The sequence below is a fragment of the Acetobacter sp. genome (assembly GCF_047723915.1).
Classification (GTDB): Bacteria; Pseudomonadota; Alphaproteobacteria; order Acetobacterales; family Acetobacteraceae; genus Acetobacter.
The window spans coordinates 1-57671 of the sequence record NZ_JBDOBQ010000009.1; the positions used below are offsets into that span (position 1 = coordinate 1).

Sequence of the window (57671 nt, forward strand, 5' to 3'; positions counted from 1 at the left end):
GCATCGCCTTCACACGGCGGGGGTCACAGGTTCAATCCCTGTCGCACCCACCACGATAAAGCGCAGATTTATGCGGTTTTTACGTGGTTTCCGGTCTGATACAAAAATCTATTATAATTTAAATCGGTGCATGTTGGATTGCGGCAATCTTCAGGACCGCGTGCTAAATCCGGGCCTATCCTCTAGAGGCCTCCCCCTGCCCGCTCCCCCAAACTGCACTCCTGTGATGCCGCAAAGGCGCTGGTGGATTGTAAGATTTTACACAACACCTTAGAGGTTGGACATCCCCAGCGTCTCATAAGCCGATACCAAAGACCGACGCGCAGAACACAGCCCCAGCTCCTTTAGCAGCGGGCCAAGAATTGGCTGGTGTCCGCAACCTCGCTTAGCCGCTTTTAGCCATAGCTTTTTTCTGTGCCGGGCGCGTCCGCAAGACCAGAGCCAGACCAAACAGAACCACGCAGCACCCGGTAATTTCCTGGCCCGACATTTTCTCTCCCAGCGCCAGCCAGGCCATAATTCCGGCAAGGATTGGGGTCGCCATACCGACAGCCTGATGAACGAACGGACTGACTTTGAGCGAGGCCTTCGTATTCAGGCTTGTCGGAAGATAGGTCGAGACAAATGCCAGCAGAACTGCGGCAGTCATATTCTGATATGTGAGCATTGAGGCATGATATGCGACGACCATATGGGGCGTGGTCAGAATAAGCCCGTAAACAAATGTTCCAGTGTTTATGAGCGATCCCTCTATGGCGTGACCCTTCGCCCCTTTTTCCCATATCAGAATGGAAAAAACACCGCGAATACAGGCCGAGGAGAGCGCAAGGATCAACCCGATCAGAAAGTGAGTGCCCACACCTCCGCTGTGCCCGTTGCCGCTCCAGAGAAAGAGGGTAATACCGCCACCGATCAGGCCAAAGCTGACAATTTCATGGATGCGGACGGTTCTATATCTGCAAATATTGAAAACAATGGGCACCGCAGGCGAAAGGGAAACCAGCAATGTCGCAATGGCTATGGGAATATACATGAAAGATAATGTCGCGCAGATATAGTAGCCTGACATTAAAAGAGACGGAAAAATAATGATTTCCCGGCTGACGGCTGCAATAAATTTTTTAAGATAAAAAACCGAGAACAGCGAGCAGAAGAAAAACCGTAGCCAGACAATATCGATACCGGCAATGCCGTGAATACCCCGGATAAAAATCCCGGTCGTTGCCCAGAACAATGCGCATCCAAAACTCATGACAACATAGCGCATTGATTTCATCGGGCACTCTTTTGGCAATACAATCGTTGCGTATCTGTATCAAAAGAGTGGGTCACACGCCAGCCTGCGGTTTACAGCCTGCACGGCATTTCCTGTCATCCTAAAAGGGTGAGCGGTATTTTATCCACAGAATCTGCGGATGGCTTGGGGGATAACGCTGTGGATGGAAATTTCAAACCGGGAACAGGGCAGCTCCGGCGGGAGGACGTGTAACTTCCTGCCCGGCAGACTGCCCTGCAATACCGTTTTCAGGCCAGAGCGGTTGGCTCCGGGTTAAGACGATAACCGCCCCCTTCTGTCACCAGCAGCGACGCATGTGCGGGGTCGGGCTCGATCTTCTGGCGCAGTCGGTAGATATGCGTCTCGAGCGTGTGGGTGGTGACGGCAGCGTTATAGCCCCAGACTTCGTTCAGCAGCACCTGACGCGGCACGGGGCGGGTGCCCGCACGGTACAGGAACTTCAGAATGGCGGTTTCCTTCTCCGTCAGCCTGATACGCCTGTTCCTGGCGGGTTCCTGCAAAAGCTTTGCCGACGGGCGGAATGTATATGGCCCGATGGAGAATACCGCATCCTCGCTGTTTTCAAACAGACGAAGCTGGGCGCGCAGGCGGGCCAGCAGTTCGGCGATCCGGAACGGTTTGGCGACGTAATCGTTCGCCCCGGCATCCAGCCCCCGGACAATATCCGCCTCATCGTCCGAACCGGTCAGCATGATAACCGGCATGCGCAGGCCAGCCTTGCGCAGTTCGGCGCAAAAATCCCGACCGTCACCGTCAGGCAATGTCACGTCCAGAAGAATGGCGTCACACCGCGTATCGGGGCTTTTCATTTTTTCCCGGGCTTCTGCCAGGGTTGCGGCTTCCATCACCTGAAATTCACTTTCAAGCTGAAGCTGCTCCGCCAATGTCTTGCGGATTACCTGATCATCATCAACAACCAAAATAGGGCGCGCACCCGTCATGGGGTCCATCTCCTTGTGTCAGCCATAATAAGCGGCCGCCTGACCTGTTAGGCTTACCATGCCACGAATCGCCTCGGCTCCAATAGGGCCGCATGATACGTCATCAACACGAGAAAGCCATAAACAGGGGCAAGATTAATGATGATGATACATGTCTGCTGCTCCGCCAACAGTGATAGCGACGCACAACTGCATTGCGGACACAAAATCATGAGGGCGGTAATCGGCCGCAACGGCGTCAGCGCGGCCAAGCGGGAGGGTGATCTGTGCACGCCGCTCGGCACTTTTCCGCTGAAATGCGTGTATTACCGGGCAGACCGCGTGGCAAGGCCGCGCACGACACTGCCAGTTATTCCCCTCTCGCCGCAGGATGGATGGTGCGACGACCCCGCGAGCACCGACTATAACCGCCACGTGACCTTGCCACATCCCGCACGCCATGAGCAGTTGTGGCGGGATGACCATGTTTATGACCTTGTCGTGATCGTGGGTTACAACGACGCACCGGCGCGGCCGGGTGCCGGTTCGGCCATTTTCATGCATCTGCAACGGCCGGACGGTTCACCGACCGAGGGCTGTGTGGCCCTGACCGAACAGGATCTCAGGTCGGTGCTGGCCGAGGGTGCTACCACAATGGCCATCCACCCGCCCGGTGTATCACCCTAAGCCGGACCGCAGACCTGTTCCGGGGCTGGAGCCCTTCTCATGCCTTGCTGCTGCTTTGTCTTACAACGCGCCGTGTAACGCTCAGACAGGCGCCGCAGGCGGCAAAAGCCACCCCCAGTTCAAGACAGGCCGTCGCTCCATGACTGCCCCCCATGAGACCGAATATCAAAGCCACAAGGGCAGACCCGAGCGACCACCCCGTGGTGCGCGCCACGGCCAGCATGCCCGATGCGGCGCCACTGCGCGTGGATGGCCCGGATGTCATGACAGTCAGGTTATTGGGGGTCTGGTAAAATCCAAAACCAATACCGCATATGGCCATACGCCAGATAACATCGGGTATCGTGGGATTGACGGGCATGATGCTGAGCAGCAGCAGCCCGAAGGCCAGAGTCGCAAGTCCCAGACTGCTGAGCAGTGCCGCAGGATAACGCGCGGCCAGTCTGCCCGCCAGCGGCGCAGCAAACGCCACAAAGACCGGCCAGGGCGTAACCAGCAGACCGGTCATGACCGTTGATTGGTGCATGACCGTCTGAAACAGGAACGGCAACGCCACATAGGCCAGAATCTGGGCGGTGTAAGCACAGATCGAGGTCAGGATGGAAAGCGAAAACAGCGGAATGGCAAGCAGGTCGAGGGGCAGCATGGGCGTCTTGCGTCGCCGCTGCTGCCGGTAGAACGCAACCGAACTTGCGCCGCCCACACCCAGTTCGACAAGGCCCAAAGCCGTGTTGCCCTGCCCCAAAGCCCCCACGCCCAGCACCCCGGCCCCGAACACTCCGGCATTCAGCAATGTGCCCCGCCAGTCAAACAGGCCTCCGTCCTGTGGGGCCGAACTGGCGTCGAAAGCAGCGCCATGCGGTGCCACACGCAAAAAAAGCGGCACGGCAATCAGTCCGATTGGGACATTGATCAGAAACAGCCACGGCCATGGTGCCACCGCCAGCACCAATGCCGCCAGCGTCGGCCCGACAGCCGCCGAAATGGCGACCGCCAACGCAATAATGGCGTAAGAACTGTGCAGCATGGAGCGCGGATAGATCGCCCGCACCAGAGCCCCGCTCAAAGCAGCCATACAGGCCCCACCCAGGCCCTGCACCACACGCCCCACGATAAGCCAGCCAATGGAGCCGGACAGCGCGCAGGCCAGTGACGCCACGGTAAAAAGAGCCAGACCAAAGGCGTAAACCCGGCGGAGCCCCAACATTTCGCTGAACGCTGCGGCGGGCAGCAGACTGACGGCCACCGCCACCTGGTAGCCGTTCACGATCCAGACCGTCAGCATGTCGCTGCACTGCATGGCGTGGGCAATTGTGGGAAGCGCTATATTGGCAATGGCCCCGTCCAAGCCCGCCAGGACTATGCCCAGCACGGCACATAGCATGACCAGGCGCCGCCGTACGAGGGAGAGAGGTTGCGCGTCTAGCGGGTCCATACATATTCCGTAAACTTGGGTTCGGGCATGCCTGTTATCTGCCTTACAGAACCTGCCCGCATTGCCTGCGTCACAACTCCGCGACTTTTACGGGAGCCGTGCGGCACCCTTCAGGCTTCTGGTACGATCCGCTCCATGACGGCTGCAAAAAATCCATCCGTGCCATGGCGGGCCGGTGTCAGGCTGATCATACTTTCCTGCCGCAGGGCAGCGGGCATTGCATCGGATTCCGAGGCTACAAGCCTGAAATCCGGATGTTCCGCCAGAAACCGGCTGACCTGATCGGCATTTTCGGCTTTCAGCAGGGAGCAGGTTGCATAAATCAAGCGCCCGCCCGGGCGCACCAGCGCCGCTGCCGTTGCCAGAATGACCGCCTGTTTTACAAGCAGCTCTTCCAGATCGATCTGGGTGGTGCGAACGCGCGCATCGGGGTTGCGGCGCCATGTACCCGTACCGCTGCACGGTGCATCGACCAGAACGCGGTCGAACGAACCCGCGCGGCGCTTTGCCCATTTGTCGCCGGTGCTCAGCAGGTGTCGTTCCACATTATGGACACCGGCCCGCCGCAGGCGCTTGACCGCCCCTTCAAGCCGGGGTTCCGACACATCGCAGGCCACGACATGGCCGCGATTTTCCATCATCATGGCCATGGCCAGGGTTTTTCCGCCTGCCCCGGCGCAGTAATCCAGCACCCGCATGTTGGGCCCTGCCCCGGTCATGGCCGCCACCAGCTGACTGCCTTCGTCCTGGATTTCCACCCGACCGTCCTTGAAAGGCACGGTGCCCATGATCGGCAGGCGCTCTTCCAGCCGCAGCCCCCACGGAGACAGGGACATATTTTCGGCATGAAAACCCTCGCGCGCCAGGGCGGATTGAACCTCCGGTCTGGTGGCACGCAGGATATTCACCCGCAAATCCAGCGGCGCAGGAGTGGACATGGCCTGTAGCTCCTCCTCCAGACTGTCACCGAATGTTTCCTCAAGACGGGGCAGCAGCCAGTCGGGCACTTCCAGCCTTACGGCCCTGGGCATGGCCGGATCGTCCAGGGTCTTGCCCACCATTGCACTCAACGCCGCGTGTTCGCGCCCGATCAGCGCACCGGCGGCAAAACGCCCTTCCGCGTACATGGCGGCCAGGTTGGTGATGGGGGTTCCATCAAACACAAGGCGGGCACCGGCCAGCATACGGGGGGTAGCTTTAAGGCCCTGCTGTTCGATCCACCATGTCAGGCGCCGCCAGCCGCGCATGACATCCCACACCAGGCTGGAAATGGCACGCCTGTCACCACCCCCGACATAGCGCCTTTCGCGGAAAAAATTATTGGCGATGGCATCTGCCGGTTTGCGCGGCGCGGCTTTCATGGCTGCCAGAAGGTCGATCCCGGCGGCAAGCCTGGCGGTAGGGGTCATAGGTTCGTATCAGTCCTGGCGGTAATTGGGGGCTTCACGCGTGATGGACACGTCATGCACGTGGCTTTCGCGCAGACCGGCCCCCGTAATACGGCGGAAACGCGCACGGGTCTGCAGATCTTCGATTTCGCGCGACCCGGTGTAGCCCATGCCAGCCTTCAGCCCACCCACGAGCTGATGGATAACGGCTGCCATGCTGCCCTTGTAGGGCACGCGACCTTCGATGCCTTCGGGCACCAGCTTGAGCGTGTCCTTGACCTCCTGCTGGAAATAGCGGTCGGCCGACCCGCGCGCCATGGCGCCAAGGCTGCCCATGCCACGGTAGGATTTATAGGACCGCCCCTGGTACAGGAACACTTCGCCCGGCGCTTCTTCCGTTCCGGCAAGCAGGGAACCGATCATGACGACATCCGCCCCTGCGCCAATCGCCTTGACGATATCGCCCGATGTACGGATGCCGCCATCAGCCACGCAGGGAATGCCAAGATCGCGGCAGGCCTGCGCGGTTTCCAGCACGGCGGAGAACTGCGGCACGCCAACACCCGCGACAATCCGCGTCGTGCAGATGGAACCCGGCCCGATGCCGATTTTGACGCAATCCGCGCCAGCCTGGGCAAGGGCCTGCGCCGCCTCGGGGGTCGCAACATTGCCCGCCACGATCTGGATGGCCGGGTCGAACGCCTTCAGGCGTTGCACTGCGGCCAGAACCCCGGCGGAATGGCCATGCGCGGTGTCGACCACCAGCACATCCACCCCGGCTTCGATCAGCAGTTTGGCACGGCTGAACCCGTCCTCACCCACGCCGGTGGCGGCGGCGCAGCGCAGGCGGCCCATGGCGTCCTTGATGGCCAGCGGGTGTGCGACAGCCTTGTCCATATCCTTGACGGTAATAATGCCGACGCAACGGCCTTCATCATCCACCACAAGCAGTTTTTCGATCCGGTGCTTGTGCAGAAGCTGGCGGGCGGTATCGGCATCGACCCCGTTCGTGACCGTTACCAGCCGGTCACGCGTCATCAGTTCGGACACGCGCTGGTTGTTGTCCACGGCAAAACGCACATCGCGGTTGGTGAGAATACCCACCAGTTTCTGCGTGCCCGGTTCCACCACCGGCAGGCCGCTTATACCGTGGCGGTTCATGATATGGCGGACCTCAGCCAGGGTCTGGTCCGGCCCCACGGTCACGGGGTTGACCACCATGCCCGATTCAAAGCGCTTGACGCGGCGGACGTGTTCGGCCTGCTCCTCGGGGGAGAGATTTTTGTGGATGACCCCAAGCCCGCCCTGCTGGGCCATGGCAATGGCCATCTGCTCTTCCGTCACGGTATCCATGGCGGCGGATACAAGCGGAATGTTCAGTTCGATGGAGCGGGTCAGGCGTGTGCGCACTGTCGTCTGGCTTGGCACGACATCGGACGCGGCCGGCACGACCAGAACATCGTCGAACGCCAGAGCTTCTGTAACACGGCTGTACGGAGAGGAAGTCATGCAGCGGGCACCCTTGATGAGAGACAACAAGGCGGGTCTACCCGGTAGCAAGAACACTGCCGCAGGTCACCCGACCATTGGCGCTTCCTCATATGAGGTTGCAGCCCCGAACGCAAGTGCTGCTTCGGGTTTTTATCGTTTTCTCCGCCCCCGGGCCTCGAACCAGGGGATCATCCGCGCCAGTGCGTCGACAATCCGGTCCGTGGATGCGGCAAAGCTGAAACGGATGAAATGCCCACCCTCCACGGGGTCGAAATCAAGGCCCGGTGCCGTCGCCACCCCGGTATCGAGCAGGAGGTCCCGGCAGAACCCGAGACTGTCATCGGTCAGGTGCCCGATATCGGCATAGATGTAGAACGCGCCATCGGGAGGTGCGATATGGCTCAGTCCAAGCTTTGGAAGCGCCTGAAGGAAGATGTCGCGATTCCGGGCATAAGTGGCCAGATGCGCCTGTAATTCGTCCTGGCAGTCGAACGCCGCCAACGCCGCGTGCTGGCTCAGTGCCGACGGCGGCAGGAACATATTGCCCATGCGTGCCCGTGCCGCCTCAACCCGTCGCTGCGGAACCACCAGCCACCCCAGACGCCAGGGAGCCATCGAATAATATTTGGAAAAACTGTTGATGACGATTGCATCCGGATCATATTCCAAAATGCAATGAGCGGGCTCGCCATATGTCAGGCCATGATAGATCTCGTCCGAGAGCAGCGTTACGCCCCGTTCACGGCAGACCCGGGCGATATCCTGCAGATCCTGCCCCGACAGGACCGTACCCGTCGGGTTGGCAGGACTTGCCACCAGCACTCCCGCTGGCGCGGGGTCGAGGGCCTTTATGCGCGCGGCCGAAAGCTGGAACCGCTCCGCAGCGCCGCAGGCCAGTTCAATCGGTTCGATATGCAGGGCACGCAATGTGTTGCGGTAGGCAACATAGCCCGGTCGGGCAAGAGCCACGCGGGCACCTGGTCCAAAGCAGCTTGAAAACGCAAGAACCAGAGCCGCCGACGCACCGCAGGTGAGCACGATACGCCCGGGCGAGACACGGACCCCGTACGTGGCCGCATAATGCGCGGCAATCCGCTCTTTCAGGGGCTCGCTTTCCCAGTAGCCCATGGGATCGGTGTCCAGCACATGGTGGGCGCGGGCAATGGCCCCTTTTGGAGCCGGGGTCGAAGGCTGGCCGAATTCCAGATGAATGACAGCGTGCCCCTCCTGCTCAAGACGGTGAGCAAGAGCGCCAATGGACAGGGCATGGAACGAGTCGATAGCAGGAACGGTCATGGAGGAACCACATCGTGAAAAACGTGCTTCCTTCTACAGCCCGCACCGTATGCAAACCAGACGCCCGGACCGGTTTTTTGCCCGGCCCGTGCGCAGCAGCAATGCTCAGAGCGTGTTTGCAGAGTCGGGGAATACGGGCGCCGCACGCCGGGCAACGTCACGCGCCAGCGGCTTCCTGCGGCTCGCAAGCAGTTTGGCCGGGTGTTCGCCCGACTGGTCGAGCACCTGCAACAACGTCGCGCGCCACCGCTCCCTGACGGCGTCGCGCCAGTTCGGCAGCGCGGTGGGGAGTGAAAAGGCCTGCGGCTGACGGCTCTCGGGCTGGACGCTCATGTCCGTTACCTCTCCTTGTTGTAGGCAGGCGCACTCTAGCGAAAAAATCCGCAGCCCGGCGTTATGGTTTTATGAAAGCACGCCCGAACCTGATCCAGGTCGGGGCAAGGCAGCGTTTTTCGTGTTTGAGTGCGACGAAAATGCGCGGCATAAGCACTTATATGACCCGCATACGCCCCCTGGTTTTTCTACAGCCCCGGTTTCTGGCCCCCCTGTTTCTCGCAGCTCTGTTTCTTGCCACCGCTCAGGCAGACGGGTCGGCCCGCGCGCAGGCAGCACCGGGCCCGGCCACGACGCAGGACGCCAGACATATGGGTGGCACATTACGTGTTCTTGCGGGCTCCGCCACCGGCACGCTGGACCCCCAGGTGGCGTATCTGGCTTTGACCAAATCGCTGGAAACCCCGGTTTACGACACGCTGCTGACATACCCGAAATTTTCCGGCCCAAACGCACAGCCCGTGATCGCCAACCTGGCCGAGGCCGTGCCAACGCCCGAGGACGGGGGCCTGACATACCGCCTGACGTTGCGCGCGGGGCTGCATTTTTCCGACGGGCGCCCGGTGGGGGTCGAAGACGTTGCGGCGTCCTTCCGGCGCATGTTCAAGGTCGGCAGCCCGACAGCGGGACCTTATTACAGCAGGATTATCGGTGCCGATCTCTGCCTGAAAAAACCCGAAACCTGCACGCTGCAAGGCGGCGTTGTAACCGACCCTGCCACACGCGGCATTACGTTCCACCTGCGCCGCCCCGACCCGGAGTTTCTGGATCATCTGGCATGGATCCATAGCGTTATCCTGCCAGCCGACAGCCCCACCCACGATACCGGAGACACACCGCCACCCGGCACGGGTCCCTACCGTATCACGCATTTCGACGCGACGACCGGCATGCTGCTTGAACGCAATGCCTATTTTCAGGAATGGTCGCGCGACGCACAGCCCGCAGGCTACGCGGACCGGATCGAAATCACGTTCGGGCTTGATTCGGAATCCGAGGTGTCTGCCGTCGAAAGCGGCCAGGCAGACTGGATGTATGACAATGTACCGCTCGATCGCCTGGGCGAGGTTGGCAGCCGCTATACGGGACAGGTGCATATCTACCGGCTGCTGCTGTATTATTTTGCCATGCTGAATGTGAACGAGCCGCCATTTACGTCGCTTAAGGTGCGCCAGGCCCTGAACTACGCGGTCAACCGGCATGCAATGGCCATATATGGCGGCGGTCCCGCCATATCAGCCCCGCTCTGCCAGCTTCTGCCCGAGGGCACGCCGGGGTATGAGCAGTTCTGTTTTTACACCAGAGGCGCGTCCCCCCAGCACCCGGCTGTAGCATGGGAAAAGCCCGACATGGAGCGGGCCCGCCAACTGGTGCGCGAAAGTGGCACTGCTGGCGCCAAGGTGGTTCTTGTCGTGCCTTCCGACAGGCGATCGGGCACGGTGGCGGAAGAACTGCGTGGAACGCTTGAAGCCCTGGGTTACAGGGCGTCGGTACATTTTATCAGTTCCGCCATCCATTTCACGTTCGTGCAGAACACCAACAACCATGTGCAGATCTCGCTCGGTGGCTGGAACGCCGATTATCCGTCGGCCTCCAGCTTCCTCAGCACGCTTTTTTCCTGCGACAGCTTTCATCCCGGCTCCGATAATTCCCCCAACATGGCCGGGTTCTGCAACCGTGATATCGAGGAGCTGATGAACCGCGCCTCCGACCTGTCCCTTACCGATCGTGCAGCGGGCGAGCATGCCTGGGCACAGGTCGATCGCGCCTTGATGGAACAGGCGCCTGCCGTTCCCCTGGTTCAGACGCGGCGGGTGGTGCTGTTGTCAAAACGCGTGCGCAACGTCATCGTAACGCTGAACGACGAAATCCTGCTCTCACAGCTTCAGGTCCAATGAACGTATCCTCCGCGCAATCGGGCATGCATGCCTCACCCGGTCCCTGGCGGGCTGCCCTGCGCAGCCTGGGCCGGAACCCCTCGGCCATGACGGCCCTGGCAGCGCTGGTGCTCATAACCCTGGCCTGCCTGCTGGCCCCGTTTTACGCGCATACCGTCGCACGCACCGACCCGTTCGTGTCCAACGTGGCAGGCACTGTGGTACTGGGTGGGCAGGACGTCGATATCATGCAGCCCAACGACAACCCGCTGCATCTGGGGCTGAGCCCCATCGGGCCGACATGGCAGCGCACCTACCTTCTGGGCGCGGACAGCCAGGGACGCGATATTGCGGCACGTCTGCTCTATGGGGGGCGCAATTCGCTGCTTATCTCGTCATGTGCCACGGTGCTGTGCCTGATCGTTGCCGCCATGGTCGGGATTATCGCCGGGTTCATGGGCGGGCTGGTCGATACCGTCCTTTCGCGCATGATGGACATCATGTGGGCAGTACCTGTCTATCTGTTCGCGATCTCGCTCTCGATCATGACCGTCAATTCCGGGCTGCGGATCGGCCCGTTCATGATCGAGGCCAATAACCTGCTCATTCCCATTACCATTATCGCGCTGGTTTACGTGCCTTACGCCGCACGGCCCATACGCGGGCGTGTCATTACCCTGCGGCAGGCTGAGTTTGTCACCGCGGCACGCGGCCTTGGCGTGCCGCGGTGGCGCATTATCGTGTTCGACATCCTGCCCAACATCACCACCACGCTGGTAGTACTGGGCCCGCTTATCATGGCCATGGCCCTGCTGGCAGAAAGCGCGCTGTCGTTCCTGTCCATAGGGGTGCAGGCCCCCGCCGCGTCGTGGGGCACCATCATCCAGGACGGTGAAGGGCTGATCTATACCCGCCCCATGGCCTCCATAGCGCCCGGCCTTGCCATAGTGGCCGTCGTGCTTGCGCTGAACATTCTGGGGGACGGCCTCCGCGACGCGCTGGATGTGCGCGAGACCAGCCGCCGTGACGCAGGATAGAACCCGGCCATGCTGACATCGCTCCTGCAACGACTGGGCCAGACGCTGTTCGTGCTTTTTGGCATTTCGGTGCTGGTTTTCGCCGTTTTCTTCGCAACCCCGGGGGCCGACCCCACAGCACGGATCGCCGGGCGTAACGCAGCCCCGCAGACGATTGAAAAAGTACGCCGGGAATACGGGTTCGACCGCCCCATAACCGTGCAATACGCGATCATGATGAAAAAGCTCTTCATCACCCGCGACCTCGCGTCCTACGCCAACCGGGGCGAACTGGTGGTGCCCGAGATCATCAAGGCTGCTCCCGTTACGGCCTCGCTCGTCTGTGGGGCCGCCATGATCTGGGTTGTGGCGTCTATCGGCATGGGTGTGCTGGCCGCCGCCATGAAGGATAGCTGGGTCGACCGCTCGGTGATGATGCTGGGACTTGTGGGCATTTCGATCCCCGTTTTCTGGCTGGGGCAGGTCGCGAACATGATCACCCAGAACCGCTACCACGACACCTGGCTTTTTTCCTGGGTGCCGGGCCTTGGCTATATTCCCTTTACGGAAAGCCCGTTCGGCTGGTTCAAGGCGCTGGTTATTCCGTGGTTTGCGCTGGCGGTCATGTTTGTGGGCATTTACAGCCGTGTCCTGCGCGCCGACCTTGTCGCCCTGAGCGAGGAAGACTTCATGCGCACGGCCCGCGCCAAGGGGCTTTCTCCTACCCGTATTCTCCTGCGCCATGGGCTGCGAACCGCCATGATCACGTTCGTATCCCTGTTCGGCATGGATTTCGCGCAGCTTGTCGGGGGTGGGGCGTTACTGAGCGAGGTCGTGTTCGGCCTGCCCGGTGTAGGCCGCCTGACCTATCAGGCGCTCAACAACATGGACCTGCCCCTTATCATGGCGACAGTCATGTATTCCGCGGTCTTTGTCGTGATCGCCAACGCACTGGTGGACATACTCTATATCGTGCTCGACCCCCGAACACGCGACACGCGCTGAGTGTTCTGGCCGGTCCATACCACGCAGTGCGGGGTCAGTACCCTTTTTTCTGCGCGTCCCTTATGACGTCATGGATAAAGGCAAGCTTGGCCCGCACGCCCACGGTCAGTACAAACGGATAGAAATCCGACAGGCCCATGGACCGGTTCAGGCCGTTGACCACATAGGTCAACGGCACCCATGCGTTGATGATATCGTCGAACGACATCTGGGTGCAGGGATCGCCATGCTGTGCCGCCAGGGCCTCACCGTGCAGGGCGGGGCCAACACTCAGATCATATGCGAGCGCCGTCTCCAGCGTCGAGACGATATGAAAATAATGGGCCCAGGTTTCGGCAAAGTCTTCCCATGGGTGGGACGTCGCATACAGGCTGACAAAACCGTCACGCCAGTTCTCTGACGACGCGCGGCCGTAATGGCTTGTCAGCGCGGACTGATAATCCTGCCTTTCATCCCCGAAAACCGCCCGGCATGCCTCCAGCCTGCCGCCGTCGCGGATAAGCACGTTCCAGTAGTAATGACCTATTTCGTGCCGGAAATGCCCCAGCAGGGTGCGATAATATTCGCCAAGCTCCACCCGCATGCTTTCGCGGTAGGCATCGTCCGCCTCACGCGTGGCGATGGTGATGATCCCTTCGCTATGACCGGTCATGACAGGGGGGGAACCATCCGCCGGATCGTCCAGGAAATCGAACGCCAGACCATGCAGGGGGTCTTCACGCCGGGTGCGCACAGGCAGATTCAGGCGCAGGATGGTGTAGCAGAGCCGGTGTTTGGCGACCTCAAGCTTGCGCCACCGCTCCAGGTTGCCCGGTATGTCGAGATTGGGGATCACCCGGTTGAACTGGCAGGCAAAGCAGAAGCCACCGGCCGGTGAATGATCGGGAATCAGCCAGTTGCAGACATCGTAGGCGTTATTGGCGCAAAAACGGCGCGGACGGTCCTGGGCAAGTGGGGCCAGTGGCCGCCATGATCCATCGCCTATGGCGACAAGGGCCGACATGTCGACACATTCGGGCAGAAAACCCAGAATGGAGCCGCATTGCTCACACACCGTATTTTCAAACGATAGCAGTTGACCGCAGGACTGGCAGCTGAATCGCCTCATGATGTCATGCTTTCTCCGCGCACCCAGCCATACTCATACGGGTTTCCCGGTCCGTGCGCCACTCAGGCGTACAGACGCTGCACCTGCATGGAGACATTGAACCGTGACTCGCACCGGTCCAGCAGGCCTGAAACGGGTGCCGCGTCCTCGGGTATGGCTGCGGCGGCAAGCGGGATATGCCCCTCCCCCGCCAGCATGCCCGAAGTCGTGTCGAAGCCGACCCAGCCCTTGCCCGGCAGGCATACCTGCGCCCACGCATGCAGATCCCCGGTCAGGACTTCCTCCTCCCCCACTGTGCGGGCACTCTGGATCAGGTAGCCGGACACGAAACGGGCGCGGTAGCCCATATGCCGTGCCAAGGCGACCATAAACCACGCGCTGTCACGGCACGATCCGCAACCATGATGCAGGATTTCCTGCGCGGACAGCACGCCCGGCTCCATGCGCCGTTCGTAACGCACACGCGCCGTAATGGCCTTGTTGAGAGAGATGAGACGAGGCACCGGGTCCGTGGGCCGGTCGGCCTGCCAGCCGTCGAGGAAAGCCAGCGCCTCCGGGCCGAGGGAAAGCTGCCGGGCATACCCTGTATCGTGCGCCGCATCCGCCGGGTAATCCGCCGCATCCGTCAGGTTCGCCAGCGGGTCGTAGGGGGTGATATCCGCCACAAGCCTGACCTCGATATCGAACTGTGTCACCTGTTCGCCAAAACGGACACAGGCCGTTTCGTTCCCGTGCCGGTCCTGCTGCCAGCCGAAATTGCAGCCGGGCGGTTCGATCTTGAGCGCGTAGGACAGGACAGGGGTTCTGCTGTCAGGCATGGGCCGAAGACGGATGATCTGCGGGCCCATCGAAACAGGCCGATCGTATTCGTAGCAGGTGCGGTGGACCAGAGTAATGTGCGAACTCATCAAAAAACGGCCCTGCCCTTTCGCCTTTTATGCCGAGCCGATCACACCCCGACCGGATAGCCTGCCTGTCTGGCACAGTTCTGACGAAAAAACATATCAGCATCAACCCAGCATGCAAGCATCCGCGTGTCACAGAACTGCAAAAAAGTCTTTGATTTTTTTCCTCTTGGCAAAGAGCCGAATTCCTGCTCCCGTTAATACACCAACGCAACAATCTGGCAGGCGCGGCACCCCGCGTCTTATTCAGCCGGACTGCTCAGACGGGAGGCCCAATATGAGTGATGCCACGCTGCATGCTCCCTCTTCGACACAGTTTTCCGGCCTGCTGGACAACTACCAGATCCCAGATTTTTTCTGTGAACTGATGAACCGCGAAGGGCCCCTGCCCCCTGCGGTGCAGTGTGTGCGCAACCGGCTGGCATCCCTCGACCTTGAGGAACTGCGCCGCCGTACCACCGCCGCCGAAGCCCAGCTTTACCGCATGGGCATTACCTTCACGGTCTATTCCAACCGCGAAGCCATTGACCGTATTCTGCCTTTCGACGCCATTCCCCGCGTCATCACCGCGCGTGAGTGGGATCATATCGAACGCGGCGTGCAGCAGCGGATCCAGGCGCTGAACCTTTTCCTGCACGATATCTACCACGACCGGCATGTCCTGCGCGACGGGATCATTCCTGCCGAACTGGTGCTGAACAACCCCAATTACTGCGCAGCCATGATCGGGCTGAAAGTACCCGGCGGCGTTTACGTGCATGTCAGCGGCACCGACCTGATCCGCGACCGCGACGGCCGTTTTCTTATTCTGGAAGACAATGCACGCACGCCCTCCGGCGTGTCCTACGTCATTGAAAACCGACACATGACGCTGCGGCTCATGCCCGATCTTGCATCTGGCATGCCCATACGCTCCGTCGAGGAATATGGCCCCCGCCTTCACCAGACCCTGTGCGAAGTCGCCCCCGAAGGCGTGGTGGACCCCCAGGTGGTCCTGCTCTCGCCCGGCATTTATAACTCCGCCTATTTCGAGCATGTTTTTCTCTCCCGCGAGATGGGCGTGCCCCTGGTCGAGGGCAAAGACCTGTTTGTGGACAACCACCGGGTTTTCATGCGCACGGTCACAGGGCCTACGCCCGTTCACGCCATCTACCGTCGCCTGAACGATGAATTCCTGGACCCGCTGGCCTTCAATCCTGACAGTCTTCTGGGCGTGCCGGGCCTGATCGAGGCCTATCGCCGGGGGAATGTGACACTGGCCAACGCACTGGGCACAGGGGTTGCGGACGACAAGGCGGTGTATGCCTACATGCCGCGCATTATCCGCTACTACCTTGGCGAAGACCCAATTCTGGACAGTGTCGACACCCATATCTGCGCCGAACCCGATGGCCTTGCCTATACGCTGGCCAACCTGGACAAGCTGGTTGTCAAACCTGTGGGAGAGTCCGGTGGCTACGGGCTGATCATCGGGCCGCACGCCACTGCGGCTGAGCTTGATGAATTCCGGCAAAAACTGCTCGAAAACCCTGCGAACTATATCAGCCAGCCGGTTATCGGTCTGTCCGTAACCCCTACCCTGTGCCCCGACGGGGTCGAAGCCCGCCACGTGGACCTGCGCCCCTTCGCCCTGACCGGCCGCGCGGTCTGGGTTCTGCCGGGGGGCCTGTCGCGGGTGGCGTTGCGCAAGGGGTCCCTTGTTGTCAATTCCTCACAGGGCGGCGGCTCCAAAGACACATGGGTCATGGCATCATGACGGATTTCACGTTCAATTCCCTGCTTTCCCGTTACGCCGAATGCATGATGTGGCTTGCACGCTACATGGAGCGGATGGAAAATCTTGCCCGCCTGCTGGAAGTGACGGAAACATTCGTGCGCGATGGAGAAGGCCAGACCGCGTGGGAGTCCATTGTCAGCATCAATTCCGATGAAGGTCTCTTCAACCGCCTGCACCCGGACAACAACCCGGCCGATATCGTTGCGTTCTACATGACCGAGCAGGACAACCCCGGCTCCATCGTGTCCATGGCGGCAGCCATACGCGACAACGCGCGCGCCGTCCGCCCGCTTGTGTCCATTGAAATGTGGACCCACCTGAACGTCTTTACCCGCAGGCTGCTCGACCTGGATACGGACCGTGCCAGGCTGAACAATCTTTCGACCCTGTGTACGCATATCCGTCAGGAATGCCAGACCCATTACGGCATTGCCGAAGGCACGCTCTACCACGATCAGGCGTGGCTCTTTTACCGGCTGGGCAAACACCTCGAACGGTGCGACCAGATCACCCGCCTGGTCGATATCCGCTACCATATGCTGCTCCCGCGTGAAGAACGCCCCGGTTCGGAAATTGACATTACGCAATGGACCTCCGTACTGCGATCCGCCGCCGCCTACCACGCGTTCAGACGCCTGCGGCCGGTTGCCGTAACGCCATCGAACATCGTTGGGTTTCTTCTCAAAAACGAGAGTTTTCCGCGCTCGCTTGCGGCGAATATACGCCTGGTCGACGAAACGCTGACATTCTTGGCAAACCATGCGGGCCTGCGCGATCTGTGTGCCCCCCTGCAGGAATGCCTGGACGAATTACGCGCCACACTGAGCGATCAGACCGCGGAAGACATCATCAGCCGTGGTCTGCACGACTACATGAACTGGATACAGTCAAAACTGACGAAAATTCAGGCCGCCATCGCCACAACATTCTGGCCCCAACCCCCTACACGCACCTATGCGGTGCAACTTCAGCGGCAGGAATAACGCCCAGCCGGCCCTGTTCAGCCTAAAATGGCCCAGTACGCAGCACCGGTGTAATCGACAGTTCTGCCGTCAGACCCTCGGCCATACGCACAAGAGAACGGGGCACTCCGTGCTCTGGCGGCGAACATACCGCCAGAGCATGGGGTCCAGCCCCTGTTTCGGGTATGCTGCTCCGCTACCCGCAGCGCAGCCCGACCTGCATTCAAACGCTTGCCTGCGTCCATAAGGCAGGGAACATTGCACTGGTCTGCGCAATAAGAATTTTTAATGACATGATGCCGGTCGCCATAGCTTTTGCGGCCCCATATCTGTCAGCTACACATTCCGGACAGTAACGCGCGCCCGCCACCTGCCGCCCTTGTGATGCTGGCATGCATGAGGCGGGAAAAATTAATAGCGACCAATATTCCCGTATATCCGACAGGGATCTCATAACGCCCCATTGCCACACCACCCCCTCGACCTTTAAAATTACGCCGGACATGACGTACACCGGACATGTCCGACGACCCAAGATTTCAGGCGGAAACACTCTTTGCCTTTTCTGAACCCTGGCTGGCCATATTCCCCTGCACCCTGCGGGCTGGCCAAAAGCCGGATCGGCCCCGCCCGATGACCGCCCCCTTACCCGCCGCCGAGAAGCATGCAGTGACATCCCGCCCGATCAGAATTCTCTTTATCAACGACACCGCCCGCAACGGCGGGCCGGGCCACACACTTGTCTGCCTGCTGAAATTTCTCGACCCGACCAGAATTCATCGCACGGTTCTGCTCCCGCGCGAGGATGTCGTCAGCCAGGAAGTGCGCAGGCATAATGCTGCCGAACGACTGATCATCGAACCGGCCCTGATCGAAAATCTCTTCCAGCCATGGTCCAGAAGCATGGTCCGGCGCGATTTCGCAGCCCCTGCCCCGCTTCGGCTTTTACGGGCCGCCGCCAATATCGCGCGCGCGGCAAGCGGGCTGGCAAGACTGACCCGCCGGGTCCGCCTGGAACGCTACGATCTGATTTTCTGCAATGGCACCGCCGCAACCCTTGTCGGGGGTGTACTGGCTGCCGTCACGCGCATACCAACGGTATGGCATGTCTTTTATCCGAGCGTGCCGCCGGTCATTCGCCCGCTGCACCGGCGTCTGGCTGCGGGCTCGTTCGTGCGGAGTATTCTGTGCGTTTCCCGTGCGGTTTCCGGGCAGTTTACCTCCTGCCCACAGAAAGTGCAGATCTGCCACGATGCACTTGATCTGCAGGCCTTCGACGCCACTGCCCGCACGCCGTGCCTGCGACGGGAACTCGGTCTTGCGGACAATAGCGTCATTTTCGGTGCCCATGGCCGGATCGTGCGCCGCAAGGGTTTTATCGAACTGATCCGTGCCGCACGCCTGGTTCTTGACAGGCTGGACACAGAACAGCGCGGACGCTGCCATTTTGTCGTGCTGGGCGACACGCCCGAGGACATGCCCGAAGACCATCTGGTCCAATGCCGGACATTGGCCCGCGAACTTGGCGTGGAAGACGCCGTTCACTTTCTCGGGTTCCGGGCGGATGTCGTCCCTTATGTCGCGGAGTTCGATGTCGCAATCGTTCCCAGCGTATACCCCGACCCGCTGCCACGCGCCGTCATGGAAGCCATGGCATTGAGCAAGCCTGTCATAGCCTTTGACGTCGGCGGCATTGGTGAAATGGTGAATAACCATGAAGAAGGCCGACTGCTGTCCGGCAGTCCGCCGGATATCAGCGGCATGGCCGAAGCGTGCCTGGACTATTTTCACGCTCCTGAATTACGGCTACGACACGGCCACGCGGCACGGAGCCGTGTCACGCGGGATTTCGAGGCCCGCAGTCACGCAAGGCTGCTTCAGGCGCAGCTATTGGATCTGGCGCAGACACGACACCCATGAACAGCATGCCCCGTACTTGTTCCCCCATACCGTCAGGCCATGTGGCGCAGCACCGTCCACCCAACGTCGTGCATGTGGTGGTTGCGGGCGATATCGGCGGAGCCGAACGCCTGTTGCTGGATATTACAACCCGACCGACAGCAAGCGGCGCACGGCACAGTATCGCGCTCATGACCCCCAACCCCAGGTTGCGGGCACTTGTGGTCGCGGCAGGAGTGCGCGTTGTGGATCGCGGGCCTGTTCATCTGCACCCCCCAGCCTATCTGTGGCGCGCATTTGGCCCGCAGGATGTCCGCTGGCTTGAAAACGTCCTGCGCGCCGAGCAGGCCGATCTTGTCCATGTGCATACCTATGCCACCCATATTCTGGGTGTGCGGGCGGCACGTCGGCTTTCCCTGCCGGTGCTGCGGACGGAGCACGGCGTGCACCATTATACGGACCCAAGCTGCGCATTGTTCCGGCGCTGGGCGTTACGCCGGACCGACAGCGTAGTCTGTGTCAGCGATTACGTGCGCCGCTTTGTTGAAGGCCGCGCACCCGCCATGGCCACACGACTTGGGGTCATTCGCAATGGGGTGGATGAAAGCCGTTTCAGCCCGCAGCCTTTTCCGCCCAACGCGCCCTTTACGTTCAGTCTTGTCTGCCGGCTTGAACCGTGGAAACAGCCCGATCTTGTCGTTCGTGCCCTGGCCCAGCTTCCAGACTGTCGCCTGATTATTGCGGGCGACGGCAGCATGCGCAAGAAACTCGAAACCATGGCTGTACAGCTTGGTGTTTCACATCGCATTCGTTTTACGGGTTATACCCCCAACCCGGCTGATGCCTATGCCGCCAGCCATGTCAGCCTCAACACCTCGCGCGATGAACCTCTTGGCCTGTCCGTTCTGGAAGCCATGGCCACAGCCCGGCCCGTGATTGCGTTTTCCGGCGGGGGTATTCCTGAAATCGTGCATGACGGCCAAACCGGCTGGCTGGTGCCAGAGCAGCGGCTGGACCTGCTGGTCGCCACCATGCGCCACGCCACCACCGCGGATGTCAGAACCCTTGGACTGAAGGCCCGTGCGTTTGTCGAACAGGATTGCAGTATAGACACGATGTGTCGCGCCTATGCCACGGCTTATGCAGACCTGCTCGATACCCGGGCGGCCGGACGAGGCTGAACTGCGATGCTCGTTGCCCGCAATCTGGTCAAATCCTTCGACGGTATGCGGATTGTCGAAAATATAAGCCTGAATGTGAAACATGGGGAAGTCGTGGGTCTGCTGGGGCCCAATGGCGCAGGAAAATCCACGACGTTCAAGATGCTGACCGGCATTATTCCCCCGGATTCAGGGCAGATCCTTATTAACGGGATCGACGCTACATCCATGCCGTTTGACCAGCGGGCGCGTCTGGGCCTTGCTTACCTGCCACAGGCATCCTTTCTTCCGCGCTCGCTCAGCGTCTGGCAGGCCCTGGACCTGGTTCTGGAAACACGTATTGCCGACAAGCACGACCGGAAACACCAGATTGGAACCCTGCTGGCCGATTTCCAGCTAACGGATGTCCGCCACAACAGGATCGGCACGCTGTCGGGCGGGCAAAGGCGCCGTTGCGAAATTGCCGTCTGTGTGGCCTGTGCCCCCGTTATCGCCCTGTTCGATGAACCTTTTGCCGGGGTCGATCCACGTAATATCGGCACTGTAGCAAGCTTGCTCCGCGATCTGGCGGGACGGGGCATGTCCGTTCTCATTACCGACCATAGCGCCGTTGACCTGTTGCGACTGGTCGATCGCGCCTATGTGGTGGAGACGGGAACCGTTCTGGCGCAGGGCACGCCCGAGGAACTGATCGACAACCCGGAAGTGCAGCAGGCGTATCTGGGTGGCAGGGTCGCCTTATGACCGTATCAACCTCTCAGGACCGGACGGCCCACCCCGCTGGCCTGTTCGCAACACCCTTCGCCTGGCTGAAACAGCTATGCGTCCGGCTGTTCGTGCGTTCCGTTCTGGGGCAGGCAGGTGCCGCCCTGCTGCTGGTGGAGGCCATTTTTCTGGCCGAACGTTTCCCGATGATTTTCCGGGACGTGATCAGCCACCATGCCAGCCTGTTCGACGGAAGCCTTATCGTCCTGCTGACCAGCCCGCAGATTCTGGATTTCGCGCTCCCTCTGGCCATGGTCGTCGCGGTTTATCGTACCGTGCTGCAAATGCGTGAAAATCGTGAACTTCTGGTGTTGAGCGCCTGCGGACTGGCCCCCGGCACCTTTATCCTGCCACCCGCGTTCCTGGCGGTGGTGGCCATGGTCCTGTCACTGACAGCGTCAGGGATCATCAATCCACTGGCTTTGTACGCACAACGCGCCGTGCTGTTCGATGCCGCCTATCAGAACCTGACAACGGCAACAGGCCAGAGCCAGTTCATTTTCATGGGAAACCGCGTAGCCTTTGTCCCGCAGGAAAGCCTACAGGCCAGGGCGTCCAACGCGCCCATGACACGCCAGCATCTTTTCATATACGAACCTCTGGACTCCACGCATTTTCGTGTCGTTCAGTCCGACAGCGTCCGCACGAGCGGCTCAGAGCCCGAAAACCTGCTTGGTGTCACCGTGGCGCATATGACGTCGCACATCTTCTCTGACACGCCAGACCCGCAGGACAACCCTGCCGGGCAAAGCACGGCACAGCCCCCGCCACCAGCCACGACCGGCACCGAAGATGACCGAACGACATTTTATGCGGACACGGCGGACAAGATCATTCCCCTCAACGATATTCTCCCTTTCCCCCCAAGGGGAGAGCCGGAGACCGAACTGACACTCCCTGAACTGCTGTTACCCGCCCACCCCCAGGCCCTGCCGCAGATGAACGCGTCCAACCCCGTTCTGCTCGTACGACTGATGGGAGAGCGTCTGTCACGGGGGTTGCTGTGTCTTCTGGCGCCACTGGTCGCACTTGCCGCTGTCAGCCAGACCACCCAGCGAAACCGGTCCATAGCCCTGCCAGCCAGTTGCATGGGGCTTCTTGCGTTCAACGTCGGAACGGAATCCCTGATCAGGGCCATGGCACCGGTCGGGCTGGTGGCTGAACTGCTGCTGCTGCTGTGCCTGACCGCAACGCTGGCGGGGCTGCTGCTGGCTGCCCTGCGGCTGGGCATAAGCCGCCTCCTTCTGCCCCAACTGCTGCGGGCATAGCGCGAACATGACACATCCCCCACCTTTTTCCACGACCAGCGATACTGCCGGGGCGCATGCTCCCGCAACGATCAGGCACGTTCGGCTTGCTCCGTTCGGACAGTACACCCGCTATGTGTTCGGTAACTACCTGCGCAGCCTGATGACGATAGCCGTCGTTCTTCTGGCCGTTGCCGAAACCATCGACCTCTGGCCACAGATCGATATGGTCATGGCGGCCAGTTCCGCCCCGGCCTGGCGCAATGTGGTCTATTTTACCACGCTGCGCATGCCCGGTCTGCTGGCACCTCTTGTTCCTTTTGCAACGTTCCTTGCCGTATGTCTGGTCGAAATTGCCCAGACCCGATCGGGCGAGCGGCTGTTTATGGCCAATACCGGCCGTTCGCCGGCCAAAAGCCTTTTCCCTGCCATCCTGCTGGGGCTGTTGCTGGGACCGGCGACATTTGTGATGGACGGCTATATCGGTCCGATGTCCATGGTCGAGCAAATGCGCCACAAAATCGGTCGTGACGCGCAACGCCTGGACCGGAGCAAGCTCAGCAACCAGATCTGGATGCAGACCCCACAAGGTGTTCTTTCCACATCCATCGCCTTCGGCCCCCCGGCGTCACTGCACAACATGCTGCTTTTCCGCTTCGATGCGGAATCCCTGCTTACAGAAATCGACAAGGCCGCCACCGTCACCCGTGTGCCCGAAACCGGCCTGTGGCACCTGCAATCCCCCCAGCTCTGGCGCAAGCCAGACAGGCTGGATGCAAACATGCCGATCCCCCTGGATCGGGACCAGACACGACTGCGGCCCAGTGCCCCTTTTGACATCGCCCTCACACTCGACCCGCTCTGGCTGAGTGTCTACGGCATGGAATCCCAATATCTGCCTTTTTCCACCTTGTGGACCCTGGCCAGCCATACCCACAACGGCTACAACGCCGCACCTTATCGCACCAGACTGGCCATGCTGCTGGCCATGCTGGTCTTACCCGGCGCCATGGCCATGCTGGCCAGCAGCCTGTGCGCGACACGCCTTGCATACAGCGCAGCACCTGTTGCCACCGGGGGCGTTATTGCATGGGGTTACGCCGCCCATGCAGCCACCCGCGCCAGCATGCTGCTGGGTCAGACAGGAACGCTCCCTGCGGGGCTGGCCGTCTCACTGGTTCCCGCAGCCGCCCTGTTATCTGTCGTGCTGATCCAGCGCCGCGTCGGCCGCACCCGCTAGGACCCGTGGATGTCAGGCCCCACGCCGATCCCTGCAATGGGAACAAAAACGGACTGAACCGGCATGTGACGCCACGTCGCTGTCGCCTGCGCTTTTACCGGCCCTTCAGGACTGAGGCGTGGATACGGGGCGCGTATCCCGTATAATCTGCTCATACAACGAAAACAGACGTGTAAAGTGCTGGTCCATATCCCCCAGCCCAACCCCTGCCGCGCGTGCCGCGGCGGACATGGGCCCACGCTCGCGGACCAGAAGACGGGCGATGGCATCTGCCGCGGCGGACATATTGCCCGGCTCATAGGTTTCGGCATAAGCGCCTGCCGCCAGGTCCCCGGCGCCACCCGCGTGGGGGACAATCAGCGGAGTGCCGGAACACAGCGCCTCGGCCACCACAAAACCAAAGGTCTCTGCTGTCGATCCGTGCAGAAGGGCATCGGCGCTGGCCATCATGCGCGCCAGCAACTGCCTGTCCCTGACCTGCCCGGCAACATGAACATGCTCCATCCGCGCGGCCTGGGCCAGCACCTGACTGTGCATAAGCCCGTCTCCTATGACGTATAGACCGATCTTTCGGCTTTTCTGGGCTTTACCCACAGCACGCATCAACAGGCCAAGACGTTTTTCAGGATGGTGCCGCCCTACAATGACCAGAAGGCTGGCACTTCGGTCCAGCCCGCAAGCCTCGAGCATGGTGGCGCGCAGGGTCTCGTCCCGAAAGGTGGGGTCAAAAGCGCTGGCACGCACCCCAAAGGGCGCCACCATGATCCGCTCAAGCCCATGGCGGGCAAACCGCTCCCCCAGCCACCGCCCCGCCACAATACACCCATCGTAATACGCATTCAGGCGGCGCAGATATGACCAGAACCAGCCAAAAAGCCTGTCTATGGTGGGTGCTGGCAGAACATGACCCAGCAACGTCTGCGGATAGACCGCAACCGGGTCCGCGTGCATGAACAACACTCGCGGGGCACGCCCAGGCCAGCGGGCTGCAAGCCAGCCACCCCGCCAGGGTGATGATCCCTCGACAAGATCGGGCTGCTCGGCATCAAGAACCTGCCAGACAGGGGCTGAATGCCAGAACATGCGATAGTTTTTGTCCACCGGCAGCAGGGGACTTTTTACCCATACCAGCCTGCCGCCACTGCGCTGTTCAACACGGTCCTCTGCCCCGGGGGCGATGACGACAAGCGTGTGCCCATGCCGTGCCGCCGCGTGGAATTTTTCATCCACATATGTTCTGACACCACCACCTGTCGGCGAATAAAATTCCGATATATCCGCTATTTTCACGCGGCATGCTCACTTACCAGCGCCCTGTAGCGCCCAAGCAGCAGGTCCATTGAGGCATCCCACGAAAATGTCAGGCTTCTTTCCCGCGCGGCAAGGCTCATGCTCTGTCGCAGGGCTGTGTTTTCAATCAGTGTTCTGACATAGGCAACAAACATGTCAACGTTCCGGGATTCGGCCAGATAACCGGTTACCCCGTCCACGACCAGAGACCTGCTTCCCGTGGCGTTGGCACAGACACAGGGGAGCCCTGACGCCATGGCCTCCAGAGTAACATTCCCGAATGTTTCCGTGTCACTGGGAAAAAGAAATATATCGGCCGAAGCATAGGCCCGGGCCAGTTCTTCACCCTGCAGGGTGCCTGTAAAAATCGTATCGGGGCATTCGCGCTCGAGGGGCTCGCGTTCGGGACCATCGCCGACAATGACGCTCCGGAACGCAAGGCCCTGCTGCTTGAGGTTACGCAGGGTCGCCGCCAGTGTACCAACCTGTTTTTCCCGCACCAGACGCGAGACGAACAGCACGACCACCTCCCCCGCTCCGATCCCTAACGCCTTGCGCCATGTGTCAGATTTGCGGACCGGGTTGAACAGATCGGCATCAACGCCGCGCTGCCATAGTATAAAATTGTTTTCCAGTCCCGCATGCAGCAGCGTGTCGATCATGGACTGGGTAGGGACATAAACTTCGCGGCAGGATGCATAATAAAAATTGAGGTATCGGGTTAAAAATTTTTTAAAACCCGAGGCAAATCCATAATGTTCGAGATAGGTCTCGTAACGGGTATGATAGGACGCGACCAGCGGTATTCGCAGCTTGCGGGCCAGACGGAGCGCTGAAAAACCAAGCCAGTCGGGTGCGAGCGCCACATGCATGATATCCGGCGCAAAAGCTTCTATTTCGGCCCTGGGCAGGCTGAACGCCAACCTGTAATCCGAACGGCCAGGTAGCGGAATGGATGGAACGGGGACGATAACGCCATGATGCTGGAACGCGGGCACCTTCCCGACCGGCGCGAACACCCTGACTTCCACCCCCATTTTTTCAAGGTAGGCGACCAGCCGGTTGAGGGTGAAGGCAACGCCGTCACGGATATAGTTGTACGAACTGGCGACAATCGCCACCCTCAGCGCATGGTTCGTGCGGACCGCTCTGGTCGGCGACGCCACACGCATGGACTGCTCGAAAGGGGATGAAAACGTAAACTCGAACGCGCAGCGTTTCCTGTAGATGTCAGGAACTGCTCCTGCCGGAAAGGCCACCGATTCATGGTTGGGCAGCGCCATCCGGGCTCCATACCCATAATGGTTTTCGCATCCGTCAGGCCCCTGGTCGAACAACATTGTCTGGAGCGGCTTTTCTAGAAATTTTCTCATTGGACACGTCAGCCCCGGCGGCCATAACGCCATGCCTGTTTACAGTGATCAAACGGTGCTTACTCAGGCCCCGGCAGCTTTTTGAAGCTCACCCTTCCCTTCATGGGACGTAGCATCAACGCTCGGGCTCTCAAAATAAAAAGAGCCCAACTTTTTTGATATTTTCTTTACAATTCATTTTGCAGCATGATCTATTGCCGCCCTGTCATTCGCCATGACGCGCCACCATGTGCTATGGCGTTCATGTTACAGCCGCACCGCAAGACGGTACGGCCCCAGCCAGACGATACGCCAGCACAACCCGAAGTGACCTTCATGCCACGCCAGACTGAACTCTCCAGCCCTGTCATTGATAGCGTGACCGCCGATGATCCAGTCCCGCAGAGCATGACAAAATCAGGTAAAAAAAGATTTAACCATCTCGCCCTGCAAGGCGTGCGCTGGCTGTTCCCGATTATATTCCTGACACTTGTCGCCTATAGTCTTTCCCGAACGGGCTGGCGGAACATACTGCATTCTCTGCCGACAAACCCGGTTTTCTACGCCCTGGAAGCGATCCTGTTTGTCATTCTTCCTTTTTCAGAGAAAATCATTTTTACCCGTCTGATCCGATCCGGCACAAAAATTCCCGCCATGATTTTTTTCAGGAAACGGATATTAAATAATTCTTTCCTTGAATATTCGGGCGAGTCCTATTTTTATTTATGGGCCAAAACCCATCTCAGCATAACAAAAACCAGACTTTTTCACCTTGTCAAAGATTCCGCTGTTCTTTCCGGTGCGGCTGGTTTTGTTGTGGTCTTTAGTGCTGTTGTCCTTCTTTTGTTCACCCACAATACTGTTTACAACACCGTAAAATCCTACCTGACATGGAAAACGGCTGCCCTGATAGCGCTGCCCATTGTTCCGGTCATCGTGCTTGTCGCTGGCGGCCGTCTGGCAACAGGTCTGTCCCGCCGCGAAATGTCACTGACTTTTTTTGTGCATCTGAGCCGCAGCAGCCTGACCTTCGTGCTTGAGATGCTCGCACTTTTTGTCTCCGGTGCGGTGGCCGATCTTGCCCTGTGCTTCAACCTCGTGACCCTGCGTCTGCTGATTACGCGTATTCCACTGCTGCCGGGTAAAGATCTGCTGTTTCTGGGTGTCGGGTTCGGTGCAGCCAAAGTGCTGGCCGTTTCGCAGGCCGCACTTGCAGCGACGCTTGTGGTCATGGCCACAATCCAGCAAATTCTTGACTGCCTGCTGATCGGGATTCCGTGGCTGATCGCGCATTACTGGTTCAGGCACAAACACCCCGCCGCACCCGCCCCCTGACCAGCCTATGACGGCGGGGCTTCATAGCCTGTACGTGCGCACCTGTGAACGTATGCAAGCCTATCAGCCCTGGTCCCGGGAAAAGACCCGGAATAAGGCGGCATGCAGCCCGGACTTGCGCTGTCAAAGGCTTTCCGGGGTCATTGTAAAATTCACACAGCCTTGGGCACAGCCCCGTCAACAGGCAGAGGCCCGGTTTGAAAGAGCGAGACACGTAACCCACCATGGGGAACCGGCGCGCTGTTCGGCAGGAACGGAAGCCCTGTTGCATGTGCCAGAGCACTATCGGTGGTGATAATTCCCACCCGCCATGCCGCGAAATTTTTGAGAAGCACCTGCCCCAACGCCCTGTAGAGCGGAAAAAGCGCGTCTCTCTCCCCGATCCGGGTGCCGTAAGGCGGGTTGGTGACAACAAGCCCCGGCGGTCCGGGTGGGGGTAGCAATTCGCTGATGGTATTGCACCTGAAAGTCGTATAGTCGGCTACCCCTGCGCGCAGGGCATTGGCTTCACTCATGGTTATGGCCCCCGCATCGCGGTCGCTGCCATAAAACCGTACGGTCGGCACGCGCTGGCTTTTGACCTCACGCATGCGCTGCCAGGCGGCGGGGTCGTAGGTCGCAAGCAGTTCGAAAGCAAAATGCCGTGCACGACCGGGATTGAGCCGGGCCGCGATTTCAGCCGCCTCGATCACAAACGTACCGGAACCGCACATGGGGTCGACCACAGGCTCGGCCCCGTCATAGCCGCATTGGCGCAGGAAAAGTGCCGCCATGGTTTCGCGCATTGGTGCGCGGTTCACCGCCTGCTTGTAGCCGCGCCTATGCAGCAGATCCCCCGATGTATCGATACTGATCGTGCAGATATCGCGCTCGATACGGGCCATGACGACAACTTCGGCATCGGGAGCGAAGGGCGCTCCCAATGTTTGACCGATAGCCTTGGCAATGCGCTCGGCGGCCGCCCCCGCATGGTAAATGCGTGAGCCCGCGCAGACGGCTTCGACCCGGAAGGGCACATCCGCCCGCAGGATTTCCGACCACGGCACCTGCCGTGCCCGGCGGTCAAGCTGGGCGAGATGAATGACACGGAACTTCTCCAGCCGCGCCAGAACCTTGCTGGCGCCACGCACCCACAAGTTTGCCCGCCAGACCTCGGGCCAGCCGCCCCGGATGGTTACACCCCCGGGTATGACCGCCGGGTTTTTGAAACCCTTGAGCCGTATTTCGTCATACAGCACCGGTTCCAGCCCCGGAACGGCGGCCAGAAATATCTCGAAATCCCTGTCTTGCTTCATGACGCCTGCATGGCAGGAAGTGTTAACGGCAGCAACTCTTATCCTGCGTCAACCACCGGACACCTGCCGGTGTAATCCTGCCATGCCCTGGGGCTGCTGTTTCAGCAGTCGATCGTCTGGTGCTTTTCCCAGTTGGAAAGATGCGCGCAATGGGCGTTCCATTCGGCGGTCTTGATCTGCACGTACGGGTCGACAAGACCGTCACCCAGCATGGCCCGCAGGGTGGACGATCCCTCCAGCGCGCGCAGGGCGTCGAGCAGGTTCAGCGGCAGGCGTGGGGCGTCCTGCGCCAGATGCCCATGGGTGTACATGTTGATGTCCTGCCAGGGGCCGGGGTCGCGTTCGTTCTCGATCCCGTCCAGCCCCGCGGCAAGCAGGGCCGCCTGCAGCAGGTAGGGGTTGGCAGCACCGTCGGGCAGGCGCATTTCAAAACGGCCACCGCCGGGCACGCGGATCATATGCGTACGGTTATCGCCCGCATAAGTCACCATGTTGGGCGCCCATGTGGCCCCCGAAACGGTGCGGGGCGCGTTGATGCGCTTGTAGGAATTGACCGTGGGGTTCAGGATTGCACAGAGCGCCTGTGCGTTGTGGATCAGGCCGCCCACGAAGTGGTACCCTTTCCGGGACAGTTCCAGCGGATCTGCCGCGTCGTGGCAGATATTGGTCTTGCCGTCCCACAGCGAGATATGGGCATGGCAGCCCGTGCCGGTCAGGTGCATGAACGGCTTGGGCATGAAGGTCGCGCGCAGACCGTGCTTTTCGGCAATGGCGCGCGCCATGAACTTGAAGAACACATGCCGGTCCGCCGTTACCAGCGCGTCAGCGTATTTCCAGTTCATTTCGAACTGGCCGTTCGCATCCTCATGGTCGTTCTGGTACGGCTCCCAGCCCAGCCCCTGCATGGCGTCGCACAGTTCGGCAATCACGTCGTAACGCCGCATCAGGGCGGAGGCGTCGTAACAGGGCTTGGACCCGCAATCCAGCGCATCTCCCACCTGTTCGCCGTCAGGCGTGACCAGAAAGAATTCGCATTCCACGCCGGTCTTCACGCTCAGCCCCAGGCCCTTCGCGCGTTCGATCAGCCTGCGGAGCGTGTTACGCGGCCCCTGCTCGACATAATCGGTGCGCATTTTCAGGTCGGACGGCAGCCAGGCCACGTCGGGCTTCCAGGGCAGGCGCATCATCCCCGCCGGATCGGGAACGGCCAGCAGATCCGGGTCGGCGGGGGAAAAATCGAATGCTGCGGCAAAGCCTGCGAACCCGGCCCCGTTACGCTGCATGGCCGCAATGGCTGTTGCAGGCACAAGTTTGGCGCGCTGCGCCCCGGAGAGGTCAATGAAAGAGATCAGAAAATACCGGATTCCCTGTTCGCGGGCCAGTGTTTCCAGATCGCGACAATCCTGTTGAGCGTCAGCCATCGCTACGTGTCCATTCCTTGCATCGCGTTATGCGCGTCAAACCGCCCGCAAGCCCCGGCCGGACTGCCCGCAGGCATTCAGGCAAAGCCCAGCGAAAAATTCCCGAAAGTCCCAGTGAAAAATCCCCGACCCGACCCGGAACCCCGACAAAACCCGGCGCACCGGCCCAAAAGCGCGGCCGCCCGTGCCACCGCAGCACCCCTTACCCGACGACGGCACGGAAGAGACCTCTCCCACCCATTCGCCCACGGTGCCGGACCAGCGGTGCCAGATCGGTTTTGGCGCGTGCCAGGCAGGTTATGACCCAGCCCGGCACGCACAGGGTCTTAAAAACCCGCCTTGCCGGGGTACCAGTCCGTCCCCGCCAGAGGCAGACGGGTCATGGCTGCGGCTTCCATCGTCAGAGCCACAAGGTCCTCGGGTTCAAGGTTATGCACGTGGCTCTTGCCGCACGCACGCGCGATTGTCTGCGCTTCCATCGTCAGCACCGACAGATAGTTGGCAATGCGCCGCCCACCCACAATCGGGTCGAGACGCGCCGCCAGAGCGGGATCCTGCGTGGTAATACCTGCGGGATCGCGCCCGTCCTGCCAGTCGTCATACGCACCGGGAACGGAGCCCAGCTTGGCGTATTCCGCCGCCAGTTCGGGGTTCTGGTCGCCCAGAGCGATCAGGGCCGCCGTGCCGATGGCCACGGCATCCGCCCCCAGAGCCAGCGCCTTTGCCACATCGGCCCCGGTGCGGATACCGCCAGAGACGATCAACTGCACCTTGCGATGAAGCCCCAGGTCCTGCAGGGCCTGCACCGCCGGGCGGATTGCCGCCAGAATGGGCAGCCCCACATGTTCGATGAACACTTCCTGCGTGGCAGCCGTGCCGCCCTGCATGCCGTCCAGCACCACGACATCGGCACCGGCCTTCACCGCCAGGGAAATGTCATAATACGGGCGGCTGGCCCCTACCTTGACGTAGATAGGCTTTTCCCAGTTGGTGATTTCGCGCAGTTCCTCGATCTTGATTTCAAGATCGTCCGGGCCGGTCCAGTCAGGATGACGGCAGGCGGAACGCTGGTCGATCCCTTCAGGCAGGTCACGCATCTTGGCAACACGGGCGGAAATCTTCTGCCCCAGCAGCATGCCGCCACCGCCGGGCTTGGCACCCTGCCCGATCACGACCTCGATGGCGTCCGCGCGGCGCAGATCATCGGGGTTCATGCCGTAGCGTGAGGGAAGATACTGATACACCAGCGTCGAGGAATGCCCACGCTCTTCGGGCGTCATGCCGCCATCACCCGTGGTGGTGGAGGTGCCAACGGCGCTGGCGCCACGACCCAGCGCTTCCTTGGCCTGAGCCGAAAGCGCGCCAAAGGACATGCCGGCAATGGTCACCGGGGTCTTGAGGTGAATGGGCTTTTTGGCAAAACGCGTGCCAAGCACCACTTCCGTGCCACAGCGTTCGCGGTAGCCTTCGAGCGGATAGCGCGAGACCGAGGCCCCCAGAAACAGCAGGTCGTCAAAATGGGGCAGCTTGCGCTTGGTCCCGCCCCCGCGGATATCGTAAATACCCGTGGATGCCGCCCGCTGGATCTGTGAAATGGTGAAAGGATCGAACGTGGAAGAAAACCGGGGTTCGGTTTTGGTGAAATCGTGATGCTGGTCCGTCATGACTGCCTCAGTATGCCGATGAGTTGTCGACGTGGAAGTGATAGAGCGTGCGTGCCGAGCCATAGCGACGGAAATCGTCCGGGGCGCAGTCGGTAATGCCCGCGCGGTCGAGCAGCCCGGCCAGAATGGCCCGGTCCTGCTCGCTCATGGGCTTTTCCTCGCAGTCCGCGCCCAGGCTCTTGACGGCACCGCGCACGAAAATCCGTGTTTCGTAAAGGGAATCTCCCAACGCTTCACCAGCGTCGCCGCATACGACAAGATTGCCGCTCTGCCCCATGAAGGCGCTCATATGCCCCACGGAACCCCGCACGACGATATCGACCCCTTTCATGGAAATGCCACACCGTGCACCGGCATCCCCGTCAATGACCAGCAGGCCGCCCTGGGCCGTCGCACCAGCGGAGGAACTGGCATTACCCTTTACGTGGACCGCGCCGCTCATCATGTTTTCGGCCACACCCTGCCCGGCATTGCCATGGACAGTGACATTGGCTTTCTGGTTCATACCTGCCGCGTAATACCCGGCATGGCCTTCAATGGTGACACTCATGTCTTCCGTCAGGCCGACAGCCAGGGCATGCCGCCCGCCCGGGTTCTGCACGGTCCAGGCACTTCCTGCCTCACCCGCCTGCAACGCGGTGTTCAGCGCGCGCAGGGGCGTGGTGTTCATGTCGATGATCTGCATTGTCCGCTCTCTTCCTTACGCCGCATGGTCCCAGTGATAGACACGCTGGGGCTCGGGCTCGAACACCTGCGCGTTGGCAATGCCCGGCAGTTCGGCAAAGGCGCGGTATTCCGACGCAAAAGCCACGTAGTCATCCGTTTCGGCCAGAACCGCGGGCTTGCAGGCCACCGGGTCGCGCAGCACGGCAAACCCGTCACGCGTGCCGACAACGAAGGTGTAAAACCCGTCCAGGTCATTGAGCGACGCGCGGAGTGCTTCATCCAGCTTTTCCCCGCGGGAAAGGCGCCATGACAGGTAACCCGCCGCCACTTCTGAATCGTTCTCGGTTTCGAAGGTCAGCCCCTCGCGCACGAGCTGGCGACGCAGCGTGTTGTGGTTGGACAGCGAACCGTTATGCACCAGGCACTGGTCCGGCCCGGTGGAGAACGGATGCGCGCCGGCAATGGTCACGGCGGATTCCGTAGCCATGCGGGTGTGCCCGATGGCATGCGTGCCGCCCATGCCTTCGAGCCCGAAGCGGGTCGCCACATGCTCGGGCAGGCCCACGCCCTTGTAAAGCTCGATCCCTTCACCACTCGCGGCAAAGGCGATGCCCGCGCCGAAGTCGCGCACATACTGGCGCACAGCCGCCTCGTGCACGCCCGCATAGGTCAGCACCACGTGGTCATGACGCTGGAGCAGGGAGCCCGTGCCACCCACGATTTCAAGAAAACCAGCCTCGAACGGGCCTACCGTGCCAGCAGCAATGCCGCGCACCGTCATTTTGCGCTGACCTGCGCCAAGCCCGTTATAAACCGCAAACCCCGCGCTGTCGGGGCCGCGTTCGGTCATTGTCTTGAGCATCCGCGAGGTCAGCAGACCTAGCTCAGGCTGAAGGGCCGGGTTCTTGAGAAACAATCCAACGATGCCGCACATCGCATCACTCCCAGAAAGCGCGTGATATCCTTCGCTATCCAATAAGCCACACCGTCAGAATGTCAACACAAAAGAATAAAAATTTCCTGAAAGGAAATTATTGCCCCCCTTCGACCTGCCGCGGATAAACGATGATCGACAGATAGGTCATGGGCGTTTCGATCAGCTTTTCCGGACCGTGCGGAGCCTGACTGTCGAACATCAGCGTATCGCCCGGCCCCATTTCATAAACTTCCTCGCCATGGCGATACGCCACCCGGCCGCTGAGCATGTACAGCACCTCCACCCCCTGGTGGCGAAAACTCGTATAGGGCTGCGCGTCATCATCAAGCGTGATCAGGTAGGGTTCCATGACCACAGGCCCGCTCAGCAGATGACCCAGCAACCTGTAATGATGGCCCGCCTTGGTACCCCGTCGCTCGATGGCGACCCCCTGCCCGGTCTTGACGAAGGAACAGTCATGCTGTTCCTCGGCGGTCGCAAAAAGCTGGCTGAGCGGCACGGAAAGAGCACGGCAGACCGCCTGCAACGTCGCAAGCGAAGGCGAGATCTGCCCGTTTTCGATTTTTGACAGCATCCCCAGCGAAATGCCGGCCGCCGCCGCAAGGTCGCCCCCCGTAAGTTCGGCCCGACGCCGAAGCTGGCGGACCTGCGCCCCCAGAGATTCCTCCAGTGTCAGTTCCCGCGCGGGACTGGCCAGTGATCCTGTTGCCAGTTCATCCGCCTGTTTGAGCGCGACAGAGCGGCCGCCGCTGGGGGCTGTGCCATTACGGGCGGTCGCTGCACGCTTGCTGGATCGCATGGGGTCAGTGTCTCCTTGTTATGGACCAAGCCATGGCCTGCGCAGGCAAACCGGCACCCGTTACGGGGGTCCAACATTCTGGCCCAGTCGAGCCAGACCTACAATAACGGCATTCTGCATCAACGATGGGTATTCTTAAACCCGCCACATGGCTTACGCCCCGCCCAAGGCAGGTGCAGCCTGTTTCTCCCTGCCTTTCAAACAGCGAGTTGCCCGCAGCCTGCCTACTGCCACCCGACGCGTTCCAAATCTGGCCTGTTCCAAATTCGGCCTGTTGCAAATATGGTGCCCCGCACTTTCGCCGTGACACCGTACCCCTGTCCTCCCGCCGATGTTCTCCACACCAGCCACACACTCCCCTGCCCGGAGCTTCGGAACCGCTGGGCGGGCCGCGCACTTACAGCAGAACAGCATGCCCGATATCTGCTCCGGCAGGGAAAGCGGGACTGCCGTGATCAGGGGCGCTATCAGACCATGCGCAGCGACATGCCTGTCCATGACAGCTGGAATCCCCTGCGGATTTACGGATGTTTTTTCTGAACCGGAAGGCGCGCGGACATGACAAGAATTCTCGTTCTCTATTATTCCAGCTATGGCCATATCGAAACCATGGCCGATGCCATGGCCGAGGGTGTGCGCAGCGAAGGTGTTGCCGTAGAGGTTAAACGCGTTCCCGAACTCGTGCCCGAAGACATCGCCCGGACACACCATTTCAAGACCGACCAGACAGCACCGATCGCGACAACAGCCGAACTGCCCGAATACGATGCCATTATCGTCGGGGCTCCGACCCGCTATGGCCGCCTGCCCGCCCAGATGGCCAATTTCTGGGACCAGACCGGGGGCCTGTGGGCCAAAGGGACGTTGATCGGCAAGATCGGTGCCGTGTTCACCTCGACCGCCACCCAGCATGGCGGACAGGAAACCACGCTGTTTTCCCTTATCACCAACCTGCTGCACCATGGCATGCTGATTGCGGGATTACCTTACAGCTTTCAGGGCCAGACGCGGCTTGATGAAGTGACAGGCGGTTCACCTTATGGCGCCACCACCATTGCGGGAGGCGACGGCTCTCGCAAACCCAGCACGAATGATCTTGACGGGGCGCGCTTTCTTGGCGCGCGCGTCGCCCGGTTAGCCCTGAAACTGGCCTGATGCCGCACCCACCTGCCCCCCTTTTTTCAGGGGGAGGCGGGCAGTGGTGCGGGGTCTGTCTTGCACCACGGCGGATGTTCGAACGCCTTGACCAGATAATCCAGAAAAGCGCTGACCCGGACGGGCCGCAGGGAACTGGCGGGGGTCACAATATACAGCGCCACGGGTGGGGCCTCCCATTGCGGGAGGATCTGCTCCAGCAACCCTGAGCGCAACCCGGCCGACACCATGAATTCAGGGAACAGTCCAAATCCCTGCCCTGCCTCCAGTGCCGGCAGGAAGGCTTCCGCATTGTTGGCCCGCAGGCGCGAGGCCTGCGAAAGCACAAAGTCCTTGCCCGATGGTTCATGCCTGAGCCGGACCATGCCCGGGGCCGACGTATTGGTGTAGACAAAGCTTTTGCGATTTTCCAGGTCGCGCGGGTGGGCTGGCCGCCCGGTTCTGTCGAGATAGGCGGGCGTTGCAACCAGCAGCAGGCGCACCGGGCACAGACGTCGCGCCCTCAGGGCTGAATCGGCCAGCGACGCTATGCGCAAGGCCAGGTCATACCCTTCGGCCACAAGGTCAATGATCGCGTCACTGAAATCCACGGTAATGTCGACATCGGGGTAGCGTTCCAGAAAGTCCGGCAGAACAGGGGAAAAATGCCGTATGCCGAACGTCATGGGTGCCGCCACCCTGATCAGCCCCGAGGGTTTGAGTGTGCCGCCCCGTGCCTCGCTTTCCGCTGCTTCGGCTTCGGCCAGAATCCGGTTTGCGTGGCCCAGCAGGGCGCGTCCCGTTTCAGTCAGCGACAACTGCCGGGAATTGCGGTTGAACAGCGCCACACCCAGAGCCTGCTCAAGACGCCCGACTGCTTTGGAAATTGTCGGCTTGGAAAGCTGGACCGCCTCCGCCGCGCGTGAGAACGATCCCTGTTCCGCGACTTTGGCAAAAATCGCCCATGCTTCAAAATCAGGCAGGCGCATCGCGCAACTCCACAAACAGACACAGGCTGACAGGACAGCCCTTAAAGAATTGGGGCACGTCGCATGACCTTCAAGGTATGATAAACCAAATAGAAACAAAGTGTTTCGTTTATTTCCATATCAAGCATCATGGCGAACACGGTAATGTCCCCTTCGAAGACAAACGCAACCCGACAGAGAAAGACACGTCGATGATTGAAATTCGCCCCTTTGACAAACTGGGCCACGCCGATCATGGCTGGCTCGATGCCCGGCATCACTTCTCCTTCGCGGACTACCACGACCCCAGACGCATGCATTGGGGTGCGCTCCGTGTCTGGAATGACGATGCGATTGCCGCAGGCACGGGATTTGGCGCGCATCCGCACCGGGATATGGAAATCATCACCTATATTCGGGACGGCGCGATTACGCACCAGGACAGCCTTGGCAACAAAGGCCGGACAGAAGCCGGAGATGTTCAGGTCATGTCCGCGGGAACGGGCATACGCCATAGCGAACACAATCTGGAAAGCGACACTACACGCCTTTTCCAGATCTGGATCATGCCCAACCGCAGCGGTCATGCACCGTCATGGGGCAGCAGGGAATTCCCCAAAGGCGCGCGTGCCGGCCGGTTCGTCGCTCTGGCTTCGGGCATGCCGAACGATGGTGACGCCCTGCCCATCCATGCGGACGCACGGGTTCTCGGGGCAACCCTCAACAAGGGTCAAAGCACCGAATACGCGTTGGGGGCCAACCGTCTGGGCTATCTGGTGCTGGCCAAAGGCCGCGCGGACATCGAGGGACACGTGGCGAACGAGCGGGACGGCGTTGCGATTTCGGACACCGATGTCCTGAAAATTACCGCACTGGAAGATACCGAAATCGTGCTGGTGGACACAGCACCCTGAACTTTTCTGCCAACCCGGCCGCAGCAGGCGTTGCTGCGGCCGGAGTTGGAGCCGCCGTCATTCAGACCTGCGCGTTGTCGCGGGCCGCCCTGCCCACAGCGCCGCAAGGGCCGAGCCGGAAATATTATGCCAGATCGAAAAAACAGCGCCCGGCAGCGCCGCCAGTGGCGCGAAATAAAGCCGCCCCAATGTGGCTGCCAGACCTGAGTTCTGCATGCCCACCTCCAGAGCCAGGGTGCGGCAGACTGCTTCATCAAAACCCAGCGCCCGGCCGCCCCAGTAACCGCCCAGCAGCCCAACCGCGTTATGGGCCACAACGCCCACCAGAACGACCGGCCCGGCAGACGCAAGCGACGGCCCCACGCCCGCAACGATACAGGCGATAATGCTCAGGATCGAAACCATGGCCACCACAGGCAGGGCCGGTTCCACACGGCGTACCGCGCGGTGCCACACTGCATTGACGACAACCCCGCCCAGAACCGGAAGGGCGACCATTGTCACAATACTGCGAAACAGGCCCCAGCTATCGACCGCAACCCCGGCTGACACGTACAGCCGTGTCAGAAGCGGCGTTGCGACAATGCCCACCAGAGTGGACAGCATGCTGATACTGACAGAAAGTGCGACATCCCCCCGGGCAAGGTAGATCATGACATTGGACGCCGTACCGCTGGCAACACACCCGACCAGCACCATGCCCGTTGTCAGTTCCGGGGACATATGTAGCGCATGAGCGATAAGCCATGCCGCCAGTGGCATGACAAGATAATGCAGCCCCACCCCGGCCAGAACCGGCCACGGACGCCGCGCGATACGCGCAAAATCCCCGGGTGTCAGCGTGACCCCCATGGTGAACATAATAAATGCCAGCAGAACCGTAACGGCAGGTGTCAGCACCAGAAACGGTGCGGGCCAGAACACGGCCAGGGCTGAAACAAGAACGGCCCATAAGGGAAAAAGACGGGTTATCATGCGCGATCTTCATGGAGGAATGCAGCACCCGCGCGTGTGCCGAACGACTGGACAGGCAGCTAGCCTGCCACGGTTTGCCTTTGCTGGCCCAGCCCGTCAATCCCGAGTTCCACCACATCGCCGGCGCGCAGGTAGACAGGCCGGGGCTGCATGCCCATGCCCACACCGGGCGGTGTGCCCGTGGCAATCACGTCGCCCGGCAGCAATGTCATGTAATGACTGACATAGGACACGATCTCGGCCACCGGAAAAATCATGTTGCCTGTATTCCCCGTCTGCATCCGCTGTCCATTTACAGTCAGCCACAGGTGCAGATTTTGTGGGTCGGGTATGTCGTCCCGGGTCACAAGCCACGGCCCCAGCGGGCCGAAGGTGTCGCAGCCCTTGCCCTTGTCCCACTGGCTGGACTGCATCTGAAAAGCACGTTCGGATACGTCGTTGGCGACGCAATACCCCGCTACGTATTCCAGAGCTGTATCGCGTGTGACGTTTTTCGCACGTGATCCGATGACCACGGCCAGTTCGACCTCCCAGTCCAGACTGGTCGACCCCGCGGGCATAAGAGTATCGTCATCCGGACCGCATAATGCCGTCACTGCCTTGAGAAAAATGATCGGCTCGGAGGGAGCAGCCAGTCCCGATTCCTCCGCATGGTCGCGATAATTCAGCCCGATACAGATATATTTGCCCACTCCGCTGACCGGAACACCGTAACGGACCGGAGTGGGCACAACCGGCAGGGCCATGGGGTCAAGAGCGGCCAGAGCAGCCAGCCTGTCCGGCGCCAACATATCGGACGATAGATCGGTTATATGGCTTTCCAGGCTACGCAACACGCCCTGGGCGTCGATCAGGCCCGGACATTCCGCGCCGGGGCTGCCAAAACGACATAGTTTCATCTGCACGCTATCCTGAGTGGCCCCAGCACTTCTGCCGCCCGGAACCATAATTTAAGGCCAGCCGCAGCATAACCCGCCACTCGCCCATATATACTCCCCTAACACGGATCGCGCACCCGCCGTATCATGCCCAAAAGCGGCACACCCCGACCCGCCCACACGGAATGTCGCGCCCAAGCTATAGCGTGACCAGGGTGCTAATGCGCGAGTGGGGGCGTGATCACCACGATAAATGCGACGGGATTGGTCGTGTAACCAAGAAACCGATGTGACAGGGTCACGGGCAGTTGTTGCGTTTGCGCAGTCGCGAAGCTGGCCGCGCGTTGGAGGCATATCATATCGTCAGCCATGCAGATCGAAAGAAGCCCGTGCTCGCGGATCCGTTGCGGTGTCACCCATAGCGCCTGACTGAAATCATGGCTGACAAAGCTGTGCGGATGTGCCGGACTGTAAAACGCCGCGCCGTTATCCAGGATAAATGACCCGCTGACATAGGTCAGCGGTGCGGGAACATGGCGCTGCCACAGATCTGTAGCCTCCTGCGCGATTTCCTGCACAGGCACCTGCCTGAGCCATCCGTGCTGATGCGCGACCCGCCAGTACGCATAGGCCGGAGCCACCACCACTGCCCCGATGTTCAGCACAATGGCACCACACAGGCTGACCCTGGCCAGCAGGAGGGGCGGGCAACCCGGAAAAAACTGCATGATCAGCAGTGGCGCCAGCGGCACCACTCCGATCATCATTTCATCCATCACCACGGTTTTCAGCACCAGAGCCGACAACCCGGTCAAAACGAGCGGGGTCAGGGTCAGCACCGCAACCATACGCGCCTGATCACGGGACAGAGCGCACACCCGGGTCCGGGCGCCACGCGGGGTCAGCAGCGTAAGGCCCGCGACAATGGCCAGCACGCCCAGCATCATCCCACACAGCCCGCCCTCGGCCCGGAGCGCGCGATGCCACACATCCGGCCAGGGCGCCCCCAGCTTGCTGCCCAGGTAGTGCAGCGGGGGCGCCCTGTTCTGCACCAGCCACACCAGATGTGGCGCGAAGGTGAGCAGCGCAACAGCCACCGAAATCCACGGCCAGCACGACGCCAGCCAGCGCCGGCCCGAGGTGGCGACAAGAGCCGCGCCAAAGCACCCCGCCAGAGGGAGGAACACATAATATTTGGAGAGAAGGCCAAGCCCCACCATAACCCCAAGCCCCAGCGCGGATGACAGGCCCGGCTGCGAGATGGAGCGGAAAAAGAAAAACAGGGTCCATGGCCATATGGAAAGAAAAATAATATTGGCGTCGAATTTATACGCATAAAAAGTATAAAGCGGCGTCAGAAGCAGCAGCGCCCAACAGGCAACACGACGCGGGCCACTGACAAGGCACGACAGCAGATACCACGCGCCCAACAGGCCGACAGCGGCATTGGTCGCACTGAGAGCTGAGAAAAACATGGGAGAGATTGGAAATACCCTGAACCACAGCCCGCATAACCATGCCCAGAACGGCGGATGCTGATGGTATCCGAGCTGGAATTCCTGCCCCCAGGCATAGGCTTCGGTCATGTCATGTTTGACCGGAACCGGAGCTTCCGTGACAGTGTAGAAAAAAGTCCACACAACTATGAAGCCAATAAAAACCGCTAGAATTTCGGCTTTTGCAGGGCTCGCCGTCGTAAACGCCGTAAAATCAGAAAAACCCGCCGGACTGTGAACGAGTGCGCCCCGCCGGTCCACGCGCGCGCTTTTTATAGTCGACATGCAAAAGCCTTGCTGATCTTGAAATGGGCCCGGACATTCAATTTAAAAAACTCTTCCACCCCTGCCGTATCCTGACTGACAGTGGAGAAGAGCCTGCAAAGAGAGAAAAACTTATTTTTTCAAGGCGTTATAAAACGGACGCAAGATACGTAAACGTTTAGGGAATGTAAACACAAAACCGTGCCCATGGGGCACGGTCAATGCACGATGTCTCTCCTGCCAGGGCCGTTCAGACGTTGCGCTGGATACCCGAGCGCGCAAGCACGCCAGGCAGCAGGCGTTCGTTGGGTCCATAGTCACCAGCGGGGTGAAAAAAGAGACGCGGGGTCTTGTCCAGGTTCAGAAGCCGCTGCCGATACTCCTCCAGCCGGGCGGCACGCATGTCAGGCGTCATGCGTGCGGGCATGTAGGCTATAAAGGGGGACACGACGTCGAACCCCGTATAACGCAGCAGGCCATTGTGCACGGGCCACAGAACGCTTAAAATATCGCCGTCTATGCCGTCGGGGGCATAGGTATCGGCCGAGGTACCGGTCGTTGCGACCACCATGGCCGTCTTGCCCCGGAACAGGCCCGTATCGTATTTGCGGCCCGCAATATAAGCGAAACCGCGCGCAAAAACGCGATCGGCCCAGCCTTTCATGATAGCGGGCATACCGAACCACCAGACCGGGAACTGAAAAATGACAAGATCCGCCTTACGGAGCTTTTCCTGCTCCGCGCGGATATCCTCAGACAACGTGCCCTGATTATAGGCATGCGTCTGTTCGCGGGGGATGTTCAGACAGGACGGGTCCTGAACACCGTCAGGAAAATCCCCCACCCCGAGAACGGGGAAAAAATTCATGGCATACAGGTCGCTGACCGTGACGTCATGCCCCAGTTCGCTCAATGTCCGCACCGCCACATCCTTCATGGCGGCATTGTAGGATTTGGGTTCAGGATGCGCATATACGATCAGAACATTCATGGTAATTCCCCTCGAAACCAGATCTGGTGGTCAGACGCGAACGACAGGCTCCGCCAACCCGATTGATCGGAGCCGCGCTTTTCCGGACCGCGCGACACGGTTTTAAAAACTCTTTTTGCAAATGCAGATTTTCTGTCCGCACAGGTTTTCCAGCATTTCAACCCGGTCAGGCAGTTTCCATCTCGAACACAACATCATGAAAGCCGATAACCTGCCCCTCGACCGCACGGACCGTAACAACATGGCCGTCAACCGGGGCGACAACAGGCAGGACGATCCGGCCCACATCGACAAAAGCCATGATCTGGCCTTTGCTGACGCTTGCACCGACCGCGACCCCATTCTCCCCCGAAGACGGGTGGCGGGTAAGAAACACCCCCATATCAGGGCTGAATACTGGCTCCTGCGTTTCCTTGAGAGCCTGCGCGGGTTGTGTCACGGGCGCCAGAACAGCATTTTCCGCGCTGCCTGCCGGTGCCAGACGCAGCAAAAGCCGTGTCTGGCCATCGTCATAATCCAGCAGGGCCATTCCGGCCTGCCGCATTCGGGCTGTGATGTCCCGAATCTGGGCAACGCGGTCCGTTACGGTGCGGTTATTACGCATTACTGCCATCCCCATCCCCGTTAAGAAGCTTTTCCAGATAATGCACCGAAATATCTGAACTTCCGAAAGCGCGTTCATCCATCAGGCGCTGATGCAGCGGCGTGGTAGTCTGAATACCGCCTATTTCCATTTCGCCCAGCGCCGCTTTCATGCGCCTGATCGCGTCGTTCCGGGTCGCGCCATGCACTACAAGTTTTGCAATCAGGGAATCATAGGACGGCGGGATCGTGTATCCCTCGTATAAATGGCTTTCAACACGTACGCCGGGCCCACCGGGTGGTCGCCAGCGCGTGACTGTTCCCGGGCAGGGAATGAATTTCTGCGGGTCCTCGGCATTGATCCGGCATTCTATCGCGTGGCCCTGTATCGTGACCTGCTCCTGCGAGATCGACAGTGGCAGCCCACCGGCGACCCGGATCTGTTCGGCCACGATATCGATCCCCGTCACCATTTCCGTAACAGGATGTTCGACCTGCAGGCGGGTGTTCATTTCAATGAAATAGAACTGCCCATCTTCATACAGAAATTCGAAAGTCCCCGCCCCGACATATCCCATACGCTGGCAGGCCGCCACGCATTGCCGGCCCAGTTCCGCCACCGCCACGCGGGACAGGCCATGCGCGGGCGCTTCTTCCAGCAGTTTCTGGTGCCTGCGCTGGACCGAACAGTCCCGATCGCTCAACCAGACAGCGTTCCCAGCCCGGTCCGCAAGCACCTGGATTTCAATATGTCGCGGACTTGTCAGGAACCGTTCCGCATACAGATTGCCGTTGGCAAAAGCATGAATGGCCTCCTGTCGCGCGGTCTGGATAGCAGCGTCCAGCATGGCTGGGGTCTGGACGACCCGCATCCCACGTCCCCCCCCACCGCCCGATGCCTTGACAATCAGCGGGTAGCCCACCGCGTCACACAATGTATGGGCCTGGGCCATGTCTTCTGGCAGGGCACCTTCAGTTCCGGGCAGGCAGGGCACGCCTGCGGCCATCATCTGCCGCCGGGCTTCGATCTTGTCGCCCATGGCGCGGATAATGCCAGCGGGTGGGCCGATCAGGGTCAGTCCCGCATCTTCCACCGCCTGCGCGAAATCCGCGTTCTCGGACAGGAAACCGTAACCGGGATGAATGGCCTGGGCACCCGTCAGATTGGCCGCACGCAGGACCCGCTCCTTATCGAGATAACTTTTGCCCGGACCGGCAGGACCGATGCAAATGGCCCTGTCCACAAGGGCCAGATGGCGCTGGGTATCGTCCCGCTCCGCATAAAGTCCGACAGAGGCAAGCCCCAGCACCTTGCAGGCACGGGCAATGCGTAGCGCGACCTCCCCCCGGTTGGCGATCAGGACAGTATCAAACGTCAGTGTCATGAAGACGCTCCACAACGAAAAGAGGCGTTCCGGTCTCGACCGTTTCACCATTTCCGGCAACGATCCGCACGATGCGGCAGGGAAATTCAGCCACGACCCGGTTCAGTGTTTTCATGACTTCCAGAATATACAGCGTGTCCCCTTCCCGCACGACATCGCCTTCGCTGACAAAGGGCGGTGCATCGGGTGCGGAGGCAAGATAGAATACCCCCACCATGGGGGCCGCGATCTCAACCTGCGCGGGGCCGGGGTTCAAGGCGGCTTCGGGGCTTATCACATCCGACGCGGGGACTGGCGGAGCAGGCTGCGCGGGCGCGATTGCGACGGATCGCCCTGCCTGCGCACCGCTATGTTCCATTCGTTTCAGATGTACCCGCACACCGTTTTCGGTATGGTCGAGTTCCTCGATCCCCTGCTCGGCCATCAATGCCATCAGGGCGTCCAGCAAGTCGCGATTCATGGCTTTACCTCTAATCTGGACCTAGCAGAAAGCGCGCACTGCAATTCCGGCGGCTAGCAGCGCCTCACGCACGCGACGGGCCACTTCGACCGAATGCGCGTTATCGCCATGCACACAGATTGAATCGATCTTTGCCGGCACCATCGCACCAGACAGGGTTTCGACCGCGCCGGCCCTGACCATGCGCACCACGCGATCAGCCGCGTAGTCCGGATCGTGGATCAACGCACCGGGCAGTTTTCTGGAAACGAGACGACCTTCTTCCGTATAACCACGATCCGCGAAAATTTCAGAAAAAACAGTCATGTTCCGCGCCCGCGCGCACAGGTCGAGCTGCCCCCCCGCGATGGCCAGAACGGGAAGGCGCGGGTCCACGGCATAAATGGCGCGCGCCACCGCCTCGGCGATTTCCGTGTTGCTTTCGGTCAGGTTCCCAAGGGAGCCATGCGGCTTGACATAACGCAGTGTCTCTCCGCTATAGGCGGCCATACCCATGGCAGCACCCACCTGATAGGCCACAAGGCGCTCGATTTCGGGCGGGGTAAACGGCATGACACGACGCCCGAACCCCCACAGGTCCGGAAAGCCGGGATGCGCGCCAATGCGCACCCCCAGTTCCCTGGCCTTGCTGAACGTTGCAGCCATGATCTCGGGGTCCCCGGCATGAAAGCCGCATGCCACATTGGCCGATGTCACGATCGAGAGCATCGCGTCGTCGTCGCCAATCCTGTAACAGCCGAACCCTTCTCCCAGATCGGCATTCAGATCCACTTCGTGCTGGTGGGATGGTGTCATGTCCTTGATCCTTGCTGGGCGGAATGAAGCATTGGGAGGTTCGGTCTCAGGCCAGCAGCGCGCGGGCCGCGCGCGCAAGGGCCGACAGGTCGTCATGCTGGGTTCTGAGCGCCCGTTGCGCCTGCTCTCGCGTTGCCAGAACAAAGCGGATATGCCCGCCAACCCGCGTCTGGGCCAGCAGACGCTGATCGGCCTCGATGACCGTTGCGATCTTGGGGTAGCCGCCGCAGGTATTGGCGTCCGCCAGTTGCACGATAGGCTGCCCGGACGACGGCACCTGGACCGTGCCGGGCACAATACCATGTGACATCAGGCTGTCATGGCGCAAGGCCACCAGTTCCGGCCCGCCAAGCCTGTAGCCCACGCGGTTGGCGTCGGCACTGACCTGCCATGACGCCCCCAGAAACTGCTTCTGCACGTCGGGCGCGAACCGGTCCCATTCGGCGGCAGGCAGGACACGCACGCTTACGGGAGTACCGGCCTCCGCTTCGGGCCAATGGATCGCAGCGCCGAACCCGGCAGGCGGAAAGGTTTTTGCGTGATCTGCCTGTGCGCCGAGCGGCAGCCTGTCTCCCCGCTGCAGGCCCCGCCCGTCAAGCCCGCCAAAACCACCTTTCTGGTCCGTCGCGCGGGATTCCAGCACAACCGGCACATCCACTCCGCCAGCAACCGCGATATAGGCTCTCGCACCCACGCGGGGGCTGGCCAGTGTCAGAACCTGTCCGGCCCTGGCAGGCATGGCCCACCATGCAGGCACCGGTCGGTCGTCCAGTCTGGCGCCTGTATCGGCCCCGGTCAGGGCAAAAAGCGTATCGACATGAAATTTCAGCCGGAAAGGGAAAAACACGACCTCGATCCCGGCAAGGGACAGATCGTTCCCGATCAGGGCATTACCGGCCGACAGGGCAAACCGGTCCATGGCACCGCCAACCGACACACCCAGTGTCAAGGAATGCCGCCGCCCCTGATCCTGAATGCTGTTCAGAGTGCTGCTTGCCAGAATTTCCAGCACAGCGTCCTGCCCGTTCCCGTGCATGATGTTCAGCCTTCCACCGGATAAAAACGGACGACATCGCCCGGATGCAGCAGCAGCGGGTCCGGCCGTTCGAGCGAGAACAGTTCGAGTTCCGTCATACCCAGGATATGCCAGCCTGAAGGCGCTGTGCAGGGCATGATACCCGCATGCCCGCCACCGATCACCACGCCACCTTTGGGAACGCTCAGCCGTGGCGTGTTCCGCCTGCGCAGGGCCAGTGCAGGAGCAAGCCCGGTCAGGTAGACAAAGCCAGGCATGGCCCCTACCGCAGCCACCGAATAGTCCCCCCCGCTATGCAGGGCAATGACCTCGGCTACCGAAAGGCCGCTTTCCTCCGCCACACTGGCCAGGTCTTCACCCAGTGTGCCGCCATAACGCACAGGCACGTCCACCACCTTGGCGGCTGGCTTTTCAAGTCCTGCGCCAGCCCATTCCGTGCGTATCCGCGCCTCAATATCCTCGCCCGGGACATTCAGGGGGTCAAAGACGACCAGTACGTTGTTAACGCCCGGCACAACCTGCTCCACGCCATCTACGCACCGCATCCGCTTTGCGAATGCCCATATCCGCTGCTGGGTCGTCTGCTCGAACGGGCCTGTCGCGGCATCCACCAGAATTGCCCCGGCGCCCGCCATGGAAAGTTTCAACATACGCCGTCCCGCCTCTGCCTCATGAAATCGCGGCTCCACTTACCAAAGCCCGGCCGATACCCCGCAACCCCAGGCTTGCATGAAATCTTCCGACAAGACAGGGGGCTTGCCGGGCGATCCTACATTTGTGCGAAAGGGAGAGAGCGCGCCATCAGCGTAACGCCTCCTGCCTTTTCGGCCGTGTCGAAATACGTGAAACCACTCCCATCGGGGCGCCGCCCGCGCATGAGCACGTTCAGCCCCATGGCCGTGGCTTCTGCCTCGGCCCGGTTACTGTCTGCGACACTGAAGCCGATATGAAAAACACCCTCACCATGCCGGTCCAGAAAGCGCTTTTGCGGCGTGTCTCCACTTCCCGGCTGACAGAGCTGCAGTTGCATGTTCTGCAGGTTTGCGAATTTATATTTCAGGCCAAGAAAGCCCTCGAGATTGGGCATATCCAGTCGCGAAAAGTCGGAAAATGGCGGAAAGTCATGCCACGGCCCAAGGCCGATGGACTGGTAATAATCCGCAGCCCTGTCCAGATCATGCACGACAAGACAGATATGATGAAGGGTCTGGAATGGCTCGCTCATGAACAATACTCGCACATTACGCCATGCGCCGGGCCTGCTGGTTGCCCGGACAGGCCACGGTCACATTCAGTAGACAACGGTTTCATGCAGGGGAGTGCCGGAACGGATTCTGCCATAGCCCAGCGGGGTCAGGTCCAGGCTCTGGTAAGCCCCTGTCAGGATCTGTTCGGCAATCGCCCGGCCGGCGGCGGGCGCATGCATGACGCCGTGCCCGGAAAAACCGTTTGCAAACAGAAGGTTGGGAATTTCATCATGCGGGCCGATCACCGCATTATGGTCAAGGGTATTGATCTCGTAATGTCCGGCCCATGACCTTTCAAGCCGCAGTTGCTCAAGGGCCGGAACCCGCTGCGCCAATGCGGGCCACACCACGTCCTCCAGCAGGTCGTAAGCGGGTTCGAAATCCCCCGTGGCATCCGGGTCGTTCTGTTCTGGTGGCGCAATACCGCAGATGAAGCCTTGCCCTTCCGGGCGTATCCACGCGCCCGACGCATCGAACAGCATGGGAAAATCAGCCGCATCAAGAGGCGCCTTGATGGAAAAAACCGTGCGCTTGCGCGGCTCGACCGGCAGGCCCGGCACAAGGTCACGCACCACATGCGCAGCCTTTGGGCCAGCCGCGTTAATGCACCAGTCCGCCGCCAGAGACTCACCTGTTACAAGCCTCATGCCGCTGGCCCGGCCGCCCCGAACATCGATTGTATCGACCTGTCCCTGTCTGTAGGTGACACCGGCCTGAATGGCCGCCTTGCGCACCAGTTGCAGCAACGACCATGCGTCGAACCAGCCTTCATTTTTCAGGCCGAATGTCGCAATGCCGATATCGTCCACATTCAGCCAAGAAAACCGTTCCCGTGCTTTTGCCGGTGTCAGAGCCACAATGCTGGCCCCTTCCCCATTCTGCATGGCAACGCCTGCAAGCCGTTCGGCCTGCGCTCCGTCCGGGCCGATAATCAGGTAACCTTTTTCGACAAAGCCGATATCGGCATCGGTCCCGAATTCGTCTTTGATATTGCGAAACAGCTCAGCCCCGAACAGGCTCATATGCACATTGACAGGGCAACCGAACTGGGTGCGGATGGATGCCGCCGATAATGCCGTTGACGAACGCGCATAAGTCGGGTCGGACTCCACAACGGTAATCTCGCCCGCAAATCCCTGCTTTTTCAAAAAATATGCGATGAAACTGCCTATAATTGCGCCACCGGCAATCAGGACTGTTCCAGTTTTCGATACCGCCACCTTACACTCCTGCATTCCCGGCCTTGCCAGATTATAGAACAAACCATTTGCACATCGACCCGTCTGGTCCATACCGCCTCCCCTCAGCTCCGGCGGTACACACGATCAAGACACCCATAGTCAGATTTTTGCTGAAAAAAAACTTTATCCGTCGCGAATGGCTTTCAGACGTTCGACCAGAATCTGACCGCCATCGAGAATATGTTTTTCAAGCAGTGCTACGGCGGCATCCGTGTCCTGTCTGCGGCAAAACTCCATAAGCTGCCAGTGCTCCCGATCAGACTTGGCCTGCACACCGGTCAGGGAGACCATCATACGCTCGTAACGTTCGATCTGCAGATGGATCTTGCCCACCATCTCGATGGTCAGCTTCCTGCCTGAAGCCGCATAGAGTGCCGCGTGAAAATTCCAGTTATGTTCATAGGAATAATCATCCTCAGCCCCAAGTGCCGCGAACTCCCGCGCCGAAATTTCAGCACGGGCAAAGTCCGCCTCCACCATTCGGGGAATGGCCAGGGCAATCAGCCATGTTTCGATCCTGGCCCGCAATTCGTAAAGCTCAAGTATTTCCTCAAGGGAAATGGAAGAGACAACAGCGCCTTTATGGGACACCAGCTCGACAAACCCTTCGGAATAAAGCTGGTGCAGGGCCTCGCGCACAGGTATGCGGCTAACCCCCAGTTCGGCGGCAATATGCTCCTGCCTTATGGCCGTGTTGGCCTCATATTCCCCCGAGAGTATCTTCTGCCGCAGAATGTCCGCCACCTGCGCTGAAATCGTCTTTTTCTTAACAATGCCGCTCATGGGCACATAACTCCATCATGACGAGATCAGCCAGCTGGCGGGAGCCATACTTACGACGCTCCGACCCCGCATGCCGCATCCGGTCTGGGGCTGACAGCCTGCGCGTATCAGTCCTCGACCGGCACCGTATAGTTCAACACAAGACGGCCGCCGTCAGGGTAAATGGTCTGACCGACGATATAAGACGCATCATCACTGGCCAGGAACGACGCAACGCTTGCAATTTCGGAGGGTTCGCCACAACGCCCGGCCGGCGTACGGGACATGATGGTCCTGCGCTGGCTGTCATTGGCCATGACCGCCTGGGCCAGTTCGGTCAGGATCGTGCCCGGACCAATGGCGTTGACACGAATACCATGCGGAATCAGCCCCACAGCCATGACAGCAGTCAACTGCTTGAGCCCACCCTTGGACACCGCATAGGCAACCGACGTGGGAATGGCCAGCAGCGCATTGATGGACGACATGTTAATGATGGACCCGCCGCGCGCCTGATCAATCATGACTTTCGCCGCCGCCTGTCCAAGCAGGAACGGAGCCTTCAGATTAACGCGCTGCACGCGGTCAAAAGCATCTTCCGAAAAGTCGACAAATTCCTGCATGTGGATAATGCCGGCATTGTTGACGAGAATATCCAGCCCGCCAAAATGACTGACCGCCTTGTCGATAACCTTTTCCGCCATCTCGCGCGATATTTCAGAAAAATCAGCAACCATCCATGTCGCGCGCTCACCCAGAAGTTCCGCCTTCTCGCGGACGAGATCAGCCTGGATATCAACCAGCACGACCTTGGCACCGTCTTCATGGAAGCGCTTCGCGCATGCAAAGCCCAGGCCCTGCGCGGCACCCGTGACCAGAACGATCTTGTCTTTATGCTTCATGAGCTCTTCTCCGCTTTCCCTCTATATTGGATACAATATCCGAAAATTCCGTCAACAGCAATGCTCTCGTTGCGATCATGGATCATTTACGTCAGCCGAAAACAGGGTCAAACACGCTGGACCGCCTGTCCGCACGTCATGCAGGTGGAAAACGGGACCTGATAAACTCACTCAAGCCCCGCACCCGTGACATGCGAAGCGGGTTAAAGGCGAGGCCTGACATCCGGGCCAGAGTGTATGGATGACGGAGGATTGTCCTGACGCAACGGCGCGTTAAAACACCGTTGGGCAGCATCAGACAGAACAAGCCGCACTTGACGCCGGACAGGCCAGTACGGCTGACATACTACAGGCTGGAGGACGGTTCCGAGCGGCTTGCGGCCTCTGCGGCTTCCCTGCGCCGTTTTTCGCGCCGGGCTTCCACTTCATAATAATAGGTCGGCAGGATAAACAGCGTCAGCAGCGTCGCAATACCCAGCCCGCCAACAACCACGGTCGCCAGACCACGCTGCACGTCTGTGCCAATGCCGGTGGCCATGGCAGCGGGCAACATACCCACACTGGCCACGGTCGCGGTCATCAGCACCGGGCGGAAACGCTGCCCTGCGCCGTCGAGCACAGCGGCGCGCAAGGGCTCGCCTTCCGCGCGCAGACGGTTGAAGTTGGAAACCATGATAATGCCGTTCTGGATCGCGACCCCGAACAGCGCAATAAATCCTACTGCCGTCGCGATATTCAGGGTCTCGCCCCGCACATGCAGGGCGATCAACCCGCCCAACGTCGCCATGGGCACGACAACCAGCACAAGAACAGCCTGACGCATGGCACCGAACTGGAAGAAGAGCAGCACCAGCATGATGGCGAACATGATACCCAGCGCTACGGTAAGACGCGATTCCGCTCGCTGGGCCTGCTCAAACGTGCCTGCCCATTCAAGACGATACACAGCCGGATCGTAGTGAACCTGGGCCGCAATACTCTGCTGCGCGTCGGCCAGATACTGCGAAAGCGGCCGTTGCCCGTTATCGAGCCTGATCGTGAGCTGGCGGTTATTCCGCTCATGCGCGATCGTGCCCTCCCCCGTCCGCAGCGTAACATGTGCAACCGCACCAAGGGGGACCAGACCGCCCGATGGCGTCGTAAGCGAAAAATGCCGGATGATATCAAGATTGCTGTTGATGGCGCGCGGGATATGAACCGTCATGTTATAAACGCGGTTGCCCACATAAATGGACGACACCGGCGCGTCACCGATCATGTTCTGGACCACAGCCATGATATCTGTCGCACTGAAGCCATAGCGCGCGGCAGCCATACGATCGACCGTAACGTCCAGTTCAGGAATTTCCGGCTCCTGAAAAATCGAGGCTACGGCAGTCCCCGGCACTTTGCGCAGAACCGACACGATCTGCGTGCCGAGCCGGCGCAATTCACGCAGGTCATCGCCATAAACACGCAGCACCAGAGGGGAATGCGCGCCGCCGACAAGATCGTTCATGTTATCGGCAATAGGCTGGCTGATACCGAAGCTGATACCCGGAATCTGGTCCAGGCGTGCCTGCAGTTTTCTGACAAACTGGCGCTTTGTTTCTCCGTGAGCCCATTCGCTGTATGGCTTGAGCCCGACCGGCACCTCGATATGCGACGGGGTCCACGGGTCCGTACCGGAATCGCTACGGCCAAGCTGGGTCACCGCGTAGCTGGTCTCGGGGAAAGAGCGAATGGCGGCCCTGATCTCGTCCGCCATGTCACTCGCCTTTTCAAGCGACAGGCCCGAGGGAAGCTGGACCTGGATCCACAGCGCTCCTTCATCAAGGTCGGGCAGAAATTCCTTCCCCGCCGTGCTGCCCAGATAGCCGACCAGAATAAAGGCCACGATGCCGGTAGCATAGGCCGGCCAGGGCTTACCCAGACTGTAATCCAGCCCACGGTGATAGACGTTGTGCAGCCAGTCCAGCGGCTTGTTGTGATACAGCCGGTGCGGGTTGCGCAAAGCCAGAAACGCAAGGGACGGAATAAGGGTGATCGCGCATAAAAGCGCGCCCAGCAGCGCGAAGCTGACGGTAAACGCCATGGGCCGGAACAGCTTGCCCGCCGCGCCTTCAAACGCAAAAAGCGGCCCGTACGCCACGATAATGATGAGGGTTGCGAAAAAAATCGCCTTGCCCATCGTTTCCGTGACTTCAAGGATATCGCCCACGGTCAGGATTTCATCCGGGTGAGCCTCACGCAGGCGCAGGATCGCCTCGGTGACGACAATCGCGCCATCCACGATCACACCAAAATCCACCGCCCCAAGCGAGAACAGGTTGGCGGGCATGCCCAGCGCCGTCATGATGACAAAGAGCGTCGCCAGGGACAATGGAATGGTCACGGCAGCGACAATCGCGCTGCGCGGGCTGCCCAGAAATATCACCAGCACGACAAAAACCAGCCCCATACCTTCCAGAACGGTATGGGCGACTTTGTCTGTCGTGGCGCGGACCAGATTGTCCCGATCGATATACGGCACGATCCGTACCGCCTGGGGCGCGAGCTGCCTTTGTAGTTCATCGACACGCTTGTGCAGCGCCGCCAGCACCTCAGACGGGTTCTGCCCGTTCAGGATCACGACAATGCCTTCAAGCGTGTCAGCGTTTTTATCCAGCCCCAGAATACCCTGCCGCACCTGATGCCCGAACTGCATCTGCCCCAGATCACGGATCCGCACCGGCTGGCCATTATGCTGCGCCACGCCGATCTCACCCATTTCGGCCAGGGTATGCACCATGCCAACCCCACGCACGATATAGGACTGGTCCCCGCGTGTAACGCGGTCACCGCCTGCATTGAGGTTGTTGTTACGCAATGCGTTCAGAACGTCGTTGATGCCGATCCGGTATTTATTGAGGGCGTCCGGGTCGAGCAGAAGCTGGTATTCCTTGGTGAACCCGCCAAAATTGCTGACCGACACCACCCCCGATATCTGTGTCAGGGCGGGAATGATAACCCAGTTCTGGATATCGGAAAGCTGCATCAGGTTCAGCTTGTCCGACTGCAATGTGTAACGGTACACCTCACCCGCGGGGCCAGTGACGGGCCCCAGCACCGGTATGGCCCCGGCGGGCAGGTTGGTCACCTGGTTGATCTGCTGGGTTACGCGGTCACGCGCGAAATAAACGTCCGTGCCATCCTTGAAAATGAGCGTGATCAGCGACAGCCCGAAAGTACTGCTCGAACGACTGTCGATCAGGCCCGGAACACTGGCCAACTGGCGTTCGAGCGGGGTCGTGATCTGCTGCTCGACCTCTTCAGCCGCAAGGCCCGAGACCTGCGTGGTCACGACAACACTGACCGCTCCCAGATCTGGATAGGCCTCGACCGAAATTTCGCGCCATGCCAGCGCGCCAAAGCAGGCGAGCATGGCCATGGCCGTGAACACAATACGCCTGTTGCGCAGGCAAAAGCCTATGACCCGGTTAATCATCGTTCAGGAGCACCGCACCCTGAGTCACGACACGTTCACCGGTGGAAAGACCGTCGAGAACGCGGCTGTCTGCGCCGTCGTCGTAAACAATAACCACCACACGCCGCCGGAAGACGTTGGGCTTTACTTCCACGAACACGGTCGTGGTGTCATTATTCATAATCAGCGCCGTCTGGGGCACCATGATCTCGGGCGGGCGGGCCACCGCGACGGTCACATGCGCATACATGCCCGGACGCAGGAGGCCGTTGGGGTTCGCAACGTCGAAATGCACAGCCAGACGGCGCGTGTCGGGCTGCACGTCAGGCGGCAGGCCGCCCAGCAGTCCACCCAGCACAACATCCGGCAGGGCTGGCAGGGTCGCATTCGCTTCCATGCCGGCATGCATGAGCGGGCTCTGGTCTTCCGCGATATTGCCCACAATCCAGACTCGGCTGGTATCCACCAGTGTCATCAGAACCGCTGTAGGATCGGTCACATTGGTGCCCACCGCGGTCGCGACAGTGCCGATCACACCGTCGATCGGGGCGACGAGCGGTATGAAGCACCCGTTCTGCTGCCCGGCGGGGACGTTTTCATCCTGCCCCAGTGCGGCAAGACGTTCAGTGGTTCGCTGGTATTCAGCCTGAGCCTGTTCGTAAGCCGCACGTGAACTTTCAAGATCCTTGACCGCGGCCCCGCCTACGCCCACAACGCTCTGACCGCGTTTGAACTGCTTTTCAGCCAGCACGAGGGCGGCACGGGCTTTTTCTTCATCAGTGCAGGCCTGCGCCATATCGCCCGATGCGATCAAGGCCAGCAACTGCCCGCGCCTGACCACGTCGCCCGCCGCGACATCCACCCGTACGACGCGCCCCATAAGGGGGGTAAGCAGGTTGATACTACGCGACGGCTCGGCCATGACCTGCCCCGGCGCATCAATGGCCTGCGGACGCGCCTGGGCCACCACGGCCTCTACCTTCAGGCGTGACAGGATCGGGGATGAGGGATCAAGCGTCAGGTCGCCGTTCGCATCGCGGTGGATGGAAGGCGAGTCCGCAGCCAGCACCCGACCGGCAGATCCCATACAGAGTGCAGCAAGCACGGAGAAAACCAAAACCTGGCACGCCCACCCGTGTGTCTTACGTTTCATAAGTATTTGACTCGAAACTGTTATTTTATGTCGACAGGAAAGCGAAAACAAAAACGGGCTTGCCAGTTCGGCGGCATTCCGACCACGAAAAAACCAGCGGGACCATGCCGGTGCCCACAGCATCGTATGGCCTAGTCGTCCATGGCTGGAATATCAATAGCGCCTTCATAATGTCACATAGCCGGACCGAAGCCCAGGAATGCAAAAGAAAATCCTCAAAACGGGGATGAGCTTATGCCTTCGCATGCCAAAATGCCAGATGGCATGACCGGGCGGCTCTCCCGCCCGGTCATGAGCGATATGCCCCCTCCCTCACGCGGTCAAGGCATGCGCTGCACCGTCGGCACTTACCGGCTCCCTTTATCGGGCCGGGGTGGCAGCGCGGCCTCCGGCAGCGGCAGGAACATGGCCTGTGCCTGCTCCACCTCCTGACGCAGCACGCCTGACAGATGCCGGATACGCGACGTGCGGCTTTCATCCGCGCGGGTGATAAGCCAGTACGTCCGTGTCAGGTTCATGCTCAGTGGCAGCACACGCACAAGGCCGGGCCTTGACGCCGCCACAAACGCCGGCAGCACGGCAAGGCAGAGGCCTGCCGCCACGGCCTCCATCTGCGCCTGAATGCTGGAATTCTGGATCCTGACCAGGCGGGGGGCAATACCCAAGCCTTCCAGATAATCGAGCCCACGCGTGAACAGCAGTTCGTCCACATACCCCGCGAACATGTGGTGCGACAGATCAGCCGGGCTGCGAACGGGCTTATGCCGGGCCAGATAATCCGCGCTGGCATATATGAACAGCCGGTAATCCGTGAGCTTTTCAGCCACGAAGCGGTTTCCGCTCGGCAGGGTCAGGGTCACGGCAATATCCGCCTGCCTGCGTGACAGCGATACGATCTGCTGGATTGTCACCATCTCGACCGTCAGGGCCGGGTTGGTCGCCAGAAGCGCTCCGATCCGGGGAGCCAGAAAAAAATTGGCAAAACCTTCCAGCGCGCTGATTCGCACCGTGCCGGACAGCCCGCCCTCTCCCCCGGCTTCAACCTCTCGGGCCTCATGCTCCATGGCTTCGACCCGGGCCAGCAGGCGTTCACCTTGTCGTGTAAGAGCGTAGCCCCGCAGGTGCCGTTCGAACAGGGTGGTGCCCGTCGCATCCTCCAGCGACTGGATATGCCGCCCCACCGTCGCGTGGTCGACACTGAGCGCACGGGCCGCCACTGACAGAGATCCACCGCGCGCAACCGCCAGAAAATACTGCAGGTCCCGCCAGTCCAGCCCCCGCCTTGTCATCTGCACATCCTTTTCGCCCCAACGGAGAGCCGCCTTCTCTGTGCATATTTGCACATAGCATGGGCGAAAAATCCTAATTTTCGCTTGGGGTGCGTCGCGCTAACGCCGAAACGTCAACAACCAAGAAGCGGCGCGCGGCTTTAACGCCCGCGAAGTCGCCTCTGAGCCGGAACCGAAAAAGGGGATGCTCACATGACTGCCCTAGTTCTCCCGCCTTTTGTACGCCTTGGCGGCGGCGCCCTGAACGAACTGCCGACAGCTCTCCGCCAGGCAGGCCTGTCCCGCCCGTTCCTGATTACCGACCCGTTCATGGCGGCATCCGGCACACTGGAACGCGTCAGGGTGATCCTGCGCGAAAGCGGTGTCGAACTGCGCGCCTTTACCGGCACCGTGCCCGACCCCACGGTGGCGTGCGTAAATATGGCCCTGACCGCCCTGCGTGAAGGCAAACACGATTGTGTTATCGGCCTTGGTGGCGGCAGCCCGATCGATACGGCAAAAATGGTCGCGGTTCTGGCCGTACATGACACGACCCCCGCGGCCCTGAAAGTCCCCCATGTGCAGGATGCACCGGGGCTGCCGGTCATTGCCATACCCACCACCGCAGGCACGGGCTCGGAAGCGACGCGCGTGACCGTTATCACCGACGAGACGACGGATGAGAAAATGCTGTGCATGGGGGTCGCCTACCAGCCACGCATTGCCATTGTCGATTACGAACTCACCCTTTCCATGCCACGCCGCCTGACCGCCGATACCGGGACCGATGCGCTGACCCACGCGCTTGAGGCCTATGTGTCCCGCCGGGCCAGTCCGTTTACGGATGCCCTGGCCCTGACCGCCATGAAACGGATCTGGGCTTTTTTACCTACCGCCTGTTCCGACCCAGGCAACCACGCTGCCCGCGCCGCTGTCATGCAGGGGGCGTTCGAGGCCGGCATGGCGTTCTCCAACGCGTCTGTCGCACTCGTTCATGGTATGAGCCGCCCGATCGGCGCACATTTTCATGTGCCGCACGGTCTGTCCAACGCCATGCTACTGCCGGAAATCACGGCATGGTCGCTATCGGGCAGTCCTGCACGCTACGCCGAATGCGCCCGCGCCATGGGGATTGCGGACGAAAACCTGTCTGACGATGCAGCGGGCACAGCCCTTGTCAAAGCCCTGCGCGAACGCAACGCCGAAAT

At 60.4% G+C, this 57671-nt stretch carries 51 protein-coding genes (1 of these 51 running past the window's edge); 15 read left to right on the forward strand and 36 right to left on the reverse strand.

What is annotated here, in order from left to right:
• Window positions 1-385: 385 nt before the first annotated feature.
• Both ABF990_RS06910 and ABF990_RS06915 read right to left on the reverse strand, forming a co-directional pair.
• Window positions 386-1276 (reverse strand): DMT family transporter, encoded by an 891-nt coding sequence (locus ABF990_RS06910; RefSeq protein ID WP_415506530.1) that lies wholly within the window; start codon window positions 1274-1276, stop codon window positions 386-388.
• Between the two features lie 248 nt (window positions 1277-1524).
• A complete protein-coding gene (locus ABF990_RS06915) occupies window positions 1525-2238 on the reverse strand; it encodes a response regulator transcription factor (protein WP_415492378.1) in 714 nt (237 codons plus the stop codon).
• A 141-nt stretch (window positions 2239-2379) separates the two neighbouring features.
• Between ABF990_RS06915 and ABF990_RS06920 the strand changes: the two genes are divergently transcribed.
• Complete coding sequence (locus ABF990_RS06920; RefSeq protein WP_415500953.1) at window positions 2380-2904, forward strand: L,D-transpeptidase family protein; 525 nt, start codon at window positions 2380-2382, stop codon at window positions 2902-2904.
• A 37-nt stretch (window positions 2905-2941) separates the two neighbouring features.
• Here ABF990_RS06920 and ABF990_RS06925 read toward each other — a convergent pair whose 3' ends face one another.
• From ABF990_RS06925 to ABF990_RS06945, 5 genes are all read right to left on the reverse strand, one after another.
• On the reverse strand, window positions 2942-4339 hold the full coding sequence (locus ABF990_RS06925) for an MFS transporter (protein ID WP_415506531.1): 1398 nt from the start codon (window positions 4337-4339) through the stop codon (window positions 2942-2944).
• 110 nt (window positions 4340-4449) lie between these two features.
• On the reverse strand, window positions 4450-5748 hold the full coding sequence (locus tag ABF990_RS06930) for an RsmB/NOP family class I SAM-dependent RNA methyltransferase (protein ID WP_415500858.1): 1299 nt from the start codon (window positions 5746-5748) through the stop codon (window positions 4450-4452).
• 9 nt (window positions 5749-5757) lie between these two features.
• Window positions 5758-7236, reverse strand: coding sequence for an IMP dehydrogenase (guaB, locus tag ABF990_RS06935; RefSeq protein WP_415490448.1), 1479 nt, complete (start codon window positions 7234-7236; stop codon window positions 5758-5760).
• Between the two features lie 132 nt (window positions 7237-7368).
• Window positions 7369-8514: a pyridoxal phosphate-dependent aminotransferase gene (locus ABF990_RS06940; RefSeq protein WP_415500859.1), complete on the reverse strand. Its 1146-nt coding sequence runs from the start codon at window positions 8512-8514 to the stop codon at window positions 7369-7371.
• Between the two features lie 105 nt (window positions 8515-8619).
• Window positions 8620-8847 carry a hypothetical protein gene (locus ABF990_RS06945; RefSeq protein WP_415500860.1) on the reverse strand — a complete coding sequence of 76 codons (228 nt, stop codon included), beginning with the start codon at window positions 8845-8847 and terminating at the stop codon, window positions 8620-8622.
• A gap of 311 nt (window positions 8848-9158) precedes the next feature.
• Between ABF990_RS06945 and ABF990_RS06950 the strand changes: the two genes are divergently transcribed.
• From ABF990_RS06950 to ABF990_RS06960, 3 genes are read left to right on the forward strand one after another with little or no spacing between them, the layout of a single operon-like run.
• The gene (locus ABF990_RS06950) at window positions 9159-10745 is read left to right on the forward strand and encodes an ABC transporter substrate-binding protein (RefSeq protein WP_415500864.1); all 1587 of its coding nucleotides are present in this window, start codon (window positions 9159-9161) and stop codon (window positions 10743-10745) included.
• Entirely contained in the window at window positions 10742-11761 is a 1020-nt protein-coding gene (locus ABF990_RS06955; protein ID WP_415500861.1) for an ABC transporter permease, read from the forward strand. Before ABF990_RS06950 ends, ABF990_RS06955 begins: the two co-directional genes overlap by 4 nt.
• A gap of 9 nt (window positions 11762-11770) precedes the next feature.
• Window positions 11771-12745 (forward strand): ABC transporter permease, encoded by a 975-nt coding sequence (locus ABF990_RS06960; protein ID WP_415500862.1) that lies wholly within the window; start codon window positions 11771-11773, stop codon window positions 12743-12745.
• A gap of 34 nt (window positions 12746-12779) precedes the next feature.
• Here ABF990_RS06960 and ABF990_RS06965 read toward each other — a convergent pair whose 3' ends face one another.
• Complete coding sequence (locus tag ABF990_RS06965; RefSeq protein WP_415500863.1) at window positions 12780-13853, reverse strand: putative zinc-binding metallopeptidase; 1074 nt, start codon at window positions 13851-13853, stop codon at window positions 12780-12782.
• Between the two features lie 62 nt (window positions 13854-13915).
• Window positions 13916-14761: a transglutaminase family protein gene (locus ABF990_RS06970; RefSeq protein ID WP_415490442.1), complete on the reverse strand. Its 846-nt coding sequence runs from the start codon at window positions 14759-14761 to the stop codon at window positions 13916-13918.
• 274 nt (window positions 14762-15035) lie between these two features.
• Between ABF990_RS06970 and ABF990_RS06975 the strand changes: the two genes are divergently transcribed.
• Together ABF990_RS06975 and ABF990_RS06980 are read left to right on the forward strand one after the other, a co-directional pair.
• Window positions 15036-16514 carry a circularly permuted type 2 ATP-grasp protein gene (locus ABF990_RS06975; RefSeq protein ID WP_415490441.1) on the forward strand — a complete coding sequence of 493 codons (1479 nt, stop codon included), beginning with the start codon at window positions 15036-15038 and terminating at the stop codon, window positions 16512-16514.
• Window positions 16496-17518: an alpha-E domain-containing protein gene (locus ABF990_RS06980; protein WP_415490440.1), complete on the forward strand. Its 1023-nt coding sequence runs from the start codon at window positions 16496-16498 to the stop codon at window positions 17516-17518. The genes ABF990_RS06975 and ABF990_RS06980 overlap by 19 nt, the downstream gene beginning before the upstream one ends.
• Window positions 17519-17720: 202 nt before the next feature.
• Here the strand turns inward: ABF990_RS06980 and ABF990_RS06985 are convergent, their stop codons facing one another.
• The gene (locus tag ABF990_RS06985) at window positions 17721-18002 is read right to left on the reverse strand and encodes a hypothetical protein (RefSeq protein ID WP_415490439.1); all 282 of its coding nucleotides are present in this window, start codon (window positions 18000-18002) and stop codon (window positions 17721-17723) included.
• A 128-nt stretch (window positions 18003-18130) separates the two neighbouring features.
• On the opposite strand from ABF990_RS06985, the gene ABF990_RS06990 reads away from it, so the two are divergent.
• Genes ABF990_RS06990 through ABF990_RS07010 form a run of 5 tightly spaced genes read left to right on the forward strand, consistent with a single transcriptional unit; the run spans window position 18131 to window position 23808 of the window.
• Entirely contained in the window at window positions 18131-19417 is a 1287-nt protein-coding gene (locus ABF990_RS06990; protein WP_415506532.1) for a glycosyltransferase, read from the forward strand.
• A complete protein-coding gene (locus ABF990_RS06995; RefSeq protein ID WP_415506533.1) occupies window positions 19414-20577 on the forward strand; it encodes a glycosyltransferase family 4 protein in 1164 nt (387 codons plus the stop codon). The genes ABF990_RS06990 and ABF990_RS06995 overlap by 4 nt, the downstream gene beginning before the upstream one ends.
• 6 nt (window positions 20578-20583) lie before the next feature.
• Window positions 20584-21300, forward strand: a complete 717-nt coding sequence (gene lptB / locus ABF990_RS07000; RefSeq protein ID WP_415500366.1) for an LPS export ABC transporter ATP-binding protein — start codon at window positions 20584-20586, stop codon at window positions 21298-21300.
• Window positions 21297-22589, forward strand: coding sequence for an LptF/LptG family permease (locus ABF990_RS07005; RefSeq protein WP_415500367.1), 1293 nt, complete (start codon window positions 21297-21299; stop codon window positions 22587-22589). The genes lptB and ABF990_RS07005 overlap by 4 nt, the downstream gene beginning before the upstream one ends.
• Before the next feature lie 7 nt (window positions 22590-22596).
• A complete protein-coding gene (locus ABF990_RS07010) occupies window positions 22597-23808 on the forward strand; it encodes an LptF/LptG family permease (RefSeq protein ID WP_415500368.1) in 1212 nt (403 codons plus the stop codon).
• Window positions 23809-23913: 105 nt separating this feature from the next.
• On the opposite strand, the gene ABF990_RS07015 is transcribed toward ABF990_RS07010, so the two are convergent.
• Together ABF990_RS07015 and ABF990_RS07020 are read right to left on the reverse strand one after the other, a co-directional pair.
• Window positions 23914-25098 (reverse strand): glycosyltransferase, encoded by a 1185-nt coding sequence (locus ABF990_RS07015; RefSeq protein WP_415500369.1) that lies wholly within the window; start codon window positions 25096-25098, stop codon window positions 23914-23916.
• The gene (locus tag ABF990_RS07020) at window positions 25095-26381 is read right to left on the reverse strand and encodes a glycosyltransferase family 4 protein (protein ID WP_415500370.1); all 1287 of its coding nucleotides are present in this window, start codon (window positions 26379-26381) and stop codon (window positions 25095-25097) included. Before ABF990_RS07020 ends, ABF990_RS07015 begins: the two co-directional genes overlap by 4 nt.
• Before the next feature lie 333 nt (window positions 26382-26714).
• On the opposite strand from ABF990_RS07020, the gene ABF990_RS07025 reads away from it, so the two are divergent.
• Complete coding sequence (locus ABF990_RS07025) at window positions 26715-27785, forward strand: hypothetical protein (RefSeq protein WP_415500371.1); 1071 nt, start codon at window positions 26715-26717, stop codon at window positions 27783-27785.
• Window positions 27786-27937: 152 nt separating this feature from the next.
• Here ABF990_RS07025 and ABF990_RS07030 read toward each other — a convergent pair whose 3' ends face one another.
• From ABF990_RS07030 to ABF990_RS07055, 6 genes are all read right to left on the reverse strand, one after another.
• Entirely contained in the window at window positions 27938-29080 is a 1143-nt protein-coding gene (locus ABF990_RS07030; protein WP_415490430.1) for a THUMP domain-containing class I SAM-dependent RNA methyltransferase, read from the reverse strand.
• A gap of 101 nt (window positions 29081-29181) precedes the next feature.
• Complete coding sequence (glnT, locus tag ABF990_RS07035; RefSeq protein WP_415490429.1) at window positions 29182-30501, reverse strand: type III glutamate--ammonia ligase; 1320 nt, start codon at window positions 30499-30501, stop codon at window positions 29182-29184.
• 326 nt (window positions 30502-30827) lie between these two features.
• Entirely contained in the window at window positions 30828-32165 is a 1338-nt protein-coding gene (locus ABF990_RS07040; RefSeq protein ID WP_415490428.1) for an FMN-binding glutamate synthase family protein, read from the reverse strand.
• Window positions 32166-32172: 7 nt separating this feature from the next.
• Complete coding sequence (locus ABF990_RS07045; RefSeq protein WP_415490427.1) at window positions 32173-32850, reverse strand: protein glxC; 678 nt, start codon at window positions 32848-32850, stop codon at window positions 32173-32175.
• A gap of 15 nt (window positions 32851-32865) precedes the next feature.
• Entirely contained in the window at window positions 32866-33765 is a 900-nt protein-coding gene (locus ABF990_RS07050; protein WP_415490426.1) for a glutamine amidotransferase, read from the reverse strand.
• 97 nt (window positions 33766-33862) lie between these two features.
• Window positions 33863-34567, reverse strand: a complete 705-nt coding sequence (locus ABF990_RS07055; RefSeq protein WP_415500372.1) for a helix-turn-helix domain-containing protein — start codon at window positions 34565-34567, stop codon at window positions 33863-33865.
• A gap of 558 nt (window positions 34568-35125) precedes the next feature.
• Here ABF990_RS07055 and wrbA point away from each other — a divergent pair.
• Window positions 35126-35722, forward strand: a complete 597-nt coding sequence (wrbA, locus tag ABF990_RS07060) for an NAD(P)H:quinone oxidoreductase (RefSeq protein WP_415490424.1) — start codon at window positions 35126-35128, stop codon at window positions 35720-35722.
• 26 nt (window positions 35723-35748) lie between these two features.
• Here the strand turns inward: wrbA and ABF990_RS07065 are convergent, their stop codons facing one another.
• Window positions 35749-36690 (reverse strand): LysR family transcriptional regulator, encoded by a 942-nt coding sequence (locus tag ABF990_RS07065; RefSeq protein WP_415490423.1) that lies wholly within the window; start codon window positions 36688-36690, stop codon window positions 35749-35751.
• Between the two features lie 191 nt (window positions 36691-36881).
• Here ABF990_RS07065 and ABF990_RS07070 point away from each other — a divergent pair, with 191 nt between their 5' ends.
• Window positions 36882-37583, forward strand: a complete 702-nt coding sequence (locus tag ABF990_RS07070) for a pirin family protein (protein ID WP_415490422.1) — start codon at window positions 36882-36884, stop codon at window positions 37581-37583.
• 57 nt (window positions 37584-37640) lie between these two features.
• Here ABF990_RS07070 and panS read toward each other — a convergent pair whose 3' ends face one another.
• From panS to ABF990_RS07155, 17 genes are all read right to left on the reverse strand, one after another.
• On the reverse strand, window positions 37641-38558 hold the full coding sequence (gene panS, locus ABF990_RS07075) for a ketopantoate/pantoate/pantothenate transporter PanS (protein ID WP_415500373.1): 918 nt from the start codon (window positions 38556-38558) through the stop codon (window positions 37641-37643).
• Window positions 38559-38617: 59 nt separating this feature from the next.
• Window positions 38618-39457, reverse strand: a complete 840-nt coding sequence (locus ABF990_RS07080) for a fumarylacetoacetate hydrolase family protein (RefSeq protein ID WP_415500374.1) — start codon at window positions 39455-39457, stop codon at window positions 38618-38620.
• Between the two features lie 197 nt (window positions 39458-39654).
• Entirely contained in the window at window positions 39655-41217 is a 1563-nt protein-coding gene (locus ABF990_RS07085) for a glycosyltransferase family 39 protein (RefSeq protein WP_415500375.1), read from the reverse strand.
• 229 nt (window positions 41218-41446) lie between these two features.
• Window positions 41447-42187 (reverse strand): NAD(P)H-dependent oxidoreductase, encoded by a 741-nt coding sequence (locus ABF990_RS07090; protein WP_415500377.1) that lies wholly within the window; start codon window positions 42185-42187, stop codon window positions 41447-41449.
• Window positions 42188-42353: 166 nt separating this feature from the next.
• Complete coding sequence (locus tag ABF990_RS07095) at window positions 42354-42791, reverse strand: biotin/lipoyl-containing protein (protein ID WP_415500378.1); 438 nt, start codon at window positions 42789-42791, stop codon at window positions 42354-42356.
• Window positions 42784-44154, reverse strand: coding sequence for an acetyl-CoA carboxylase biotin carboxylase subunit (gene accC / locus ABF990_RS07100; protein ID WP_415500379.1), 1371 nt, complete (start codon window positions 44152-44154; stop codon window positions 42784-42786). The genes ABF990_RS07095 and accC overlap by 8 nt, the downstream gene beginning before the upstream one ends.
• A complete protein-coding gene (locus ABF990_RS07105) occupies window positions 44138-44614 on the reverse strand; it encodes an acetyl-CoA carboxylase biotin carboxyl carrier protein (RefSeq protein WP_415500380.1) in 477 nt (158 codons plus the stop codon). The genes accC and ABF990_RS07105 overlap by 17 nt, the downstream gene beginning before the upstream one ends.
• Window positions 44615-44635: 21 nt before the next feature.
• Entirely contained in the window at window positions 44636-45409 is a 774-nt protein-coding gene (locus ABF990_RS07110) for a LamB/YcsF family protein (protein WP_415500381.1), read from the reverse strand.
• A 46-nt stretch (window positions 45410-45455) separates the two neighbouring features.
• The gene (locus ABF990_RS07115; protein ID WP_415500382.1) at window positions 45456-46445 is read right to left on the reverse strand and encodes a biotin-dependent carboxyltransferase family protein; all 990 of its coding nucleotides are present in this window, start codon (window positions 46443-46445) and stop codon (window positions 45456-45458) included.
• A gap of 5 nt (window positions 46446-46450) precedes the next feature.
• Complete coding sequence (gene pxpB, locus ABF990_RS07120; protein WP_415500383.1) at window positions 46451-47095, reverse strand: 5-oxoprolinase subunit PxpB; 645 nt, start codon at window positions 47093-47095, stop codon at window positions 46451-46453.
• A 119-nt stretch (window positions 47096-47214) separates the two neighbouring features.
• Complete coding sequence (locus ABF990_RS07125) at window positions 47215-47670, reverse strand: VOC family protein (protein ID WP_415500384.1); 456 nt, start codon at window positions 47668-47670, stop codon at window positions 47215-47217.
• A gap of 66 nt (window positions 47671-47736) precedes the next feature.
• Window positions 47737-48912, reverse strand: a complete 1176-nt coding sequence (locus ABF990_RS07130) for an NAD(P)/FAD-dependent oxidoreductase (RefSeq protein WP_415500385.1) — start codon at window positions 48910-48912, stop codon at window positions 47737-47739.
• A gap of 144 nt (window positions 48913-49056) precedes the next feature.
• Window positions 49057-49716: a GntR family transcriptional regulator gene (locus tag ABF990_RS07135; RefSeq protein ID WP_415500386.1), complete on the reverse strand. Its 660-nt coding sequence runs from the start codon at window positions 49714-49716 to the stop codon at window positions 49057-49059.
• Between the two features lie 107 nt (window positions 49717-49823).
• The gene (locus ABF990_RS07140) at window positions 49824-50597 is read right to left on the reverse strand and encodes an SDR family NAD(P)-dependent oxidoreductase (RefSeq protein WP_415490409.1); all 774 of its coding nucleotides are present in this window, start codon (window positions 50595-50597) and stop codon (window positions 49824-49826) included.
• 346 nt (window positions 50598-50943) lie between these two features.
• Window positions 50944-54063 (reverse strand): efflux RND transporter permease subunit, encoded by a 3120-nt coding sequence (locus tag ABF990_RS07145; RefSeq protein WP_415500387.1) that lies wholly within the window; start codon window positions 54061-54063, stop codon window positions 50944-50946.
• The gene (locus tag ABF990_RS07150) at window positions 54056-55129 is read right to left on the reverse strand and encodes an efflux RND transporter periplasmic adaptor subunit (RefSeq protein WP_415490406.1); all 1074 of its coding nucleotides are present in this window, start codon (window positions 55127-55129) and stop codon (window positions 54056-54058) included. Before ABF990_RS07150 ends, ABF990_RS07145 begins: the two co-directional genes overlap by 8 nt.
• Window positions 55130-55542: 413 nt before the next feature.
• Entirely contained in the window at window positions 55543-56484 is a 942-nt protein-coding gene (locus tag ABF990_RS07155; protein ID WP_415490405.1) for a LysR family transcriptional regulator, read from the reverse strand.
• Window positions 56485-56676: 192 nt separating this feature from the next.
• Here ABF990_RS07155 and ABF990_RS07160 point away from each other — a divergent pair, with 192 nt between their 5' ends.
• Window positions 56677-57671: the 5' portion of an iron-containing alcohol dehydrogenase gene (locus tag ABF990_RS07160; protein ID WP_415490404.1), read on the forward strand. Its footprint extends 163 nt past the window's final position; only the first 995 of its 1158 coding nucleotides appear in the window; the start codon lies at window positions 56677-56679; its stop codon lies off the right edge, out of view.

Bases quoted from the DNA above. Each gene is read 5' to 3' on its own strand.
- ABF990_RS06960 (WP_415500862.1), top strand. From the start codon at position 11,771: ATGCTGACATCGCTCCTGCAACGACTGGGCCAGACGCTGTTCGTGCTT.
- ABF990_RS07030 (WP_415490430.1), bottom strand. From the start codon at position 29,080: ATGAAGCAAGACAGGGATTTCGAGATATTTCTGGCCGCCGTTCCGGGG.
- ABF990_RS06970 (WP_415490442.1), bottom strand. From the start codon at position 14,761: ATGAGTTCGCACATTACTCTGGTCCACCGCACCTGCTACGAATACGAT.
- ABF990_RS06915 (WP_415492378.1), bottom strand. From the start codon at position 2,238: ATGACGGGTGCGCGCCCTATTTTGGTTGTTGATGATGATCAGGTAATC.
- pxpB (WP_415500383.1), bottom strand. From the start codon at position 47,095: ATGTTGAAACTTTCCATGGCGGGCGCCGGGGCAATTCTGGTGGATGCC.
- panS (WP_415500373.1), bottom strand. From the start codon at position 38,558: ATGATAACCCGTCTTTTTCCCTTATGGGCCGTTCTTGTTTCAGCCCTG.
- ABF990_RS07020 (WP_415500370.1), bottom strand. From the start codon at position 26,381: ATGGCGCTGCCCAACCATGAATCGGTGGCCTTTCCGGCAGGAGCAGTT.
- ABF990_RS06980 (WP_415490440.1), top strand. From the start codon at position 16,496: ATGGGTCATGGCATCATGACGGATTTCACGTTCAATTCCCTGCTTTCC.
- ABF990_RS07090 (WP_415500377.1), bottom strand. From the start codon at position 42,187: ATGAATGTTCTGATCGTATATGCGCATCCTGAACCCAAATCCTACAAT.
- ABF990_RS07055 (WP_415500372.1), bottom strand. From the start codon at position 34,567: ATGCGATCCAGCAAGCGTGCAGCGACCGCCCGTAATGGCACAGCCCCC.
- ABF990_RS07025 (WP_415500371.1), top strand. From the start codon at position 26,715: ATGTTACAGCCGCACCGCAAGACGGTACGGCCCCAGCCAGACGATACG.
- ABF990_RS07115 (WP_415500382.1), bottom strand. From the start codon at position 46,445: ATGCACGGGAACGGGCAGGACGCTGTGCTGGAAATTCTGGCAAGCAGC.
- ABF990_RS06965 (WP_415500863.1), bottom strand. From the start codon at position 13,853: ATGAGGCGATTCAGCTGCCAGTCCTGCGGTCAACTGCTATCGTTTGAA.
- lptB (WP_415500366.1), top strand. From the start codon at position 20,584: ATGCTCGTTGCCCGCAATCTGGTCAAATCCTTCGACGGTATGCGGATT.
- ABF990_RS07125 (WP_415500384.1), bottom strand. From the start codon at position 47,670: ATGAGCGAGCCATTCCAGACCCTTCATCATATCTGTCTTGTCGTGCAT.
- ABF990_RS07155 (WP_415490405.1), bottom strand. From the start codon at position 56,484: ATGACAAGGCGGGGGCTGGACTGGCGGGACCTGCAGTATTTTCTGGCG.
- ABF990_RS07005 (WP_415500367.1), top strand. From the start codon at position 21,297: ATGACCGTATCAACCTCTCAGGACCGGACGGCCCACCCCGCTGGCCTG.
- ABF990_RS07110 (WP_415500381.1), bottom strand. From the start codon at position 45,409: ATGACACCATCCCACCAGCACGAAGTGGATCTGAATGCCGATCTGGGA.
- ABF990_RS07050 (WP_415490426.1), bottom strand. From the start codon at position 33,765: ATGTGCGGCATCGTTGGATTGTTTCTCAAGAACCCGGCCCTTCAGCCT.
- ABF990_RS07150 (WP_415490406.1), bottom strand. From the start codon at position 55,129: ATGGGATCTGCCGGTCGGGTGCTGGCTGCGGACTCGCCTTCCATCCAC.
- ABF990_RS06930 (WP_415500858.1), bottom strand. From the start codon at position 5,748: ATGACCCCTACCGCCAGGCTTGCCGCCGGGATCGACCTTCTGGCAGCC.
- ABF990_RS07065 (WP_415490423.1), bottom strand. From the start codon at position 36,690: ATGCGCCTGCCTGATTTTGAAGCATGGGCGATTTTTGCCAAAGTCGCG.
- ABF990_RS07040 (WP_415490428.1), bottom strand. From the start codon at position 32,165: ATGACGGACCAGCATCACGATTTCACCAAAACCGAACCCCGGTTTTCT.
- ABF990_RS07105 (WP_415500380.1), bottom strand. From the start codon at position 44,614: ATGAATCGCGACTTGCTGGACGCCCTGATGGCATTGATGGCCGAGCAG.
- wrbA (WP_415490424.1), top strand. From the start codon at position 35,126: ATGACAAGAATTCTCGTTCTCTATTATTCCAGCTATGGCCATATCGAA.
- accC (WP_415500379.1), bottom strand. From the start codon at position 44,154: ATGACACTGACGTTTGATACTGTCCTGATCGCCAACCGGGGGGAGGTC.
- ABF990_RS07080 (WP_415500374.1), bottom strand. From the start codon at position 39,457: ATGAAACTATGTCGTTTTGGCAGCCCCGGCGCGGAATGTCCGGGCCTG.
- ABF990_RS06950 (WP_415500864.1), top strand. From the start codon at position 9,159: ATGGGTGGCACATTACGTGTTCTTGCGGGCTCCGCCACCGGCACGCTG.
- ABF990_RS07145 (WP_415500387.1), bottom strand. From the start codon at position 54,063: ATGATTAACCGGGTCATAGGCTTTTGCCTGCGCAACAGGCGTATTGTG.
- ABF990_RS06995 (WP_415506533.1), top strand. From the start codon at position 19,414: ATGAACAGCATGCCCCGTACTTGTTCCCCCATACCGTCAGGCCATGTG.
- ABF990_RS06940 (WP_415500859.1), bottom strand. From the start codon at position 8,514: ATGACCGTTCCTGCTATCGACTCGTTCCATGCCCTGTCCATTGGCGCT.
- ABF990_RS07095 (WP_415500378.1), bottom strand. From the start codon at position 42,791: ATGCGTAATAACCGCACCGTAACGGACCGCGTTGCCCAGATTCGGGAC.
- ABF990_RS07135 (WP_415500386.1), bottom strand. From the start codon at position 49,716: ATGAGCGGCATTGTTAAGAAAAAGACGATTTCAGCGCAGGTGGCGGAC.
- glnT (WP_415490429.1), bottom strand. From the start codon at position 30,501: ATGGCTGACGCTCAACAGGATTGTCGCGATCTGGAAACACTGGCCCGC.
- ABF990_RS07010 (WP_415500368.1), top strand. From the start codon at position 22,597: ATGACACATCCCCCACCTTTTTCCACGACCAGCGATACTGCCGGGGCG.
- ABF990_RS07085 (WP_415500375.1), bottom strand. From the start codon at position 41,217: ATGTCGACTATAAAAAGCGCGCGCGTGGACCGGCGGGGCGCACTCGTT.
- ABF990_RS06910 (WP_415506530.1), bottom strand. From the start codon at position 1,276: ATGAAATCAATGCGCTATGTTGTCATGAGTTTTGGATGCGCATTGTTC.
- ABF990_RS06985 (WP_415490439.1), bottom strand. From the start codon at position 18,002: ATGTCCGGCGTAATTTTAAAGGTCGAGGGGGTGGTGTGGCAATGGGGC.
- ABF990_RS06955 (WP_415500861.1), top strand. From the start codon at position 10,742: ATGAACGTATCCTCCGCGCAATCGGGCATGCATGCCTCACCCGGTCCC.
- ABF990_RS07070 (WP_415490422.1), top strand. From the start codon at position 36,882: ATGATTGAAATTCGCCCCTTTGACAAACTGGGCCACGCCGATCATGGC.
- ABF990_RS06945 (WP_415500860.1), bottom strand. From the start codon at position 8,847: ATGAGCGTCCAGCCCGAGAGCCGTCAGCCGCAGGCCTTTTCACTCCCC.
- guaB (WP_415490448.1), bottom strand. From the start codon at position 7,236: ATGACTTCCTCTCCGTACAGCCGTGTTACAGAAGCTCTGGCGTTCGAC.
- ABF990_RS07140 (WP_415490409.1), bottom strand. From the start codon at position 50,597: ATGAAGCATAAAGACAAGATCGTTCTGGTCACGGGTGCCGCGCAGGGC.
- ABF990_RS07045 (WP_415490427.1), bottom strand. From the start codon at position 32,850: ATGCAGATCATCGACATGAACACCACGCCCCTGCGCGCGCTGAACACC.
- ABF990_RS06920 (WP_415500953.1), top strand. From the start codon at position 2,380: ATGATGATACATGTCTGCTGCTCCGCCAACAGTGATAGCGACGCACAA.
- ABF990_RS06975 (WP_415490441.1), top strand. From the start codon at position 15,036: ATGAGTGATGCCACGCTGCATGCTCCCTCTTCGACACAGTTTTCCGGC.
- ABF990_RS06990 (WP_415506532.1), top strand. From the start codon at position 18,131: ATGACCGCCCCCTTACCCGCCGCCGAGAAGCATGCAGTGACATCCCGC.
- ABF990_RS06925 (WP_415506531.1), bottom strand. From the start codon at position 4,339: ATGGACCCGCTAGACGCGCAACCTCTCTCCCTCGTACGGCGGCGCCTG.